The organism is Micromonospora zamorensis (assembly GCF_900090275.1).
Taxonomy (GTDB): Bacteria; Actinomycetota; Actinomycetes; order Mycobacteriales; family Micromonosporaceae; genus Micromonospora; species Micromonospora zamorensis.
In genome coordinates this window covers 2911843-2968314 of the sequence record NZ_LT607755.1, presented here as the reverse complement: position 1 = coordinate 2968314, position 56472 = coordinate 2911843, and the positions used below count along the sequence as shown (strand labels likewise).

Genomic DNA, 56472 nt, shown 5'->3' with positions numbered 1-56472 from the left:
GGCGAACGGCTCCGCGACGGCGTGGTGGCCGGCGCGGTCGCCGCCGTCGGTGTGCTGCTCGCCGCCGCGCAGACCCCCCACGTCGTCCAGTGGTGGATCACCGCGCTGTGGTACGCGCTGGTCACCGGCGCGGTGTGGTTGGTGGCGCTGAACGTGCGGACCCGCCGGCTCTACGTGCTCAGCCTGGAGGAACGGGCCACGACCCTGGAACGCGAACGGGAGGCCGAGTCCCGGGCGGCGGTCGCCGAGGAGCGCACCCGGATCGCGCGTGAGCTGCACGACGTGGTCGCCCACAGCATGGCGGTGATGATCGTCCAGGCGGACGGCGCCCGGTTCATGCTCGACCGTGACCCCGCCCAGGCGCGCACCGCCGTCAAGGTGGTCGCGGACACCGGCCGCCAGGCACTGGAGGAGATGCGCCGGCTGGTCGGCGTCCTGCGCGACGCCGGCCCGGGTGGCGCCGCCGACGGGGCCGACGGGCTCGTGGTGGCCGCCGACCCGGAGCACCGGCGCCTGGCCCTGGCCGAGTTGCCCGACCTGCTGACCCGGTTCGGCGACGCCGGGCTGCGCATCCGCAGCACCGTCACCGGCGCGCCGCCGGCCCTGCCCCCGGGCCTGGAGTTGACCGTCTACCGGGTGGTGCAGGAGGGACTGACCAACGCGCTCAAGCACGCCGGCGTCGGCGCCGGCGTGGAGGTCTGTCTGGCCTACACCGCCGAGGCCGTCGTCGTCCGGGTGGTCGACAACGGCCAGGGCCGCCCGCTGGTCAGCCCCACGCCGTCGGGTGGTCACGGCCTGCTCGGCATGCGGGAACGGGTGACGGTGTACGACGGCAGCCTCACCGCCGGCCCCCGACCCGTCGGGGGCTGGCAGGTCGAAGTGCGGCTACCGCTACCGTCTGAGCCGGCAACGGAGGTGATCGCGGCATGACGATCCGGGTGGTGATCGTGGACGACCAGGCGCTGGTCCGCGCCGGGTTCCGGATGGTGCTGGACTCCCAGCCCGACCTGGAGGTGGTCGGCGAGGCGATCGACGGCGCGGACGCCCTGCGGGTGCTCGCCCGCACCGAGGCGGACGTCGTCGTGATGGACATCCGGATGCCGACCATGGACGGGGTGGAGGCGACCCGGCGGCTCTGCGCCGACCGGCCCGCCGGCCCGCCCCGGGTGCTGGTCCTGACCACCTTCGACACCGAGGCAGACGCGTTCGCGGCCCTCCAGGCCGGCGCGAGCGGGTTCCTGCTCAAGAACGTCCCACCGGAGGAACTGCTCGCCGCGATCCGGGTGGTCGCCCAGGGCGACTCCGTGGTGGCCCCGTCGATCACCCGGCGGCTGCTGGACCGTTTCGCCGGGCAACTCGGTGCCGGCCCGAGCGCCGACCCCCGGCTGACGCAGCTCACCGAGCGAGAACGGGAGGTGCTGCTGCTGGTCGCCCAGGGGCTGTCCAACGCGGAGATCGCCGCCCGGGTGCACGTGGCCGAGGCGACGGTCAAAACCCACGTCGGGCGGATCCTGGCGAAGCTCCAGCTTCGTGACCGGGTCCAGGCGGTGGTCCTGGCGTACGAGAGCGGGCTGGTCACACCCGGCGGATGACCCCGCGTACGACCTGGGTCGTAGCGGCCGACGTGTGCACCGCGACCCGGGACGCACGCAGGTCGAGCGCACAGGTGGAGATGGACGGACCGACACCGGCCATAGCGTCGGAGGGGTCTGATCCGCCACCTGCACCGGGAGCCCCGCTTGATCCGCCTGACCCTGCGCTCGCTGCGTGCCGAGGCGCTGCGCATGCTGCTCTCCGCGCTGGCCGTCGTGCTCGGTGTCGCGTTCGTCGCCGGCACCATGATCTTCGTCGACGGGATGCGCGCCGGCACCTACGAGCGGGCCGGCACCTTCGACCGCCACACCGACCTGGGCGTCTACTCGGCCGGCCGTGAGCTGCTGCCCCCGACCCTGGTCGATGAGGTGCGCGCGGTCGACGGGGTGGCCGCCGCAGCCGGTGAGCTGACCAACACCGCCGGAGTCGTCGGCGTCGACGGCCGCCCGGTGCTCGGCTTCACCGTGCTCGCCGCCATTCCCACCGAGGACGCCCTGCGCTCGTACGACGTGGTCGCCGGCCGACTGCCCGACCGTGCCGGGGAGGTGGTGCTGGACGCGCCGACGGTCGCCAAGGAGGGCTTCGTGCTCGGCACGCCGGTCCGCGTCGGCGGTTCCGGTGGCCCGGCCCGCCCGTACACCCTGGTCGGCACCGTCGACGTGGCTGGCACCGCCCGCGACGTCGGCGGTCCGTTCGTCGGCATGGTCGGGCCGGACGCGCTGGCTCTCACCGGCGAGCGCGGCTACGGCCGCATTCTGGTGGCGGCCCGACCGGGGGCCTCCGTCTCGGCGCTGACCGACCGTGTGCGCGTCGCGGCGGGCGCCGAAGCCACAGTGAAGAGTCGCCAGCAGATCCTCGACGAGGCCGTCGAGGACGCGGTGCGCAACGTGGACCAGTTCCGGATGCTGTTGCTGATCTTCGTCGGGGTCGCCGTGGTGGTGGCGGGCTTCGTGATCGCCAACACCTTCGCGATCGTGCTGGCCCAGCGCACCCGCCGGACCGCGCTGCTGCGTCTGATCGGGGCGACCCGCGGGCAGGTCTTCCGGGCCGCCGTGCTGGAGTCGGCAGTGCTGGGGCTGGTCGCCTCCGCGCTCGGGGTGCTGCTCGGCGTGAGCCTCGCCGGCGGGATGGGGCTGGTGATGTCCCGACTGGACGTGCCGGTCGCCGGCGGCCTGACCGTGTCCGGTTCGACAGTCCTGACCGGGCTGCTGCTGGGTACGGCGCTGACCGTGTGCGCCGCCCTGCTGCCGGCCTGGCGGGGGACGCGGGTCGCCCCGGTGGCCGCTCTGACCGATGCCGCGGTGCAGCCCGCCCGGAGTGCTGGCCGGGTACGGCTGACCTTCGGCGCGGTGGTGTTGGCCATCGGGGTCGCGGCGTTGGTCGGCGCCGCCAGCGCCGGCCAACTGATCCTGGTGGCCGGCGGCGGGGTGCTGGCCTTCTTCGGGATCGTCCTGTTCGGACCGGTGCTCGTCCCGGCCCTGGCCCGGGTGTTCGGCTGGCCGGCACGGCGCGTGTTCGGGGCGACCGGAGCGCTGGCGGTGGCCAACACGGTCCGCAATCCGCGGCGGGTCGCCGCGACCGCCACCGCCCTGGTGATCGGGATCGGACTGGTGTCGGCGTTCATGGTCGGTGCCCGCAGCACCAAGGACGGCATCGAACGCAGCGTGGACGCCCAGGTCGGGACCGACTTCGTGGTCAGCGGTATCGGTCAGGATCTGCCTGGCGCGCTCGCCGGTGAGCTTGCCGCCCGCCCCGAGTTGGGTGTGGTGCACGAGCAGCGCAGCACGGTCGTCGCCGACGTCGAGATCCGCGCGGCCCACCCGGCGCTGGTCGGCCGGACGCTGGAGCGGGTGCTCGCCGGCGACGCCGGCCGGGTCGGGCCGGGGCAGGTGCTGGTCCATCGTGAGCTGGCGCAGGCCCGCGGCTGGCAGGTCGGCTCGCCGGTGACCCTCCAGGGCCGGTCGTTCCGGGTGGCCGCCGTGGTCACCGACGACACCCGCTCCGACGGCGCGCCCGTCGGGCACGTCATCGACATGGCCGACGAGGACTTCGCAGCACTCTTCCCCGCCCAGCGCGGTTACCTGGCCGAGATCGACCCCGCCACCGGCGTGAGCGCCGAACGGGCCCGGGACGCGATCGAGGCGGTGCTGGGCCGCTACCCGACGGTGAACCTGATGGACCAGGGGGCGTACAAGAAGATGCTGACCGGGACCGTCGACATGCTGCTCGTCCTCGTCACCGCGCTGCTCGGCCTGGCCGTGGTGATCGCCCTGGTCGGTGTGGCGAACACGCTGAGCCTGTCGGTGGTCGAGCGCACCAGGGAGAACGCCGTGCTGCGGGCGGTCGGGCTCACCCGAGGGCGCATGCGGGCGGTGCTCGCCATCGAGGCGGTGCTGATGGCGCTGGTCGGCGCGGTGCTCGGGGTGGGACTGGGCACCGGGGTCAGCGCCTCCGCGATGGCACTGCTGACCCGCCTCGGCGGGGATTTCCACGTGGTGCTGCCGCTCGGCCAGCTCGGGCTGACCCTCGGCGTCGCGGTGCTGGCCGCCCTGCTCGCCTCGGTGCTGCCCGCCCGTCGGGCGCTGTCCCGCCCGGTCGTCGAGGCGCTCGCCGACCAGTGACCGATGCGGTCCCGGCCGGGCAGGACCCGAACGGACATCCGCCGGCCGGCCCCGCCATCTTCCCCAGCGGCGGGACCGGCCAGCGGTGCCGGGTCTACAGGCGTTCGACCATCGGGCCGACGCACCGGTTGCGGGTGTCGAAGACGTAGCGGGCGTGCCGCACCACGAGGTCGTAGTCGATGCTGTCGTGGTCGGTGACCACCACCACCCCGTCGGCGGCGCTCACCTCCCGCTCCGAGAGCCCGACCACTGTGACCCCGGCCGGGATCTGGTGCGGCTCGGCGTACGGCTCCACCGCGTGGACCTCGGCGCCGAGGGCCTGCAGGCGGCGGGCCACGTCGACCGCGGGGGAGTCCCGCATGTCGCCGGTGTTCTTCTTGTACGCCAGACCGAGCAGCAGCAGTCGTGCGCCGCTGACGGCCCGGCCGCTCCGGTTCAGTCCCGCCATGATCCGCTGCGCGACGTGCTCGGGCATCTCGTGGTTGATGTCGTTGGCCAACTCGATGAACCGGAACTGCCGGCCGAGGCGGCGCTTGACCTGCCACGACAGGTAGCACGGGTCGATCGGCAGGCAGTGCCCGCCGACGCCGGGACCGGGCCGGAACGGCATGAAGCCGAACGGCTTGGTCTCCGCGGCCTCGATGGCCTGCCAGACGTCGATGTCGAGGTGGTGCGAGAGCATGGTCAGCTCGTTGATCAGCGCGATGTTGACCTGGCGGAAGGTGTTCTCGATCAGCTTGGTCAGCTCGGCCACGCGGGTGGAGTCCACCGGCACGGTGCGGTGCACGAGGCGCTGGTAGAACTCGTCCACCCGGGTCAGTGACGCCAGGTCCACACCGGAGACGACCTTCGGCGTGTTCTCCAGCCGCCAGTCGGGGTTGCCCGGGTCGATCCGCTCCGGACTGTAGCCGAGGTGGAAGTCACCGGGGCTGGTCAGCCCGCTGGCCGATTCCAACAGCGGGCGCAGCAACTCCTCGGTGGTGCCGGGGTACGTGGTCGACTCCAGGATCACCGTGCAACCCGACCGGACGTACGGGCCGATGCCGACGCCGGCCTGCTCGACGAAGCTCAGGTCTGGGGTGCCGTCACGCAGTGGGGTCGGCACGGTGATGACGCAGATGTCGAAATCCTCGGCGTCGGTGTACTCCGTGCTGGGGTGGTATCGGCCGCTGCTCAACGCCCGGCCCAGCCGGTCGGTCGGGATGTCCTCGATGAACGACTCACCGGAGGCGAGACGCTTCACCCGATCGGCATCGACGTCGAGACCGACCACGTCCAGCCCGGCCTCGACGGCACGCATGGCCAGCGGCAGTCCGACGTACCCCTGACCGATCACGACCAGCTTTTCAGCGCTCACCCAGGCTCCTGAGGCAGATGGTGGAAATGACCTGCAGAGAGCCTAGAGGCGTCTTCGGCGACGTAAGTCCGTTTTGGGGATATCGGTGCTGGTGGGACTGGGCGGTCAGCCGCCCATCGGGTCCTCCGGCGCGGTCGGTGGGCTCGTGGTGGGGGTCGGATCGGGCGCGGGTGGCGGGTTGCTCGGCGTAGCGGTCTTCGGCGGATCGCTGGGCGGTGCAGTGGTGACCGTCGGCGCCGGCGTCGGCGGGGCGGTCGTCTGGCTCGGCTGGATGCTCGGCGTGGCGGAGACCGGGGCCGACGGGGAGGTGTTGGGGACCGGGCCCCGATCGGGTCGGCCCGGGTCGCCGGTGGCGACCTGCTCGTTCGCGGCCGGCAGGTCCAGCGGCCCGCTCGGCCGCACCGTCGGTGAGGTGGTCGGCAGATTGACCGCCGGGTCATCATCGGCGGCGTTGCGCGCCGCGCCCAGTGCGGCACCGAGCCCGACCAGCGCGACCAGCATGGCCGCCGCCGCACCGACCAGCGGGCCTCGCCGACGCTGACGCCCGGCCTGCGCCCCACTCGCCACCGCCGCGCCGGCCGGCACGTCGGTGCGGGTGCCCGGGCCGGCGTCGCGCAACGGGACCGCCGCTGCCATCGCCGTCGGCGGCTCGCCGCCGGTGACCGCGGTCCGGGCGGCTTCGGCCATCGCCGCGGCGCTGCTGAACCGGTCGAGCGGGTCCTTGGCCAGGGCCCGGGACACCAGGGCCCGGACCGCCTCCGGGATGTCGTGCGGCAACTCGGGTGGTTCGTCGTCCAGGTGTCGCACGGCGACCTGGAGCGGGTTGTCGCCGGTGAACGGGGGACTGCCGGTGAGGCAGCAGTAGGTGACCGCACCCAGCGCGTAGATGTCGGTGGCGCCACTGACCGGCCGGCCGGCGGCCTGCTCGGGGGCCATGTAGAGGGCGGTGCCGGGCACCGCGTTGGCGCTGGTGATGCTGGTGATGTCGGTGGAACGGGCCACCCCGAAGTCCACCAGGACGACGGTGCCGTCCTCGTGCACCAGCAGGTTGCTGGGCTTGACGTCGCGGTGCACGATGCCACCGCGGTGTGCCGCGTTCAGCGCGGCCGCCGCCTGGGCCACGATCGACATCGTCTCGGCCACGTCGAGCCGGCCGGCCGTCTCAATCCGCTTGGACAACGGCTCGCCGGCGACGAACTCCATGACGAGGTAGTCCGCCCGCCCGCCGTCGGGCAGATCATCCGCGCCGCAGTCGAAGACCTGCACGATGCCGGGGTGCCGCAGCGCCGCCATGATCCGGGCCTCGGCCCGGAACCGGGCGATGAAGTCGGGGTCGGAGACCAGCGCCGGCAGCAGGACCTTGACCGCGACCTGCCGGCCGAGGACCAGGTCGGAGGCACGCCAGACGTCGCCCATACCGCCGGTGGCGACACGTTCGTCCAGGCGGTACCGACCGCTGAGCACGACCTCCGATGACAACACCGCATTACCGTACCTAGAGCGGCGCCGCGCGGCGCGCCGCGGCCGGCCAGCCGACGGGTCATACACGTTGGGTCATCCGGCTTGACCTCTGTGGACGCTGCGTCTCTGTGACCAGGCCGCGACGGGGTGTGACGAAAACTGACATCTTTCGGCATGGGAACGCTGGATGGTCGCAAAAAACCGCCGTCGGGCACAGAGCGCACCTCCCGGCGACTGCCTGTTACGGCAACGCGCCGTCCCGCCGGGTTGATAATTGTCACTCTTCCGTGACACGGTGCCGACTTGCTCGTCGGTGGTCCCCCTCCTAGCGTTAGCCCGGCTCGGGCCCGCCCGGCGATCTCGGCGTGCGGTCGTGCCGCGTCGCCCGCCCTGGCGTCGGCCCCGGACGTCCCGCCCGGGCCACTTCCGGTAGCGGGCGCGATCAGATCGGCGGGGGGCGGTGCGGGTGCGGGAGTTGGTCGGCGGGTCCTCTCGTACCGCGTGGTCTGCCTTTGCCCGGCTGATCGGGCCGACGCGCCTCGGGCAGTGCACGGGTTGCGGATGACCGGCGACCTGTCGGAGGCGGTCGGCGCGGCACAGAGCGGGGACGAGGAGGCCTTCCGCTTCCTCTACCGCAGCCTCCAGCCGGGCCTGCTGCGCTATCTGACCGCGCTGGTCGGCGCGGACGCCGAGGACGTCGCCTCCGAGACCTGGCTGCAGATCTCCCGTGACCTGCCCAGCTTCACCGGCGGCGAGTTCCGCGCCTGGACCGTCACCATCGCCCGCAACCGGGCGATGGACCACCTGCGCCGAATGCGCCGCCGCCCGTCACTTCCGGTCCCGGTGCAGGCGCTCGCCGACCTCGCCAGCGACGCGGACACCGCCGAGGGGGCCAGCGAGACGATCGGCACCGAGACCGCCCTGGCGCTGATCGCGACCCTGCCTCCCCGCGAGGCCGAAGCCGTCCTGTTGCGGGCGGTGATCGGGCTCGACGCGGGGTCCGCGGGCCGTGTGCTGGGTCGTCGGGCCGGTGCCGTTCGGACCGCCGCCCACCGAGGCCTGCGGCGGCTCGCGGCACTGCTGGAGCGCGAAGGCCCGGCCGGGTTGTCCGTCGGTGTCGAGGGGGTGCCGGCGCCCCGCCCCGCCAGCAGTCCAGCCCTGCGGGCGCCGCACACCGAGCCGGCGGACGGCTGACGTGAGGGGACTTCCGATGAACCCGTTCCGGCGGGCCGACCATGCCGAAACCGACCGGCTGCTCGACTCCGCCCACGGCAGCTCCGACACCGCCCCGGGCCAGGCCCACACCCCCTCGACGTCCGTCCCGGGGTCCGCCCCCGCCGAGCCGGTGGCGCGGCTGCTCGCCGCGGCTGCCGGCCCGGGCCTCCCGCGAGAGTTGGCTGGCGAGGACGCGGCCGTTGCCGCGTTCCTGGCGGCCCGAGCAGACCCGACGCCGTCGGTGCCGCACCGGCCGCGCGGTCGCCGTCTGACGGCTGGCGCGGCGGCCTGGATCGGTGCGGTGGCCGTCACCGCGACGGCGGGTGCGGCCTTCGCCGCGGTCAGTCAGGACTGGGTGCCCGACCCGGGCGCACCGGAGCCGACCCGCACGTCACCAACCCCGGGCCAGGGTTCTCCCCGGTCCGGCGAGCCCAGTCGATCGCCGTCCTCCCCGGGCACCCCGTCGGCCGGCACCCCGTCGCCCCGCCCGCCGTCGCCCGGCACGCCACCTGCCCCCGGCACACCATCGGCGCAGACCGCGCCTGGCGGGTCGTTGCACGGTCTGTGCCGCTCCTGGCTGGCCAAGAAGCCCGACCAGCGGGACAAGGCGCTGCGAACGCCGGCCTACGAGAGGCTGGTGACGGCCGCGGGCAGTGCCGGCCAGGTCGAGGAGTACTGCCGGCGGCTGGTGCCCGAGGAGAAGCGGTCGGAACCAGCGAAGGTCAGCCCGCCACCCCCACCCTCGGGCCGCCCCACCCCGCAGTGATCGGCCGGCGGCCGGGAGCGGTCTGTTCCGCCCTGCGTGGGAAATTCGTCTGTTAGACAGAAGTTGGTGGCGCCGTGCAAGCCCCCGACGGTGTCGGTGGGTGGGTTTACGGTGGCACAGTGTCGCGAAGGCGGCACACGAGAGGGGGCCTGACCGTTGGTGACGTCGCCCGAGCTGGACCGCAGCGCCATTCTGCGCGAGTCCGCAGCCGCAGGCCGGCACCTCGCCCGGATCTGCTTCAAGACCGGTCCACCGACACACACCGGCGTCGAACTGGAATGGACCGTGCACGACGCCTCCGACCCCGTCCGCCCCGTCGATCCGACAAGGCTGCGGGCGGCGCTGGGGCGGCACAGCCCCGTCACACTGGATCCCACCAGCCCTTCCGAGCCTCTGCGGCACGGCGGCATGGTGACGCTGGAGCCGGGTGGCCAGTTGGAGATCTCCACCCCGCCCCGCGCCTCGACCGCCGCATTGATCCGGGCCACCGAGGCCGACATCGCCCAGGTCACCGACCTGCTGGCCACCGCCGGGCTGATTCTCGGCCGCAGCGGCATCGACCCACACCGACGGCCCCGCCCGGTGCTGGAAACTCCCCGCTACCGCGCGATGCGCGGTGCCTTCGACCGGCGCGGTCCGGCCGGCCGCACCATGATGTACAGCACCGCCGGCCTCCAGGTCTGTCTCGACGCCGGTGAGCCGAACCAGGTCGCTGACCGCTGGGCCACGGCCCACGCCGTCGGGCCGCCGCTGCTCGCGGCGTTCGCATCCGCCACCCGACACGCCGGGCGGCGCACCGGCTGGGCCTCCGCCCGGATGGCCACCTGGCTGGCCATCGACCCGGCCCGCACCCGCCCGGTCTGGACGCCGGGCCACGCCGACGAGGACCCGACCGCAGCCTGGATCCGGTACGTGCTGGCCGCGCCGCTGCTGTGCCGGCGTCGGGACGGCTCGGACTGGACCGCGCCGGCCGGTGTGACCTTCGCCGACTGGCTCGACGGCGCGCTGCCGGAACCACCCACCACCGATGACCTGGACTACCACATCAGCACCCTCTTTCCGCCGGTGCGGCCGCGCGGTTACCTGGAGCTGCGCTACCTGGACGCCCAACCCGACCGGGACTGGCGGCTCCCGCTGGCGGTGCTGAGCGCCCTCTTCCACGACCCGGGCACGCTGCGCGGGGCGTACGCGATCTCAGCGCCGGTGGCGGACCGCTGGTCGGCTGCCGCCCGGCACGGTCTGGCCGACGCCGCGCTGGCCGCCGCCGCGGCGGCCCTGCTCGACCTGGCCCTGACCGCCCTGCCCCGGCTGGACCTGCCGGCCGGCACCCACAAGGACATCGAGCGAGGCGTACGAGGGCGGCTGGCCGCCGCCCAGAGGGGAGACGACCGGTGAGCGCGAGGAGTGAGCCGGGGTTGCGAGCCTCGCAGTCGCGAACGGAAAGGGACGCGGTGAGCGCGAGGAGTGAGCCGGGGTTGCGAGCCCCGCAGTCGCGAACGGAGAGGGACGCGGTGAGCGCGAGGAGTGAGCCGGGGTTGCGAGCCCCGCAGTCGCGAACGGAGAGGGACGCGGTGAGTGTGAAAGGGGACGCGGTGCCCGCCGGCGCCATGGGGCACGTCGACGGGGAGCGGTTGCGCGATCGGATCGCGGTGGAGTTGGCGCGCGCCCGCGCCCGCACCACGTTGTTGACCGAGGTGGTCGACGACGCCGACCTGATGCGCCAACACTCTCCGCTGATGTCGCCGCTGGTCTGGGACCTCGCCCACGTGGGCAACCAGGAGGAGCTGTGGTTGGTGCGCGATGTCGGGGGGCGCGAGCCGGTCCGGTGCGACATCGACGAGCTGTACGACGCGTTCAAGCAGCCGCGCCGGGACCGCCCGGCGCTGCCCCTGCTGCCGCCCGCCGAGGCGCGTGCCTACCTGGGCACCGTCCGGGACAAGGTGCACGATCTGCTCGACGCGGTGACCTTCACCGAGCGGCCGCTGGTCGCCGACGGGTTCGCGTTCGGCATGATCGTGCAGCACGAGCAGCAGCACGACGAGACCATGCTCGCCACCCATCAACTGCGCTCGGGGCCGGCGGTGTTGCACGCCCCGCCGCCGCCGGAGCCGTCCGTGCGGGTCGGTGGGGAGGTGCTGGTGCCGGCCGGGGAGTTCACCATGGGCACCGACACCGACCCGTGGGCGTTGGACAACGAACGTCCGGCGCACCGGGTCGACCTTCCGGCGTACGTCATCGATGCCGCCCCGGTCACCAACGGGGAGTTCGCGGCGTTCATCGCGGAGGACGGCTACCGCGATCAGCGCTGGTGGAGCTCGGCCGGCTGGGCGCATCGGCTCCGGGAGGGGCTGGAGGCGCCGATGCACTGGCGTCGGGACGGCGACGAATGGTCCTACCAGCGTTTCGGCCGGTGGAGCCGGGTGCGCGCCGACGAGCCGGTGGTGCACGTGTGCTTCTACGAGGCGCAGGCGTACGCGGCGTGGGCCGGTAAGCGGTTGCCGACCGAGGCGGAGTGGGAGAAGGCGGCCCGTTGGGACCCGGCGACCGGGCGCTCGCGCCGTTATCCCTGGGGGGACGACGACCCCACCGAGGCGCACGCCAACCTCGACCAACGTCACCTGCGGCCGGCGCCGGTGGGCGCGTACCCGGCCGGTGTGTCGCCGTTGGGGGTGCACCAGCTCATCGGTGACGTCTGGGAGTGGACGTCGAGCACGTTCGGCGGGCATCCCGGCTTCACCGCGTTTCCCTACCGCGAATACTCGGAGGTCTTCTTCGGTGGCGACTACCGGGTGCTGCGGGGTGGCTCGTTCGGCACCGACCGTTCCGCCTGCCGGGGCACTTTTCGCAACTGGGACTATCCGATCCGCCGGCAGATCTTCAGCGGTTTCCGCTGCGCCCGCGACGCCCGGCCCGACGAGTCGCACCGGTGATCCACTGCGTTGTCGGCGGCCCGGCGGGCTGGGCGCGCTGATGTGTCGTCACCTGGCCTACCTGGGGCCGCCGGTCACCCTGGCCGAGGTCCTGTTCGACCCGCCGCACTCGTTGGTGCGGCAGTCCTGGGCGCCCCGGGACATGCGCGGCGGCGGCACCATCAACGCCGACGGGTTCGGTGTCGGCTGGTACCCGGGCGAGGGTGAGCCGGTGCGCTACCGGCGGGCGCAGCCGATCTGGAGCGACCCGACCATCGCCCAGCTCGCGTCGGTGACCCGCTCCGGTGCGGTGCTCGCGGCGGTGCGCTCGGCCACCGTCGGGATGGCGGTGCTCGACGGCGCCGCCGCGCCCTTCGCCGAGGGGCGGTGGCTGTTCAGCCACAACGGGGTGGTTCGTGGCTGGCCGGACACCGTGGTGCCACTCGCGGCCGGCCTGCCGGTCCGTGACCTGCTCACCCTGGACGCCGCCACCGACTCGGCGTTGCTCTGGGCGTTGGTGCGGCATCGGCTGCGGGCCGGCGACGACCCGGCGGACGCGGTCGGACAGACGGTGGCCGACGTCGCCGCGGCCGCCCCCGGGTCGCGGCTCAACCTGCTGCTCACCGACGGTCACCGGGCGGTGGCCAGCGTGGCCGGGCACGCGCTGTCGGTCCGCGAGGGGACCGGTTCGGTGCTGCTCGCCTCGGAGCCGCACGACGACGATCCCGGGTGGCGAGCGGTGCCGGAGGGGCATCTGGTCGTCGCCACCGCTGATGAGGTGCGAGTACGTCCACTGCCGACCCCGGTGCGCCACGCCGGGCCGGCAGGTAACGGTTGATCGAACAGAGGAGTGAACCGATGACCGCGGAACCCCTGGAGATCTACCTCGAAGAGCGCGATCTGGAGCGTGGCCTGCGCAACGACGTCCGGGCCGGGCTGAGCGCCGGGCAGAAGTGGCTGCCGCCGAAGTGGTTCTACGACGCCCGGGGCAGTGAGCTGTTCGAGGAGATAACTCGACTTCCCGAGTACTACCCCACCCGGGCCGAGCGGGCGGTGCTGGCCGAGCGGGCCTCCGACATCGCGGCGCTGACCTCGGCCAAGACCCTGATCGAGTTGGGCTCCGGTTCGTCGGAGAAGACCCGGCTGCTGTTGGACGCCCTCACCCGTGAGGGCGGGCTGGGCACGTTCGTCCCGCTCGACGTGTCGGTCAGCGCGCTGCGGGGGTCCACCGCCCAGATCGCCGCCGACTATCCGGGCCTGCGGGTTCGGGGCATCGTGGGGGACTTCACCCGGCAACTGGACCGGCTGCCCACCGGTGGCCGACGGCTGGTGGCTTTCCTGGGCGGCACCATCGGCAACCTGCTGCCCGCCGAGCGGGCCGGGTTCCTGACGGCGATGCGCGCCGCGTTGGAGGCCGGCGACTGGCTGTTGCTCGGCACCGACCTGGTGAAGGATCCGTCGGTGATCGTGCCCGCCTACGACGACGCGGCCGGGGTCACCGCCGAGTTCAACCGCAACGTGCTGCGGGTGATCAACCGCGAGTTGGGTGCGGACTTCGACCCGGCGGCGTTCGAGCACGTCGCCCTCTGGGACCCGGACCATGAGTGGATCGAGATGCGGTTGCGGGCGACCCGGGCGATGCGGGTGCGGGTGCTCGGCATGACCGTCGACTTCGCGGCGGGGGAGGACCTGCGCACCGAGGTCTCGGCGAAGTTCCACCCGGAGGGGATCGCCGCGGAGTTGGCCACGGCGGGCTTCGACACGACGGAGTTCTGGACCGACCCGGATGGGCTCTTCGGGGTCACGTTGGCGGGAGCCCGGTGAGCCTGTCCACCCGCCGAGAACCGGCCAGCCGATGATCGGATAGGCTGACCGGGCGAAGGGGAGTAGCCCCCAATGTCGTGGTCGACATACTGGTGCGTTCCGCATCCGGCCACGCGGCCTCGGTCTCCGAGGCGGGCGAGACCTTCGACTCAGGCTGTTGCAGCCGGGTCGAGGGCGCCCCTGTACCTCCTCCCGGCATGAGCGGGAAGGACGTCATGGAGGGATTTTTCGCCGCGCTGGTCGTCAGCTTCGGCGTCATCTTCGTCGCCGAGCTGGGGGACAAGTCCCAGCTGATGGCGCTGACCTTCGCCACGCGGTTCAAGCCGATCCCGGTGCTGATCGGCATCACCATCGCCACGGCGGTGGTGCACCTGGCGTCGGTCGCCATCGGCGCGGGTCTCGGGGCGGTGTTGCCGACCGAGTGGATCTCCCTGGTGGCCGGTGTGGCGTTCCTCGGGTTCGGCGCGTGGACCCTGCGCGGGGACAAGCTCACCGAGGACGAGAAGCGAAAGGCTGAGAAGACCAACAAGACCGCGCTGGTGGCGGTGTCGGTGGCGTTCTTCCTGGCCGAGCTGGGTGACAAGACGATGCTCGCCACGATCACGCTCGCCACCAAGTACGGCTGGTTCGGCACCTGGCTCGGCTCCACGCTGGGCATGGTGGCGGCGGACGCGTTGGCCATCCTGGTCGGCCGGATGCTCGGTCGTCGGCTGCCGGAGAAGGCCATCAAGTACGGTGCCGCGATCCTGTTCGCCATCTCCGGTCTCTGGTTGATCCTGGAGGCGGTGAACGAGCTGACCTGAGTGTCGACTAGCTGCCCCGAGTGCGGGTAACGGCCCGGGGTGGAGCCGGCCGAGCTGTTGCGTCAGGGCGACCAGGTGCTGGTGGCCGTGGTGGAGGTGGCCGGCGCACTGGTGATCTTCGTTGGCGCGGTCTGGGCGGCGGTGCGGTTCGTGGTCGAGGGGCTACGACACCGCTCCGCCGCCCTCTTCACGCCCATCCGGCTCTCCCTCGGCCGCTTTCTGACCCTCGGCCTGGAGTTCCAGTTGGCGGCCGACGTGCTGCGGACCGCCGTGTCGCCGTCGTTCGAGCAGATCGGCCAGCTGGCGGCCATCGCCACGATCCGAACGGCGTTGAACTACTTCCTGGGCCGCGAGATCCGTCAGGAGCAGCGCCAGGTGGCCGAGGCAGAGCAGTCCCGGTGATGGACGTCCTGCTCACGGTGGTCACCGCTCTGGCCCTGGTCGTCGGGGTGGTCACCGTGCTCAGCACCGGGGCGCTGCGGACCGGCGTACGGCTGCTGTTGGACCTGCTGACCGCGGCCGGCCTGCTGCGGCTGGCCGGCGACCCTGGCTGGAACGGCCTGGCCGGCGCGGTCGCGATCATCGCCCTGCGGCAACTGCTCGGTGCGGCGATGAGCGCTCCGCCGCCGTGGTCCGGGCGACAATCCCCGGCACCCTGCGCCGGGGACGATCACCACCTACCGTTGGCCTTGAGACGTGGAACCGGGAAAACGGGAGGATAACCACATGAGCCGGCACGACGAACCGAACGAGTACGGCTTCTCCGGCGGTGCCACCGCTCCCGAGCCGCCGCCCGGCGGGAAGGCTGACGAGCAGGATCGCGTCGAGGCGGTGGCGGTGCCGGGCGACGACCTCACCGGCCCGGTGGCCGAGGCGGTGGTCGAGGAGACCGAGGAGCCGCCGCCCGCCGATCGTCGCCGCTGACCGGCGGTCCGTCGTACGGCACGGAGGCGGCACGCCGCGCGGGTCGGCCGTTCGCCGGCCCGCGCGACCGCCCGTTCAAGCGCCTGCGGGTCGCTGGTAGACGTCGGGCACACCGTCGCCGTCGGCGTCGAGCCGCTCCCGCTCCGCCACCCGGCGGTACGTCGCGTTGCGGCGGACGAGCACCGTGGCGGCCAGGCCGGCGGATATCACCGACCCGAGCAGCACGGCCACCTTGACCCGACCGTCGGTCGTGCTGCCGGCGCCGAAGGCCAGATCGCCGATGAGCAGCGACACAGTGAACCCGACGCCGGCCAGCAGGGCGATCCCGAGCAGGTCCGACCAGCTGATGTCCTCGTCCAGTTCGGCGCGGGTGAATCGGGCCAGCAGGTACGTCGATCCGAAGATGCCGATGCTCTTGCCGAAGACCAGGGCGGCGACGACGGCGATCACGATCGGGTCGGTCAGCAGGGCGCCGAGGTCGCTGCCGCGCAGCGTGACCCCGGCGGCGAACAGCGCGAAGACCGGCACCGCGAAGCCGGCCGACACCGGGCGCCACCGGTGCTCCAGGCGTTCGGCGAGCCCGCCCTCGTCCGATCCGGCGGCCGGCTGGCCACCAGCCACCGTTCCGCGGCGGGCCAGCACCGGGACCGTGAAACCGAGCAGGACACCGGCCACCGTGGCGTGCACACCCGAGGCGTGCACCAGCGCCCAGGCGGCGACCGCGAGTGGGATCAGCGCCCACCACCAGGTGCGCCCGCGTTGCACCAGCAGGGCGAAGAGCCCGATCGGCAGCAGCGCCGCGAGCAGCGGAAGAGGTTGGAAGTCGGCGGTGTAGAAGACCGCGATGATGGTGATCGCGAAGAGGTCGTCGACCACGGCGAGGGTGAGCAGGAAGGCGCGCAGGCCCTGGGGCAGGTGTGAGCTGACCACCGCGAGCACGGCCAGCGCGAAGGCGATGTCGGTCGCGGTCGGGATGGCCCACCCGCGCAACCCGTCCCCGCCGGCGCTCAGAACGACCCCCACGTAGATCAGCGCCGGCAGCAGCATTCCCCCGAGGGCGGCCACCACGGGCAGCGCCGCCCGGCGTGGGTCGCGCAGTTCCCCGGCGACGAACTCCCGTTTGAGTTCCAGACCCACGACGAAAAAGAAGACGGCCAGCAGGCCGTCCGCCGCCCAGGTGGCCAGGGTCAGGTCGAGGTGCGCCGACGCGCCGCCGGGCCAGGGCACCCAGGCACCGAGCCGGGTGTACGAGTCGGACCAGGGCGAGTTTGCCCAGGTCAGCGCGACCACGGCACCGAGCAGCAGCAGCGCTCCGCCGACGGTCTCGGTACGCAGCACGTCGGCCAGGTGTCGGGCCTGCGGCCAGGATGAGCGCGAGAACAGCCGGACCCTCGGCGGGCGCTGCTCGGACGGCGGGGTGCGGGAGGTCATGTGCGGGGTCACCTCTGGAGTCAGGACAGCAGGAATCCACTCGCCGACCAGACTTCCCGGCACACCTCCACCGACCCTATCCGGCTTCGCGCCGGGCGGCGCGCGCTGGGCCGATCGGACGCCACCTCATCGGCTTTCGACCTTTTCCGCGTTGTCGCCGCTGCCGAATGGGTGTTTGTCGGGTTGGTCATCCGGATGCACATCGCACTGCGGAAAATACGTAACTCCGGACATAAGGCGCATCAACCGCTTTAATGGTTTCACGAGTTTAGAGACGACCTTGGGGGTTTTCGTGAAGTTTATTGGCGTAACCGGACCGGCACGGAGGCGCTCCTGATGGACCTGCTCCGCCATTTGCGTCACGTGCGTCGGCACTGGTGGGTACCGCTGGTCACGATCATGGTGGCTCTGGGCGTCTCGGCGTTCCTGACCGTGCGGGCCCAACCCCGGTACGTCGCCTCGGTGACCTTCTTCGTCACCACCCCCAACGCGGGCATCAGCGACGCCTACCAGGGCGGGCTCTTCCTCCAGCAGCGCGTCAAGTCGTACGCCGACCTGCTCAGCAGCGACCGGCTGGCGCAGAGCGTGGTGGCCGAGACCCCGGTGGGCCTGACCGCGGACGAGGTGCAGCGCCGGGTGACCACCTCGACCGAGACCGGCACGGTTTTGCTGCGGGCGTCGGTCACCGACACCGACCAGACCCGCGCGCTGCGGGTGACGGAGTCCCTCGCCGCGAAGTTCGTCGAACTGGTGCAGAAGGTCGAGACGACGCCCGAAGGTAAGGCGCCGATCAAAATCGAAGTGGTCAGCGGCCCTCGGGTGAGCGCCAACCCTGTCTCGCCGCAGCCGGTCCGCAACCTCACCCTCGGCGGCCTGATCGGGCTGCTCCTCGGCGTCGGCCTGGCGATCCTGCGCGGCATCGCCGACGTACGGCTGCGCGACTCCGCGGGCCTGCAACGCGCCACCGGCAGCCCGCTGCTCGGCGAGATCCCGTTCGAGGCCAGCGCCCGCACCGCGCCGCTGATCGTGGGCGAGGCCGCGACCTCGGCGCGTGCCGAGGCGGTTCGCAAGCTGCGGACCAACCTGCGCTTCGTCGATGTCCACGAGCCGGCCCGGGTCATCGCCGTGACCAGCGCCCTGCAGGGCGAGGGCAAGACCACCCTCTCCTGCAACCTGGCCATCGCGCTCGCCGAGGCCGGCTGGCGGGTGCTGCTGGTCGACGCGGACCTGCGCCGCCCGAAGGTCGACGACTACCTGGGCCTGGACGCCGGTGTCGGTCTCACCGACGTGCTGGTCGGCGACGTGCAGGTCGGTGATGTCGTGCAGCGCTGGGGAGACAAGTCGCTGCTGGTGCTGCCCAGCGGGTCGGCCCCGCCGAACCCGAGCGAGCTGCTCGGCTCCAAGGCGATGTCGGATTTGTTGCTGGCGCTGCGCGAGTCGGCGGACATCGTGATCATCGACACCGCGCCGCTGCTCGCGGTGACCGACGGCGTGGTCGTCGCCGTGCAGGCCGACGGTGCCCTGCTGGTGACCCAGCAGGGCCGTACCTCCCGGACCCAGGTGGCCGCCGCGGCCCGCTCGCTGCACTCGGTCTCGGTCCGGCTGCTCGGCTGCGTGCTGAACATGGCGAAGGTGGCCAAGGCCGAGGCGTACCAGTACGAGGCCTACCGGGTGGTCGCCTCGACGCCCCCGGCGTCGGTGCCGGCCGACCGGGCCGCGTCCGGCAGGCACGTCGCGACCACCGACGGGGTCAACGGCGTCCCCGACCACACCCAGGAACTCACCCGGTTGCCCCGATGAGCGTGGCGAGGGGTCGCAGCGACCGTTCGATCTCCTCGGCGCAGCGTCGGAAGTCGGCGGCGGTGCCGCCGATCGGGTCCCGAAGGTCGTCCGCCTCGGGGGCGGCAGGTTGCAGCCGTCCCCGGGCCTGGGCGGCGGCGGCGATCGCCGCGCCCAACGGGTCGTCGCTCGATCCGTCGAGTGGCTCGGCCGCCGCGGCCAGCCGGCCGAACTGGCGCACGGTGAACGTCCGGTGCAGCGCCGCCGGTGTCAGCGCGGTGCAGACCGAGCGCTGGCGTCGGGTCGCGGTCAGCACCAGCGTCGCGTCGGCCAGGTACTCGGGGCGCAACCCCCGGGTCCGGAACTCCGCCGGGTCGGCGCCGTTGTCGGCCGCGATCTCCATCGCGTACGGGTGCATCGCCAGCCCGTCGATCGCGTCGGTGCCGGCGCTGGCCACGGTGACGGGCCGGTCGGCCAACAGTCGGCGGGCCAGGAACTCGGCCATCGGCGACCGGCACAGGTTGGCGTGGCAGACGAACAACACGCGATCAGCCATCGGTGCCCCTCTCATCGGTGCGGACGCGGGTGTCCGCACCGCGAGGGCGGTGCGTCGACGCCGGAGGCCGCGCGGGGAGGGGTTGTCGGCATCGTACGCGGGCCGGGCGCCTGCCGGTCGTGGTGCCGCGCCGGTCGACGTCGATCCACGCCGGACGGGGGCGCTGCGGTGAGGATCGGAATCCTGTCGTACCACTTTCCGCCCGAGCCGGCGTTCATCCCGGGCAGCCTCGCCGAGGAACTGGCCGCGCGGGGGCACGAGGTCCGGGTGCTCACCGGCTTTCCGGACTATCCCGGTGGGCACGTCTATCCCGGCTGGCGGCAGCGTTGGCACCACGAGACGCACAGCGAACGGCTGACCGTCCGACGGGTGCCGCGCTACCCCGGGCGTGCCGCGTCCACCGGTACCCGGATGGCCAGCTACCTCTCTTTCGCCGGCAGCGCGACGCTGGCCGCGCGCCGGTACTTCCGCGACGTGGACGCGCTCTACGTCTTTCAGCTGCCGGCGACGACGTTCGCCACCGCCGGGGTGCTCCGGCTGCTCGGCCGGGTGCCGGCGGTGCTGCACGTGCAGGATGTCTGGGCCTCGGACGGCGTCGACGAGACGGGCGAGGGTCGCTGGGCGGTGCGGATGGGCAGCGCGATGACCCGGATCTACCGGGCCGCGGCGCGGATCGCGGTAGCCGCACCGTCGATGCGGGACCTGGTGGTCGCCGCGGGCGCCGACCCGACCCGGGTCCGACTGGTGCTGAACTGGACCGACGAGCGGATCTTCCATCCGGTGACGCCCGGCGCGGCTGCCCGTCAGCTGGTTCGCCGGGACGGCCGGTGCGTGGTGATGCACGCCGGGACCATCGGCGCCCGGCAAGGACTGGAGACCGCTGTCCGGGCGGCGGCGGCACTGGACCGGACGATGGATCTGGTCCTGGTCGGTTCGGGTGCTGATGAGCGGCGGGTGCGGGGGCTCGCCGCCGAGCTGGGCGCGGACAACGTCCGCTTCATGGAGCGACGGTCGCCCGTCGACATGCCCGAGCTGTACGCCGCCGCCGACTATCAGCTCGTCATGCTGCGTGACCTTCCGGAGCTGCGCGGCACGGTGCCCGGCAAGCTCCAGGCCGCGCTCTCGTGTGCCGCACCGGTGGTGGCGTCGGCCGGCGGGGACACGGCCGAGCTTGTCGAGCGAGCCAGAGCAGGGCTCTCCTGCCCTCCGGAGGACTGGGCGGCTCTGGCCGACCGGTTCTGGTTGGCCGCCACCATTCCTCCGCCGACCCGGGCCGAGATGGGTCGGCGGGGCCGGGCGGCGTACCTGCGGGAGATGTCGCTGCCCGCCGGTGTGGACCGGATCGAGCGACTGCTGCATGAGGCGGCAGGACGAGTCGCGGAGCCGGCCGGCAACTCGCGAGGAAACCTCGGTTAAAGGGCAAGACTTGCGATAACGGTACGAAGTTCCCCGGCGCGTGCTAAGAACGTCAGGGAATCGACCATCTGTCCGATTCCGCGAACGGGAGTGTGGTGTGACGGAAAGCGAACGGCCGACCCGGCGGCGGAGCCGGTCCCGGCGTCGTCGGCGTGCCCGACTGCGACGTGTCCTCCTCAGTGCCCTGGTGGTCGGCTCGCTGCTGCTGGCGGTCGGCGGGTGGGTCGGCTTCCGCGGCTGGCAGGCGCGTGCCCACCTGCTCAACGCCGCCGGTCTGGCTCGGGAGCTGAGCGCCCAGGTGGTCGGCGGGGACACCGACCGCGCTCTGCGGACGCTCGCCGCTCTGCAGTCGCAGTCGGGCGCGGCCCGGAAGGCGACGGGTGACCCGAGCTGGCAACTCGGTCGGCGTACCCCGATCGCCGGCGACGACCTCGACGCCGTCCGGCAGATCGCCATCGCCATCGACGAGTTGGCCCGGCAGGCGTTCCCGACCCTGCTCCGGGCGGATCTGACCAGCCTGGTACCGACCGGGGGTCGACTGGACCTGGCCCGGCTCAGCGACGTCTCCGCCGAACTGACCCGCGCGGACGAGTCGGTGCAGCGGACGCGTCGAGACCTGGCCGCGGTGCCCGCCGAGAGTCTGGTCAGTCAGGTCCGGCAGGCGCTGATCGACCTGCGCGGCGAGATCGACCGCCTCGCCAGCCTCACCTCGGCCGGCGACCAGGGGGCCCGTCTGCTGCCGCCACTGCTCGGCGCGAGCGGCCCGCGACGCTACCTGCTGGTCTCGCAGAACCTCGCCGAGTTGCGCGCGACCGGCGGCATGTTCGGCGCGTACGCGATCATGGAGGCGGAGAACGGCAAGGTGAAGATGGGCAAGCAGGGCAGCAGTGCCTCGCTCGGCCAGTTCACCCCGGCGTTGAAGCTGCCCGCCGAGACCCGCGCGCTCTGGACCGACCTGCCCGGCATCTACCCGGCCGACGTCAATCTCTCCCCGCACTTCCCGACCGCCGCCGCGCTGTACCGCGAGATGTTCCGCCGTAAGACGGGCACCACAGTCGACGGTGTGCTCGCCGTGGACCCGGTGGTGCTGTCCTATCTGCTCAAGGCGACCGGCCCGGTTCTGGTGCCCGGCGGGGTCCCGCTCGCCAGCGAGAAGGTCGTGCAGACCCTGCTCAACGACAGCTACCAACGGCTGGACGTGAGGCAGCAGGACGAATTCTTCGCCTCATCGGCAGCTGCGGTGTTTGATGCCTTCTTCAAGAAGAATGTCAACCCACGGGTGTTGTTGTCCGCATTTGACCGTGCTATCACCGAACGGCGGATATTGTTCTGGAGTGCCCGACCTGAGGAACAGCGGACGTTCGGCGACAGCCGGATGGCCGGGACGCTTCCGGAACAGGACACCGTGCCGACAGTCGGCGTGTTCCTCAACGACGGCAGCGGCGCGAAGCTCGGCTACTACCTGCGGCCGACGGCGAACCTCACGGTCGGCGAATGCCGACCCGACGGACGCCGTGAGCTCCGGTTGCGGGTGACCCTGCGCTCGACGGCGCCGAAGTCCGGACTTAGCGAGTCGGTCCTCGGCCTCGGCCTGGCCGGCGATCCGTACACCGCCCGCACGTTGGTGTCGATCTTCAGCCCGGCCGGCGGGGCGGTGCTCGACGCCCGGCTCGACGGGGCCGAGACGGCGCTTGGCAGCGGCACCGAACGCCACCGCCAGGTGGCGACGGCCAGCGTCGACGTCGGCCCCGGTGCCGAGAGGGCGCTGGAGGTCACCGTGCTGACGGCCAAGACCGGCGTCGGCCAGGCCGAGTTGCGACTGACCCCCACCGCCAGCCCCTGGACCACCCAAGTTCATTCCGCACCAAGCTGTGACCAGTAGGAGGGAACCAATCATGCGGCTATCCCGCATCATCATGGCGCTCACGGTCGGCCTGGCCGTGGTGGCCGTGCCGACGGCAGCGGTGGCGGCACAGCCGCAGCCGACGCCCAGCGCGACCGCGACCACTGACCCGCCGCAGCCGCCGCCGTACCCACCGGCCGCCGCGTCGCTCACCGTCAACCGGCCGACGATCTACCTCGGCGAGACGGTCATCCTGACCGGCACCGGCTTCGGTCCGAACGAGACCGTCGACATCGTGGTGACGGTGACCCCGTTCGCCGCTCCGGCCGGCGGCCAGGCTCCGGCTCGCCGCAGCGACGGCAGCACCGTCGCCATGGCCCCGGTGGCCCACCAGGCGAGCGCGCCCCTGACCTTCACGGCGCAAACCGACGCCCAGGGTCGTTTCACCAGGAGCTACAAGCCGTCGGTGACGGGTCTGCTGACCTTCACCGCGACCGGTCGCGAGTCCGGCCGTACGGCCAGCACGCAGCTGCGGGTGCTGCACAAGAAGCAGCCGCTGCCCGTCACCGGTGACAGCATGGGTACGCCCATGAAGCTCGGCGGTGGCCTGGTCGGCGCCGGAGCGGTCATGCTGCTGCTGACCCTGGCCTGGCGTCGCCGCCAGCGCCTCGGCGGTGCTGCGCACTAACCCGCACCACCGGGCAACGCCCGGTTCGCACTGAAGCTGGCGCCCGTCGGACCACTCCGACGGGCGCCAGCTCTTCGTCAGTCCGACCGTGGGTATTTGTCCGGGTCTAGCCGGCTCGGCGCAGTCGAGGCCTCTTTGATCGACTCGGTTTCCTTGAAGTCGGGGTGTCAACCCGTCCCGGTTACCGCGTTATCCGTGAACCCGAGTGGATCACGCCCGGCTCGGGTGGTTTTGTCGCGGGTGCCGGGGTGCCGGGGTGCCGGGGTGCCGGGGTGCCGGGGTGCCGGGGTGCCGGGGTGCCGGGGTGCCGGGGTGCCGGGGTGCCGGGGTGCCGGGGTGCCGGGGTGCCGGGGTGCCGGGGTGCCGGGGTGCCGGGGTGCCGGGGTGCCGGGGTGCCGGGGTGCCGGGGTGCCGGGGTGCCGGGGTGCCGGGGTGCCGGGGTGCCCGGCTGACGCGAAGTTTGTCCGTTTCCGGGGTGTCTGGGTTGTGACCGGTCGCACCGGTGGGTCGGAATGATGGCCGGGGCGGGGTCGTTACACACTCTGACGATCGCAGGACCACCGGCTCACCGCCCCGCCCGCCGGGTGTCACGGAATGGCCCGACCCCCGGGAATGACCCCGGGCCCCCGGTCGTTGCAGTCCCCACGAGCGACCACCCGACTACCGCATCGCACGAGCGGACGTCGGCGGGTGGGCCCACCCGGGGAATGACCCCCGACCCCCGGTCGTTACACATGGACCCGGCGCCCGAGCCCTCCGCTCGCAGGCCGCCGGCCCGGCCCCCGCAAGCCCCCCGGCTTGACGGTGCCGATCTCCTAAGACTTTTCCCCTTGATTGAGCAGCGCCGGACGAGGTGCTCACACCCTTGTGTCGCCGACCCCCATTGGTGGTGCGGGTGTTCCTACCCCCGAAGGAGCTACCCCCATGAACACGATCTTCCGTAAGAGCATGTTGTCTGTTGCTGGTCTCGCGTTCGCCGGTGGTGTCTTCGCCGGCCCGATCGCCGCCCACGCCAACCCGGCCGTGGATGCCAAGCCGGTGGCGGTGGCGGTGCAGTCGGCCGCCCCGAAGCCCCAGGGCGACCAGTCCCACATCACGTTGAATGATGAGCAGACGGCGAACGTCAAGGCGATCATCGCCGCGACGAAGAAGGCCGGCCTGCCCGAGCGCGCCGCGGTCATCTCCATCGCGACGAGCCTGCAGGAGTCGAAGTTGGAGAACCTGGGCCACCTCGGCGACAAGAATGACCATGACTCGCTGGGCCTGTTCCAGCAGCGCCCGACCAGTGGTTGGGGTACGCCGGAGCAGATCACCGACCCGGCCTACTCGACGACCGCGTTCCTCAAGGGCCTCAAGCAGGTTGACGGGTGGCAGGACATGGCGCTGACCGACGCCGCGCAGACCGTCCAGGTCTCCGCCTACCCCGACGCGTACGCCCAGTGGGAACAGCAGGCCACCGACCTCGTCGCCCAGCACTGGAACAGCTGACCCACCAACACGAACACTGAACGACCCGCCGCTGGCCGGCACCCCCACCCGGGGTGCCGGCCAGCGGCGTACCCATGTCAGTTCTTGTGGTGGTTGTGGGTGCGGACGATGTCGATCAGCGCGCAGATCAGCGCGAGCACGATGATGCCGGTGGCCAGCAGGAGCGATCGCTCGAAGGCGCTGGTCCAGTTGCCGCGGCTGTCGGCCAGCGACGAGAAGAACATCGAACCGACGGCGGCGATGCCGGCCGCGGCGCCGATGCGCTGACCGGTCTGGAGCATCCCGGCGCCGCTGCCCGCCTGCCCTACCGGCACTTCGGAGAGGGTGATCGTCTGGTTGGGGGCGATCACCAGCCCGCTGCCGATGCCGGCGACGAGCAGTGGACCGGCGGCAACCCAGGGCGCGGGGGCATCCGGCGCGAGTTTCAGCGCGACCACCGTTGCGGCCAGGCCGATCACCACGGTGAGCAGACCGATGGCGACCAGTGGTCGGCCGAAGCGGTTGACGACGCGGCCACCGAGTACGGCGGCAGCCGCCGATCCCAGGGCGAACGGGGTGATGGCCAGACCGGCGATGAACGCGCTGTAACCGAGACCCATCTGTAGGAACAGGGTGAAGATGAAGAAGATCGCGGTGAAGCCGCCGAAGTAGACCAGCGCCAGGATCGAGCCCAGTGTGTACGACTGGAGGTTGAACAGTCGAAGGTCGAACAGGGGTTCGTAACGGCGTGCGAAGCGTCGCTCCCAGAGCCCGAAGACGACCAGCACGGCCAGGCCGACCGGGATGAGCGCCCACTTCCAGGGGGTCTGCCACTGCTGCTCCTGCACGAGCGGAAGCAGGACGAGGACGACGCCCACACCGAGCAGCAGGACACCGACGGGGTCGAGTCGATGCCAGCCGACCTGACCGGCGGGGCGGCCGGGCAGCAGACGCCAGCCGAGAATCACCGCGAGGATGCCGACGGGCACGTTGACGAAGAAGACCCACCGCCACCCGTGTTCCTCGCCGCCGATGGCTATGAGCAGCCCGCCGAGCAACGGCCCGACCGCTGTGGAGATTCCGATGGTTGCGCCGAGCAGGCCGAACGGGCGCGCCCGTTCGGGCCCGCGGAAGAGTTGCTGGATGAGCCCGATGACCTGCGGGTTGACGACGCCAGCGGCGGCACCCTGAAGCAGTCGGGCGATGACCAGCCACGTCGGTGAGGTGGCGAGGCCGGCGAGCGCGCTGGTCACGGTGAAGAGCGAGATGCCGAAGACGAACGCGTTGCGCCGACCGCGTGCGTCGCCGAAGCGGCCGGCGGGGACCAGCGCCAGGCCGAAGGTGAGCGCGTACCCGGAGAGGATCCACTGCAGGTCGCTCGGCGACGCGTGCAGCGCCCGGTCGATGGAGGGCACCGCGACGTTGACGATGCTCACGTCGAGCAGCGTCATGAACGCGGCGACCAACCCGACACCGACCGCCTGCCAGCGTCGTCGGTTCTCGGCCGCCGTCACCGGCTGCGGCGTCTGCGCCGCACTCATCGCGCCCCCCGTTGACCGTCGATCACGCATTGCTGATCGCTACCCGGAGCATCGGGGGGCGAATCGTCGTGGATTGTTCGGTGCCCTCACGCCATCTGGCGGGCGCAGAACCGGGGGCCGAAGTCGAGGCCGGCCATCGGCGAGTCCTCGCGGTGCAGCAGGCCCTTCTCGGTGAGCAGGTGCAGGGGGCTGTCCACCTGCTCCTGGGTCAGCCCTGATACCTCGGCGATGAGGTCCGGGTACGGCACCTGCCCGCGTGCCTCCAGGGTGGTGACCGCCTGGTACACGCGTTGCTCGGCCTCCGACAGTTGCACCTGCTGCATGCTTCCTCCTTCGTTCGTCCGCCGTCGTGCGGCGGCTGCCGTGCGCGGGTTACCCCCTGGGTGACCGAAGATGCACACCCGATCGGGCGGTCGGTGTCGGCTGTGGCGTACGGTCCGGGCCTTCGGTGGTGCCCTAGGCTGCCTTCGTGATCGTTTGGGACCTCGTCGTCGTCGGCGCCGGCCCCGCCGGGCTCTCCGCGGCGCACGCCGCTGCCCGCGCCGGTGTCTCCACCCTTGTTGTCGAGCGAGCCGCGCATCCGCGCTACAAGACCTGTGGTGGTGGCCTGATCGGCACCTCCCTGGCGGCCGTCGCGGATCGGATCGAGGTGCCGGCGCACGACCGGGTGGACCGGGTCACGTTCACCCGCGACGGCCGTCGGGAGTTCACCCGCCGCAGCGACAGCCCGGTCGTGACCATGGTGCGCCGCGAGGAGTTCGACGACCGGCTGCGCGCGGCGGCGGTCGCCGCGGGCGCGCAGATGCGGGAGCGGGTCGCCGTCCGCGCGATCGAGCAGGACCCCGAGGGGGTACGCCTGCGGCTGGCCGACGGTACGACGATCGCGGCCCGCGCGGTGATCGGGGCGGACGGTTCGTCGGGGGTGACCGCCCGGCATGTGGGGGGCCGGTACCGGCAGGTGGACCTGGGTCTGGAGCTGGAGATCCCGGTGCCCCCGGCCGAGCAGGAGCGGTGGCGGGGGCGGTTGCTGCTGGACTGGGGAGCGATGCCGGGGTCGTACGCCTGGGTCTTTCCCAAGGGTGACCGGTTGACTGTCGGGGTGATCGCCGGGCGGGGCGCGGGGGAGGGGACCCGGGAGTACCTGCGGCGGTTCGTGGACCGGTTGGGGCTGACCGGCTTGCCGGCGGAGCACGACTCCGGGCACCTGACCCGGTGCCGGGAGGAGGACTCGCCGTTGCGCAACGGCCGGGTGCTGGTCGTGGGGGATGCTGCGGGGCTGTTGGAGCCGTGGAGCCGGGAGGGCATCAGCTTCGCGTTGCGTTCCGGCGGGCTGGCCGGTGCGGCGGTCGCGGCAGGTGAACTGTCCGGGTACGAGCGGGCGGTCGCCGAAGGGCTTGTGCCGGAGATGCGGGCGGGCTTCCGGCTGCTGGACGTGTTCACCCGTCGCCCGGACGTGTTCCACGCCCTGCTGGCGACGCCGCCGGGCTGGCGGATGTTCGTCCAGTTCTGCCAGGGGCGGGCGAGCTTCGATGAAATGCTGCGGCGTCGGCCCATCCGGGCGGCCCTCGCGGTGCTGGATCGGATGCCAGCCCCGCGCCGGGCTCCTTCTATTCACCCAGGATCCTAGGATGCCCTACGCGGTGTGACCACGCACTGGTGTCCAGTGGCCCACCCGCTGGACAATGGCGGGGGAGTGGGAGGTGCAGATGGCCGAGCAGCCGTTCACCGATGACGAGTACGCGTTCCTGCGCCACGCGCGGTTCGGCGAGTTGCCGCTCGCGGTGCGTCCCGACGAACGCGTCGCCCTGACCGAGACCGACCCCGGGCGCGACCGCCCGGAGGAGGCCGAGGACCCGATCCGCTGGAACGTGCAGGGCTGAGAACGCACAACGGGCCGCGGGTGTCGCCACCCACGGCCCGTTCGCGATGTGCTGGGGTCAGAAGACCGGCACGCCCTCGCGTACCAGTCGCCAGTTCTGCTGGAAGAAGTCGGCCGGGTCGATCGTCCCCTTGGCCTGCGCCCAGTCGATGAGCAGCTGACGGATCTCCTGCTGCGCGTTGTAGACCTGGGTCTTCACGATGCCGGGGAAGTTGCCGCCGCCGCTGCGCCGGTAGTTGTTCACCGCCATCACGAACTGGGCGTTGTCCGCCACCGGAGTGTCGGTGCCGGCCAGCACCAGGCGGGTGATCCGCTGCCCGATCGGCTTGGAGATGTCGATGTCGTAGTCCAGGCCGGAGATCACGTCGTAGTTGTAGTCCGGCACCGCCGGCGAGTCGCTGATCTGCTCCGGGTCGACGGGGGCGCCCGGAGCGAGGGTCCGGAAGTACTTCGCCGAGTACTCCAGGTAGGTGCGCACCTCCGCGCCGCTGAGCACGACCGCCTCGAGCGTGTTGTCGAAGACGTAGAGCCCTGCCACGTCACGGATCTTCACGTCCCCGGCGGGGAAGACCGCGGTACGGCTGAACGGGGACGCCTGGGACAGCACCGGCAGGTCGGCGTACTGCGTGCCGGCCAGCGCCTTCGTGACGGTCTCGGCCTGGACGTGGTTGATGAAGTCCAGGATGGGAGTGTCCTTGTACCGGGATTCCACTGTGGACATCTCGACGGTGGCCTGGGCCACCACCTGGTTGACGTACGCGATGGTCTTCTGGTGCTGGGCCCGCACGGCGGCGAGCACCTTCGGGTCCTCGACCACGGTGTTGGTGTTCAGCATGCTGGCGGCCTTCTTGGTGATCGTCCACCGGCCGCGTTCGCGGGTCAGGGTGAAGTCCATCCGGGTGAGCCGCTGGCCCCACTTCGACGGCTCGGAGAGCAGCACCTGCGCGCCGGTCCGCTCGTTGGTGACGAACCGCTCGACCACCTCGTTGTGCGCGTGACCGAAGAGGATCGCGTCGATCCCCGGCACCTGCTGGGCGATCAGCGCCACCGGGTTCTCGTTCGGCAGCTCCGGGCCGTAGCTGGAGGTGCCGCTGTCACCGCCGTGCGCGGAGATCAGCACGAGGTCCGCACCGCGGGCCCGCATGATCGGCACCCACTTCGCCGCGGTCGCGACCATGTCGTCGAAGCGCAGCTTGCCCTCGACGTTGCCCTTGTCCCAGATGGCCACACCGGGGTTGGTCAACCCCAGGATGCCGACCCGCAGGGTCGGTGCGGCGAAACCGAGGGAGACCTTCTTGATGACGTACGGCAGGAAGGCCGGCTTGCCGGTCTTCGCGTTGACCGCGTTCGCGGCGAGGGCCGGGAAACCGAGCTGACGGATCCACAGGTCCAGCAACGGCAGGCCGTAGTTGAACTCGTGGTTGCCCAGGGTCACCGCGTCGTAGTCGATGACGTTCATCGCCCGGGCCATCGGGTGCTTCTCGCCGGTGGCGGTGATCGGCTCCTGCTTGGCGTAGTACGTGGCCAGCGGCGTGCCCTGGATGGTGTCGCCGGCGTCGAGCACCAGCGTCGCCTTGCCGCGCCGCTCCCGACGGATCTGGTTGATCAGAGTGGCCAGCTTCGCGACGCCGATGTCGTTCTGCTTGCTGTCGTCGTACTCGGCGTCGCGGTAGTAGTCCCAGTTGTAGACGTTGCCGTGCGTGTCCGACGTGCCCAGGAGGGTGAGGTCCCAGGTGCGCGGCCGGGCCGCGCCGGCCGCCTGCGCGGGCGCGGCGGCGATCAGCGGGGCGGTCGCGGCCGCCGCCGCGGCGACGAGCACCTGGCGACGCGACGGGCCGGAGGGAGAGGTCATGACGTGCCTTTCCATGGGGGTGGACGCGCCTCGTGAGCGCCTTGCGCACCATAACCAGCAGCGGACACTCTTGCCACGCCAGCCCCAGGTGCTGCTGCGGTTTCCGCAGGCCGGCGCAGGGTACGGCGGTCAGGGACGACATTCGCGGGACAGCCCCCGCTTCCCGCGCGGCGCGAGGAGAGATCGGTGAGCGAGGACCAGCACACCCAGCAGGACCCCACCAGCCAGTACGGCCAGCAGTCCGGCCAGCCCGCACAACAGCAGTCACCGCCCGGCTCGACCGCCGACATGACTCCGAAGCCGGACCACGGCGAGGAGTCGTACCGGGGCAGCGGCAAGCTCGACGGCAAACGGGCGCTGATCACCGGGGGTGATTCGGGGATCGGCCGGGCGGTCGCGCTGGCGTTCGCCCGGGAGGGCGCCGACGTGCTGATCTCGTACCTGAGCGAGGAGGAGGACGCCGACGCCCAGGAGACGATCCGCCTGATCGAGGACGCCGGCCGGCGGGGGATCGCGGTCCGCGGCGACGTCACCGACGAGGCGCACTGCCAGGAGCTTGTCGACCGGACGGTCCGCGACCTGGGCGGCATCGACATCCTGGTCAACAACGCGGCGTACCAGATGTCGCAGGACAAGGGCATCCTCGGGATCAGCACCGAGCAGTTCGACCGGGTGCTCAAGACCAACCTGTACGCGATGTTCTGGCTGTGCAAGGCCGCCATTCCGCACCTGGCCGAGGGGTCGGCGATCATCAACACGGCGTCGATCCAGGCGTTCGACCCGTCACCACAGCTGTTGGACTACGCGACCACCAAGGCGGGGATCGCCAACTTCACCAAGGCCCTCGCCGCCGACCTGGCCGAGCAGGGCATCCGGGTCAACGCGGTCGCGCCCGGCCCGGTCTGGACGCCGCTGATCCCGTCGACGATGCCGGAGGAGAAGGTGAAGCAGTTCGGCACCGACACCCCGGAGGGGCGCCCCGGCCAGCCGGCGGAGCTGGCCCCGGCGTACGTCTTCTTCGCCTCGCAGGAATCCAGCTACGTCACCGGCGAGATCCTGGGCGTCACGGGCGGCCGACCGACCAAGTGATCCGTCGTCGGGGCGGGCGCTGCTCGGGCGCCCGCCCCGACGCGGCTCGGTCCGGTGAGTCGTGATCCGGCCTCCGGGCGCTGCGCTGGGCCAGCGGCCCGTCTCGGTGCGTGGTTCGTTGCGCGGGCGGACCCGCCGACCAGCTCACCGCCGCAAGGGCGTTGCCCGTCTCGCTGCGTGGTTCGTCGACGGCGGCTGGGTCAGCGCGGCCAGGCGGCGAAGCGCTGCCGGACCTGGGCGATGTCGGCGGCGCTCAGGCCGTAACGTCCGAAGCGTTGCTCGGGCAGGCGGTCCAGGTAGCGGCCGGCGGCGCGCACGTCGTCCGGGTCCAGCGCGGGGTCGACCTGCCGTGCCAGCACCAGCAGCTCGGTCACGTCGTAGTGCTCCAACGCCGCCGCCACGTCGATGAAGTCACGAACCTCCCGCCGGTTGACCAGTGCCGCGATCTTGTTGGCCACCAGGTCGCGGACGTCCATCACCGGGCCGAGGTCCATCACCACCGGGCTCTGCTGGCGGTCCAACCGGGCGAGGCTGAGCCGGATCTGCCGTCCGTCCCGGCTCACCACGAAGTCCTTCATGTCCTGCTCGTACCCGTCGAACAGCTCGCCCAGCTCACTGTCCGGGTCGGCGTCGGTGACGAGGAAGCCGGCTCGCTCCAACGCCCCGCGCACCCCCGCGGAGGCCGCCGCGGCGGCACCCTCCACGTCCGCGAAGAGGTCGACGTCCTCCGTCGGGCGGGCGACCAACCCGTGCGCCGCCCAGGCCACCCCGCCACCCAACACGAACCGGTACGGTCCGGCGGCGGTGAGCGCCACCCGGGCCACCTCCCGGTAGAAGTCGTGCAGATGAGGCTCGGTCACGCCGCGCGCAGGCCGCGGTGCCGGCTCTCCCACGCCTGCCGTACGCCCCGAGGCAGGTTGAGCAGTCGCCACACCCGGCGCAGCGTCCGCCCGTTGATCAGGACGCGCAGGTCCTCGGTGCGGGTCGTCTCGCGCAGCACGTTCTCGTACATCCAGAGCAGCTGGTCGGGGTCGGCGAGGTCGAAGGTGCGCTCGGCGTTCCACATCAACCGCACCGGCAACTCCACCACACCGCGAGTGGGCCCGGCCAGCTCGACGAGCGTCCGCGCCACCACGGCAGGGCGACCCGGTCGGGCCAGGAAGGCCACGCCGGTCGCGGTGGGGGAGAGGGCCTGCATGGTGTCAGGGTAACGCCCACCCGAGCCGGTGTCGCTCAAGACGATCCCTGCGCCCTGCCGCAGGCTGTTGACGGTGCTTCGCCGAGCCCAGGCCAAGTGGCCGCCCGAGCGCCCCGGTCGGGCATCCTCCAACGGAGGTTCGTCCGATTTGCCCCCGCCTGCGACGGCTGAGGTCTCCGTGATCAACTCGGGTTTCTTGAAGTCGCGGTGTCATGCCGTCTCGGACACCCCGGGTTTCAGGAAGCCGAGTCGATCAAGCCCGATTTAGCGTCCTGAGGGCCGACCACGTCCGAGGCTGAGGGCTTTTGTCTGGTCTGAGGGGTCGAGTCGAGCGCGCCGATGATCGCGGTACGAGGTTCGCGGCCTCTGGGGTGTTTCGCCTGTGAGCGGTCGCACCAGTGGGTCGGAATGATGGCCGGGGCGGGGTCGTTACACACTCTGACGATCGCAGGACCACCGGCTCGCCGCCCCGCCCACCGGGGTTGGAACAGCTGGTCGCGGGGTTGGAATGCCGACCCGGCCCGCATCGTTGAAGCCTCCCCAGCACCCCGCTCCATCGGGTACGACGGGATGGCCCGGCCCCCGGAATGACCCCGGGCCCTCGGTCGTTGCAGTCCCCACGAGCGACCACCCGACTACCGCATCGCACGAGCGGACGTCGGGGAGCCACCCGGGAATGACCCCCGACCCCCGGTCGTTACACATGAACCCGGCGCCCGAGCCCCCGCTCGCAGGCCGCCGACCCGGCCCCCGCAAGCCCCCCCGCTTGACGGTGCCGACCTCCTAAGACTTTTCCCCTTGATTGAGCAGCGCCGGACGAGGTGCTCACACCCTTGTGTCGCCGACCCCCATTGGCGGTGCGGGTGTTCCTACCCCCGAAGGAGCTACCCCCATGAACACGATCTTCCGTAAGAGCATGCTGTCTGTTGCTGGTCTCGCGTTCGCCGGTGGTGTCTTCGCCGGCCCGATCGCCGCCCACGCCAACCCGACCGTGGATGGCAAGCCCGTCGCGGTGGCGGTGCAGTCGGCCGCCCCGAAGCCCCAGGGCGAGCAGTCCCACATCACCCTCAACGATGAGCAGACGGCGAACGTCAAGGCGATCATCGCCGCGACGAAGAAGGCCGGCCTGCCCGAGCGCGCCGCGGTCATCTCCATCGCGACGAGCCTGCAGGAGTCGAAGTTGGAGAACCTGGGCCACCTCGGCGACAAGAATGACCATGACTCGCTGGGCCTGTTCCAGCAGCGCCCGACCAGTGGTTGGGGCACGCCGGAGCAGATCACCGACCCCGCCTACTCGACGACCGCGTTCCTCAAGGGCCTCAAGCAGGTTGACGGGTGGCAGGACATGGCGCTGACCGACGCCGCGCAGACCGTCCAGGTCTCCGCCTACCCCGACGCCTACGCCCAGTGGGAACAGCAGGCCACCGACCTCGTCGCCCAGCACTGGAACAGCTGACACCAACACCAACACTGAACGACCCGACCGCTGGCCGGCACCCCACCCGGGGTGCCGGCCAGCGGCATGTCTGCACCACACGCGTCCCTGGCTCGGGTCGATCATGAACTTGTGGTGCCGGACTGGGGATGGTTCGGGTGGTCTTGTCCAGCACCACAACTCCTTGATCGACCCAAGCGGGCGGGCGGCCCGGCCCGGCCCGGCCGGGGCGGGGCTCGGGCAGGAAAGCGGGAACACGGGCGGGGGCTGGGTGGTTGTGGTCAGTGTCGGTGTGACTCAGTGTCCCCGGGCCTCACCTAATATTGCCTTCGCGGAATACCGTTCGGCTGGAGCCGCGTCGCGCCACTCGCCGAGAGGCGACCTGCACACCGACACCAGCGCCGCCCCCGAGCCCACAAGGCCGGGGGCGGCGCTGTCTGACTTCCCTCCGCTCGCGAAGATGTCTCGGCTGGCCTATGTTCATGGGGTCGCTCGCGTGGGAGGGGGTGTCGGGGCATGGGTCTGCGTACCTTCATCGAGGGTTGGCCGGTCTACCGCCAGCTCACCGGCACCGACCCGTTGGGCCGGGGTGCCGCGGCGAAGTCCGATGGATCCCGTGCGCTCACGGCTCGCACGGAAACCGCCGACAGCGTGGCCCGTTCGGTGTGCCCGTACTGCGCCGTTGGCTGCGGTCAGCGGGTGTTCGTCAAGGACGGGCGGGTCAGTCAGATCGAGGGCGACCCGGACAGCCCGATCTCGCGGGGTCGGCTCTGCCCGAAGGGTTCGGCCAGCAAGAGCCTGGTGACCAGCCCGCTGCGGCAGACGAAGGTTCGCTACCGCCGTCCCTACTCGACGCAGTGGGAGGATCTGGACCTCGACACCGCGCTCGACATGATCGCCGACCGGGTGCTCGCGGCTCGTGAGCAGACCTGGGAGGACGTCGACACGCAGGGCCGGCCGCTCAACCGGACGCTGGGTTTCTCCAGTCTGGGTGGGGCGACGCTGGACAACGAGGAGAACTACCTCATCAAGAAGTTGTTCACCGCGGCGGGAGCGTTGCAGATCGAGAACCAGGCCCGTATTTGACACTCCGCCACCGTCCCCGGTCTGGGGGCCAGCTTCGGTCGTGGCGGTGCGACGGATTTCCAGCAGGACATCGCCAACGCTGACGTCATCGTCATCCAGGGCTCGAACATGGCTGAGGCGCACCCGGTGGGTTTCCAGTGGGTGATGGAGGCCAAGCGTCGGGGGGCGAAGGTCTTCCACGTCGACCCACGCTTCACCCGCACCAGCGCGCTGGCTGACTCGTACCTGCCGATCCGGGCGGGCACGGACATCGCGCTGCTCGGTGGCGTGGTGCGCTACATCCTCGACAACGAGCTGGACTTTCGGGAGTACGTGCTGTCGTACACGAACGCGGCGACGATCGTGAGCGAGCAGTTCAGCGACACCGAGGACGGCGACGGGTTCTTCTCCGGGTTCGACCCGGAGACCGGCACCTACGTGCAGGACAGCTGGCAGTACGAGGGCAACGAGGACTCGTCCGGCAGTGGGCACACGGCCAAGGAGCGCGACACCGCGTCCGGGCTGGAGCACGAGTCGCACGGCGCGCAGGTCGACGGGGACACCCCGCGGGACGAGACGTTGCAGCATCCGCGCTGCGTCTACCAGATCCTCAAGCGACACTTCGCCCGCTACACCCCGGAGATGGTCGAGCGGGTCTGTGGCATCCCCCAGGACAAGTTCCTGGAGCTGGCCCGGGCGTGGACGGAGAACTCCGGCCGGGAGCGCACCGGGATGCTGATCTACTCGGTGGGCTGGACGCAGCACAGCGTGGGTGTGCAGTACATCCGCACCGGCGCGATCATCCAGCTGTTGCTCGGCAACATGGGCCGCCCGGGTGGTGGGGTGATGGCTCTGCGCGGGCATGCCAGCATCCAGGGGTCCACGGACATTCCGACGCTGTTCAATCTGCTGCCGGGTTACCTGCCGATGCCGCACCACGCCGACCACCCGACCTTCGACGAGTGGGTGGACAGCATCCGGCACCCCGGCCAGAAGGGCTTCTGGGGTAACGCCGGGTCGTTCGCCGCCAGCCTGCTCAAGGCGTATTGGGGTGACGCGGCGACACCGGAGAACGACTACTGCTACGGCTACCTGCCGCGGCTGACCGGTGACCACGGCACCTACCAGCAGGTGCTGAACATGATCGACGGGAAGATCAAGGGGTACTTCCTGCTCGGGCAGAACCCGGCGGTCGGTTCGGCGCACGGCCGGGCACAGCGCTTGGGCATGGCCAACCTCGACTGGCTGGTCGTCCGGGACCTGTTCATGATCGAAAGTGCCACGTTCTGGCAGAACGGTCCCGAGGTCGCCACCGGGGAGATCGTGCCCGAGGAGTGCCGCACGGAGGTGTTCTTCCTGCCCGCCGCCTCGCACGTGGAGAAGGAGGGCACGTTCACCCAGACGCAGCGCCTGTTGCAGTGGCGGGAGAAGGCCGTCGAGCCGCCAGGCGACGCCCGCTCCGAGTTGTGGTTCTTCTACCACCTCGGGCGCAAGCTGCGCGAGAAGCTGGCCGACTCGAAGCTGCCGCGCGACCGTGCGCTGCTCGACCTCACCTGGGACTACCCCACGCACGGCCCGAACGCGGAGCCGAGCGCCGAGGCGGTGCTGCGCGAGATCAACGGGTACGACGTGACGACCGGCCGCCCGCTGTCCAGCTTCGCCGAGGCCCGCGCGGACGGCTCCACCGCGATCGGTTGCTGGATCTACACCGGGGTGTACGCCGATGGCGTGAACCAGGCGGCGCGGCGCAAGTCCCGACACGAGCAGGACTGGGTGGCCGCCGAGTGGGGGTGGGCGTGGCCGGCGAACCGGCGCATCCTCTACAACCGTGCGTCCGCGGACCCGGACGGCAACCCGTGGAGTGAGCGCAAACGCTACGTCTGGTGGGATGCCGAGAAGGGCGAGTGGACCGGTCACGACGTGCCGGACTTCGAGAAGACCAAACCGCCGTCGTACCGGCCGCCACCCGGCGCGTCCGGGACGGAGGGCATCGCCGGCGACGACCCGTTCATCATGCAGGGCGACGGGAAGGGCTGGCTGTACGCGCCCAGCGGTGTCCTGGACGGCCCGTTGCCGACGCACTACGAGCCGGTGGAGTCGCCGGTGCGTAACCCGCTCTACGGGCAGCAGGCCAACCCGACCCGCAAGATGTACGCGCATCCGGTGAACTCGGTGAACCCGAGCCCGCCGCAGGAGCACAGCCAGGTGTTCCCGTACGTGTTCACTGTCAGCCGGCTCACCGAGCACCACACCGCCGGTGGGATGAGTCGGACGGTGTCACCGCTGGCCGAGTTGCAGCCGGAGATGTTCGTGGAGGTGTCTCCGGAGCTGGCCGTCGAACGTGGTCTCGACCACCTGGGCTGGGCGCACCTGGTCAGCGGTCGTGCCGTGATCGAGGCGAAGGTGCTGGTGACGGATCGGCTCAGTCCGTTGCGGGTCGAGGACCGGGTGATCCACCAGGTGTGGTTGCCGTACCACTTCGGTTTCGAGGGTCTGGTGACCGGCGACTCGGCCAACGACCTGTTCGGCATCAGCCTGGACCCGAACGTGCTGATCCAGGAGAGCAAGGTCGGCACCTGCGACGTGCGGGCCGGCCGTCGGCCGACCGGGCCGGCGCTGCTGGACCTGGTCGCCGACTACCAGCGGCGCGCCGGGATCAACCCGGGCCACAACGCCCCGGCGGTCACCACTGACAGTGAGGGGAGGGATCGCGGTGCTTCCTGACCCGAACAGCCTCTACGGGCCGCTGGATCCGGCGCCGGACGCCGGTTACGAGGACGCGCCGCCGCGGATGGGGTTCTTCACCGACACCAGCGTCTGCATCGGCTGCAAGGCCTGCGAGGTGGCCTGCAAGGAGTGGAACGGCGTCCCGGAGAGCGGGCTCGACCTGCTCGGCATGTCGTACGACAACACCGGCGCGTTGACCGCGAACTCGTGGCGACACGTCGCGTTCATCGAGCAGCCCCGGCCGGCCGGGCACCGCACACCGCCGTTCGCGGGTACGCCGACCGACGGTTCGGTCAGCGCGGCGTCGGCGGCCGTGGCGGCCGGTACCAGTGAACGCACCGGCACGGACCCGGGTGTGCCGACCGGCACTCCGTCCGCCGCCGCCTGGATGTCCGGGGGCGGGCCGGTGGATGTGCTCGGCACGATCGAGGCCGATCCGACAGCCGCGGGCCGCGGTGGCACGGGTCCACAGTTCCTGGGGATGCCCGGGGCGCAGCCGCCGGGGCGCGGGTCCGGTGTGGAGGGGCGTACGGATTTCCGGTGGTTGATGATGTCGGATGTCTGTAAGCACTGCACGCACGCGGCGTGTCTGGATGTCTGTCCGACGGGTTCGTTGTTCCGGACGGAGTTCGGCACCGTGGTGGTGCAGGAGGACATCTGCAACGGGTGCGGTTACTGCATCTCCGCGTGTCCGTACGGGGTGATCGATCAGCGTAAGGATGATGGTCGGGCGTGGAAGTGCACGCTGTGCTACGACCGGTTGGGTGCGGGCATGACCCCGGCGTGTGCGCAGGCGTGTCCGACGGAGTCGATCCAGTACGGGCCGCTCGACGAGTTGCGGGAGCGGGCCGCCGCGCGGGTCGAGACGCTGCACGAGCGGGGCGTCCCCGAGGCCCGCCTGTACGGGCACGACCCGAATGACGGCGTGGGTGGTGACGGGGCGTTCTTCCTGCTGCTCGACGAGCCGGAGGTGTACGGGCTGCCACCGGACCCGATCGTGACCACCCGCGACCTGCCGAAGATGTGGAAGCGCGCCGGCCTCGCGGCCCTCGCCATGGCGGCGGCCACCGTCGCCGCGTTCGTCGGAGGTTCCTCGTGAGTCCGCAGCGCCCCGAGGTGGGCGAGATCTTCCGTCGCTTCCGGGACCGGTTGGCCGCCGATGGTCGCGACCGACCGACGGCCAGCACCGAGTTGCCGGCCGCGAACGGCGAGAGCACCGGGCTGCCGGCCGCGAACGGCGCCGGCACCAGCTCGGCGGTCGGACAGCAGCGGCGCACCGCCGAACCCGGCCGGCGGGGCGGGCGTCGCGGAGGTGGGCGTCGCGGAGGCGGCGAGGAACTGCGGGTGCCGGAGGCGGAGTTCACCTCGTACTACGGTCGGCCCATCCTGAAAGCGCCGGTCTGGAAGTGGGACATCGCGGCGTACCTGTTCACCGGCGGGCTGGCGGCCGGCTCGTCACTGCTCGCCGCCGGTGGGCAGCTCACCGGCCGGCCGGCGTTGCGACGCGCCGGTCGGGTCACCGCGCTGGCCGCCGTGAGCGCCAGCGCGGTCTTCCTCGTCAAGGACCTCGGCCGGCCGGCGCGGTTCCACCACATGCTGCGCGTGGCGAAGCCGACCTCGCCGATGTCGGTGGGCACCTGGATCCTCACCGCGTACGGGCCGGCCGCTGGTGTCGCCGCGATCGCCGAAGCCGCCGGTGTGCTGCCGCGCCACGGCCTGCTCGGGCTGGCCGGTCGGGCGTTGCCGTCGGTCGGGCTGGTCGCCGGGCTGCTCGCCGCCGGCACCGCGCCCGCGCTGGCCACGTACACCGGGGTGTTGCTCGCCGACACGGCGGTGCCGTCCTGGCACGAGGCGTACCCCGAGTTGCCGGTGATCTTCGCGGGCAGCGCGCTGGCCAGCGGCGCCGGCGTGGGTCTGCTCGCCGCGCCGCCGGCCCAGGCGGGGCCGGCCCGCAGGATGGCGGTGGCCGGGGCGGCCCTGGAGTTGTACGGCGCGCATCGGGTGGAGACGCGCCTCGGTCTGCTCAGTGAGCCCTACCGGCTGGGCAGCCCCGGTCGGCTGCTGCGCGCCGGCCGGATGTTGACGGCCGGTGGGGTCGCCGGCGCGCTGCTCGGTCGGCGTAGCCGGCTGGTCGGCGCGCTGTCCGGCGCCGCGCTGCTGGCCGCGTCGGTGGTGACCCGGTTCGGCATCTTCTACGGCGGGGTGGCCTCCGCGCGCGACCCTCGGTACACGGTGGTGCCGCAGCGCGAGCGGGCCGACGCCCGGCGGGCGGGCATGGATCTTCCATCTGATCGGGCGGCCCCGCCCGCGATGTGATCGAATGTCCGGTGGAGGCGTTCAGGCGGCTGGTGCCCCTCCCGGTCTTCAAAACCGGTGTGGTCCGGGACCCGGGCCAGGCGGGTTCGATTCCCGTCCGTCTCCGCCAACAGTGCAGGAGATGACGCGATGGGTGACGGGCCGGTGGACCCGCGACGCCGGGTGCCCCGCACCGACACGCTGCTCGCCGACCCTCGGTTGGCCGCGGCCAGCGCGACGCTCGGCCGGGACCGGGTGAAGGCGGTCGTCGCCCGGGCCCAGGAGCGGGCCCGCCGTGGCGAGCTGCACCCCGATGACGTTCGCGACGCCGCGGTCGCCGCGCTGCCCGCGCCGGGCCCCCGCGTGGTGCTCAACGCCACGGGCGTCGTGCTGCACACCAACCTGGGCCGGGCGCCGCTGTCGTCGGCTGCGGTCGCCGCGGTGGTGGCCGCCGCCGGGCACACCGACGTGGAGTTGGACCTGAGCACCGGTCGGCGGGCCCGTCGCGGCCGCGACGCCCTCGACGCGCTGGCCGCCGCCGTGCCCGACGCGGGCGCCGTGCACGTGGTCAACAACGGCGCCGCCGCGCTGGTGCTGGCGGCCACCGCGCTGGCCGCCGGCCGGGAGATCGTGGTCAGTCGGGGCGAGCTGGTCGAGATCGGCGACGGCTTCCGCCTGCCCGACCTGTTGGAGAGCACCGGCGCGCGACTGCGGGAGGTGGGCACCACCAACCGCACCACCCTCGCCGACTACGCCGCCGCCCTCGGCCCGCAGACCGGGTTCGTGCTCAAGGTGCACCCGTCGAACTTCCAGGTCACCGGCTTCACCTCAGCAACCCCGGTCAAACAACTGGCCACCCTCGGCGTGCCGGTGGTCGCCGACATCGGCTCCGGTCTGCTCACCGCGGATCCGCTGCTGCCCGACGAGCCGGACGCGGCCAGCACCCTGCGCGCCGGTGCCACGCTCGTCACGGCCAGCGGCGACAAGCTGCTCGGCGGCCCGCAGGCAGGGCTGCTGCTCGGCGACGTCGCGCTGGTCGACCGGCTGCGCCGCCATCCGCTGGCCCGGGCGTTGCGGGTGGACAAGCTCACCCTGGCCGCGCTGGCCGCCACCCTGCACCAGCCGGACACGCCCACCCGCACGGCGCTGCACGCCGACCCGGGTGTGCTGCGCAGCCGGTTGGAGCGGCTGCGCGACCGGCTCGGAGCGGACGGCCGCAAAGCGGAGGTGGTGCCGGCCGCCGCGGTGGTCGGCGGCGGTGGGGCGCCCGGCGTCGAGCTGGACTCGTGGGCGCTGAGTCTGCCCGAGCGGTACGCGGAGCCGCTGCGCACCGGCGACCAGCCCGTGCTCGGGCGGGTGGTGCGGGGCCGGCTCCTGCTCGACCTGCGCTGCGTGCCCGAAGAAGCCGACGAGACGGTCCGCGCGGCCGTGCTCCGCGTACCCGGGGACGACTGACCGTGTTCGTCGTCGCCACCGCCGGGCACGTCGACCACGGCAAGTCGACACTGGTCCGGGCGCTGACCGGGATGGAACCCGACCGGTGGGCCGAGGAACGCCGCCGGGGGATGACCATCGACCTGGGGTTCGCCTGGACGACGCTGCCGTCCGGCGGCACCGTCGCCTTCGTCGACGTGCCCGGGCACGAGCGGTTCGTGCCGAACATGCTCGCCGGTGTCGGCCCGGTGCCGGCGGCGCTGATCGTGGTGGCCGCCGACGAGGGCTGGATGCCGCAGTCCGCCGAGCACCTGGCCGCACTCGACGCGCTCGGTGTGGCGTACGGCCTGGTGGCGGTGACCCGCGCGGACCTGGCCGACCCGGGGCCGGCCATGGCCCGCGCCCGGGCCGAGATCGCGGCGACCAGCCTCGGCACGGTGCCGGCGGTGGCGGTCAGTGGCCTGACCGGCGCCGGCCTGCCGGAGCTTCGGGCCGCCCTGGACCGGCTCGCCGCCGGCCTGCCCGCGCCGGTGGTGGACGACCCGGTCCGGCTCTGGGTGGACCGCAGTTTCACCGTGCGGGGCAGCGGCACCGTGGTCACCGGCACCCTCGGCGTCGGACGGTTGCGGGTGGGCGACGAGTTGGAGCTGGCCGGGGCCGACGAGCCGGTGCGGGTACGTGGCCTGCACTCACTGGGCGAGGCCCGGCCGGAGGTGACGGCGGTGGCCCGGGTGGCGGTCAACCTGCGGGGTACGCCCCGTGACCGGCTCGGTCGTGGCGATGCGTTGCTCACCCCGGGCCGGTTCCACCGCACCGACCTGGTCGACGTGCGGCTGACCGGCGATCCGGCGGCCGACCTGCCGGCCACCCTCACCCTGCACGTCGGGTCGGCGGCCGTGCCGGTACGGGTCCGCCCGCTCGGCCTGGACACCGTACGCCTGCGGTTGGCTCGTCCGTTGCCGCTGCTGGTGGGCGATCGGGCGCTGCTGCGTGACCCGGGGCGGCACCACGTGACCGGCGGGGTGCGGGTGCTGGACGTGGCGCCGCCACCGCTGGCCCGCCGGGGTGCCGCCGTCACCCGCGCACAGGTCCTCGCCGAGTTGGACGGTCGTCCCGACCTGGCCGGGGAGCTGCGCCGTCGCCGGCTGGTCCGCGCCGGTGCGCTGATCCGGATGGGTGTGCCGGTGGACGCCCCTCCGGTGGCCGGTGACTGGTTGGCCGACCCGGCGCACTGGCGGCGGCTCGGCGAGCAGGTGACCGAGGAGGTCGCCCGCTACGCCAGGGAGCACCCGTTGGAACCGGGGATGCCGGTGGACGCGCTGCGCCAGCGCCTCGCCCTGCCCGACCGGGTGCTGGTCGAGGCGTTGGTCCGGCCGCCGCTGCGGATCCACGCCGGGCGGGTCGGGGCGGCGGGCGCCGATGCGCTGCCCGAGCCGGTGGCCCGGGCCGTGCAGCGGGTCCGCGCGGAATACGGCGACCGGCCGTTTCGCGCCCCCGAGGCGGACCGCCTCGTCGACCTCGGCCTGGGCCCGCGCGAGATCGGCGCCGCGGTGCGGGCCGGCGCGCTGCTGCGGCTGGCCGACAACGTGGTGTTGCTGCCCGACGCGCTCGACGACGCGGTCCGGGTGCTGGCCGGGCTGCCGCAGCCGTTCACGCTCTCCGCGGCCCGGCAGGCGTTGGACACCACCCGCCGGGTGGCGGTGCCCCTGCTGGAGTTGCTGGACCGTCGGGGCGCGACCCGACGACTGCCCGACGACGCCCGCATCGTCGTTACCTGAGGGCGTGGCGCCCGCCGGGTCAACCGCTGTCAGTCCAGGTCGGACATGTCGAGCACGAAGCGGTAGCGGACGTCGTTTCGCCGGAGGCGGTCGAGTGCTGTCTCCACCTGCGCCGACGGGAGCACCTCGACGTCGGCGGCGATGCCGTTGTCGGCGCAGAACTGGAGCATCTCGGCTGTTGAACGGCGGCCTCCGCTGCCGGCGGAGCTGAGCTTCTTGCGGCCGACAAGCAGGTCCATCGCCTCGACGGTGACCGGGCCCAGGTATCCGAGCAGGCTGAGGGTGCCGTCCATCGCCACCACCTTCAGGTACGGGGCGAGGTCGTGCGAAGCGGAGATGGTGTCGATGACGACGTCGAAGGTGTCGCGGGTCGCTGCCATCTGGCGGGTGTCGGTGGAGTCCAGGAAATCGTGTGCGCCGAGCCGGAGGGCGTCGTCGCGCTTCTCCTGGGTGCGGCTGATGACCGTCGTGGTGGCGCCGAGTGCCACGGCCAGCTTGACCGCGAGGTGACCCAGGCCGCCGAGCCCGGCCACGGCGACGCGACTGCCGGAGCCCACACCGAGGGAACGCAGCGGTTCCCAGACGGTGACGCCGGCGCACATCAGCGGGGCGGCTGCGGCCGGGTCGAGGCCGGAGGGGAGCGGGTAGGCGAAGCGGTCCCGCACGACGTACTCGCGGGAGAAGGCGCCCAAGGTGGTCGACCCGTCCCGCCGGTCGGTGCCGCCGTAGGTGAGAGTCGGGAAGGAGTGGCAGAAGTTCTCCTGTCCTGTTCGACACATGGCACAGCTGCCGCAGGAGTCGACGATATTGCCCACCGCGACGCGGTCGCCGACCGAGAAGGCAGTCACCTCGGCTCCGGTCCCGGTCACCACACCGGTGAATTCGTGACCGGGCACCAGAGGCGCTTTCGCGTGCTGGTCATGGTCGCGCAGGGAGTGCAGGTCGGTGTGGCACACGCCGCAGTAGTCGACTCGCACCGCCAGATCGTCTGAGCGCAGGTCACGGCGTTCCAGCGAGGTACGCCGCAGCGCCGTCGGGCCGCTCGCCCGCCATCCGATGGTCGTTCGCATACACACATCCTTAAACAGACTGTTCGGTCTGTCGACCGTAGCTCTGGTCGCGCAGAGAAGCAAACCAACTGTTCTGTTGCTAGAGTGGCGGCATGCCGGAGCAGCCCCTGACCTCGCGCGGCACCGCGACCTACCAGCGCATCCTGGACGCCGCCACCGAGGAGTTCGCCCAGCACGGCATCGCCGGAGCACGCATCGAACGCATCGTGACGGCGGCGCGCACCAACAAGGCGCAGCTCTACGGCTACTTCGGCGACAAGGAAAGACTCTTCGACGCGATCTTCCTCAGCTCACTGGAGCGCATCACGAACGTGGTGCCGATCGACGCTGACGATCTTGCCGACTGGGCCGTTCGCCTCTACGACGAATACCTGCGCCGCCCCGACCTCATCCGCCTCGCGACCTGGACGCGACTGGAGCGCAGGCCCGCCGGGCACCTGGTCGAGACCCACCAGCACTACGACGATCGCAAGCTGACGGCCATCGCCGAGGCGCAGGCCGCCGGGCGGGTACGTGCGGGCGACCCGTTCGACCTCATGGCTCTGGTCATCGCCATGTCCATGGCCTGGTCGCCGGTCAGCAACGTCTACGCGGCCAGCAACCAGGAACCCGACGACGTTCATGATCAACGCCGCGCCCTGCTGCGCGACTGCGTTCGGCGAGCCACTGTGCCGAGGGACCAGGATCAACCGGACCGTTGACCACCGCACGGCCGTCAGTCGCGGCCGATCCGGGGCTGACAACAGTGCGCCGAGGTGCGACGGTGGGCTGATGATCGAGGCGATCCCCACCCGGTCACGAGCCTCCCGCTGCCGGTGGCGCGAGGTCGTCCCGGTGGTGCTGCGCTGGGCGCTGCCGGTGCTGTGGGTGCTGTGGGCGTCTCTGGCGTGGTGGGCCGAGCCGCGCGAATCCACCGAGGCCCAGCTCGACCGCGATCTCGCGGCTGGCCAGGTGGTGACCTTCCAACGGGCGCAGGGCTGGGCCGACGACGGCGCGTACTGGGGGAGCCGGCCTCGGCCGCAGCATGCGACGAACGGCGGGATGCTGGCCTGGACCGTGTCGAACGGCCAGAGCCGGTACACCTTCGACGTACCGCCCGCCTCGGCTTCGTACCCGGGCGAGCCGGACCTGTCGGCGAACACCGGGCTGGACGCGCGGCTCGCTGCCGTGGCCGGTCCCTGGCATGTCGGCGGCGACTTCGCGCACCGGATCGCGGGCACCGCCGGTGTGCTCGCTGGTGTGCTGACCGTGCTCTGGCTGGGCCGGCTGATCGGCGGCGCGCCGCCCCTTGCCGGCACCCGGTGGTTCTGGTTCTGGGTCGGGCTCCTGCCGTTCGGGGTGGGTGTGCTGGCCTGGACCTACCGTGAGCTCTGGAGGCCACCGTCGACGCCGGTGCTCGACCGTGGCTCCGGGTGGCGTGGCTTCGGCTGGCTGGTCCTCGCGGGAGTGGGCATCAGCCTGTTGGTGTCCACTGCCCGGGTCGTGATCGGGACGGCGGTGGTGCCGGGCTGAGCGGTGCTGGCCAACCGGCCCCCCGGCCGGCGGCGGTCACCTACGGTGACGCCATGGACCCTTCGGCGGTCTGGCGGGACCGGCAGCACCGGTGGCGGATCGAGGCGTACCGCGCGCCCGACCTGCGCTTCGCCATCTACGCCACCAACGGGCCCACCGAGTCGGTGCCCCTGTGGCTGTTCGGGATGTCGGCGCTGGCCCGGTGGCTGATGACGCACGCCATCTCACTGGACGACCTGGAGGTCGACTGAGCGGGGCGCGGTCGCGAACCAGGCCCGGGGACGGCCCCGCTGCGGTTGAGTGACCTGAGGCGGCGGACGGGGGTGCGCGATGGGCGGTCAGTTCGGGCAGTTGGCGCTGGTGGCCGTGCTGGTGCTGGTCAACGCCGCGCTGTCCGGCAGTGAGATGGCGCTGGTGACGCTGCGCGAGGGGCAGTTGCGGCGGCTGGGCCGACGGTCCCGCTCCGGCGACCGGTTGGTGCAGCTGTCCCGCGACCCGAACCGCTACCTGGCCACCATCCAACTCGGCATCACGCTGGCCGGCTTCCTCGCCTCGGCGGCGGCCGCGGTGTCGTTGGCCGAGCCGCTGGTCGGCCCGCTGGGTTTCCTCGGCGGCGCGGCCCGTCCCGCCGCGGTGCTGCTGGTGACGGTGCTGCTGACGTTCGTCACGCTGGTGTTCGGCGAGCTGGCCCCGAAGCGGCTGGCCATGCAGCGGGCGGAGCGGTGGGCGTTGCTGAGCGCCGGCCCGCTGGACCTGCTCGCACGGGTGTCCCGACCGGCGGTGTGGTTGCTCAGCCGGGCCACCGACGCGGTCGTACGGCTCGCCGGGGGTGACCCGCGGGCCAACCGGGAGGAGACGACCGAGGAGGAGTTGCGGGAGATGCTGGCCAGCCAGCGCGGCCTGTCCGCCCAGCAGCGCGAGATCCTGACCGGCGCGTTCGACATCGCCGGCCGGACGCTGCGCGAGATCCTGGTCGCCCGCCGGGAGGTGATGACACTGCCGGCCAGCCTCACCGCGGACGAGGGGGTGCGCCGGCTCGCCGCCGCCGGGCGCTCCCGCGCCCCTGTCACCGGTCCCGGTGGCCTGGACGAGGTGCTCGGGGTGGTGCACATCCGCGACCTGGTGCGGGCCGGCACCGCCCCGGTGGGCGAGCAGGTCCGGTCGCCGCTGCTGCTGCCGGTCACCCTGCCGGTCGCCGACGCGTTGCGTCAGCTTCGCCAGGAGCACCAGCAACTGGCCCTGGTGGTCGACGAGCACGGTGGCATCGACGGCATGGTCACCATGGAGGACCTGCTGGCCGAGGTGGTCGGCGAGTTGTACGACGAGACCGACCGCGACGTGCGCGGGGTGGTCCGGGAGGCGGACGGGTCCGTGCTGGTGCCCGGTGACTTCCCGCTGCACGACCTGCCCGACCTCGGGGTGCGGCTGAGTTTCCCGTTGTCGCGCGACTACACGACGGTGGCGGGGTTGGTGCTGGCCCGGCTGCGGCACCTGCCCTGTGAGCCGGGGGAGACGGTGCGTCTGCCCGGGCTGACCCTTGAGGTGGTGGAGGTCCGCGATCGGGCGGTGCGTCGGGTGCGGCTGCGCGGCTTCGTCAGCGAGCGGTGACCTGTCACCCGGTCGATGGACAATAACCAACAATACGGCTAAACAGGGCGCGCCCACCTACTGTGCGATATGTGAAGGACCGAGGGTTTCGTACGTTCGTCACGGTGCTGGCCGGCCTCGCGGTGATCTACTTCGGTAGTGCGGGTCGCAGCCCCGAGGAGGGCCGTGGCATCTCCGGCGGGGTGGTGGTCCTGGCGCTGCTCGCCGCCCTGCTGGTGTGGCACCTGACCCGGCCGGGAGACAAGACGGTGAAGTGAAACACCGTCAGCGGGCGGCGACGCGGGTGACCTCGCCGGCGGACTCCTCGCCGAGCGCAACCCGCACCAGCGCCGACGCGAGACGGCCGAAGTCCGGTTCGTCGACGAGGGTGGCCAGCCCGTGCGGGTTGCCGGGCAGGCCCAGCCGCTTCGCTCCGGCGAGAGCCCGCCGGTCGGCGTACGGGCGCAGGTCGGACCAGACCGTCTGCGCCTCGCGCAGGTAGATGTCCGCGCCGGTGGGGCCGATGCCCGGGAACTCGGTGAGCCGCCGACGCAGCCCGACGGGGTCGCCCTGGGCGTCGCGGTGCAGCCGTCGCAGGTCACCGTGCCAGCGGTCCAGGCACAGTCGGGCGCCGGTGCCGAGCATGGTGGCGGTGCGCTCGTCGTAGCGGCGGTAGTGGCCCCGGCCCAGCGCGTCGACGCGTTCCTGCCAACTGGCCGCCTCCATCGCCTGCGGCGTGCGGTAGCCCGCGGCGAACAGCTCGCGTGCCGCGTCCACCGCCACGCACGCCCGGATCCGGGTGCTCAGCAGGGTGGTCAGCACCAGCAGCTGGTACAGCGGCCCGGGGCGGTCGGAGAGCCGGATACCGGCCTCCTCCGCGTACGTGCGGCCACGCCGGTCCAGCAGGACCCGCACCACCGTTCGATCGTTGCCCACACCCACCGCGTACCCGATCCGGGCCCTGCTAGCCGTCGCGTCGGCGACCACTGTCGGAATGCCGCCGGGGTGGGCGGGTATGCGACGGTGGAGGCGGTCGATGCCGCCCGCCGTACCGGGAGGGAGACACCCATGGTCAACCCGCAGCAGGAGGAGTTCCGGCGTAACGCCAAGGGCGCCACCAGTCAGGACAGCAAGGGGCCCACGCCGACCGGTCATCCACTCAACCGCGGATCGTCGCGGGGCGATGAGGGTCGCCCGGTGCCCAAGGGGCAGGTGTCGCCGTACGGCCCGGCCGGTGAACCGGTGGCCGAGGACGACAGCGACACCCGCTGACCAGACCTTCAGCTAGCGACCGCGATCTGACGGCCGCCGCAACCTGTTCCAGGTGGCGGCGGCCGTCAGCCCGTACGCCAGGTGCGGAACGATGTCGGAGATCCAGTCGGAGCGCCGCCACGTACGCGGGTCGCTGATGCCCAGCGCGGTGATGGACCCGTCGGTCATCGTCATCACGCCGGCCCCGAGCACGCCGGCGGCCATCGGCAGCGGCTGGCGCCGGCCACCGGCGTAGAGCGCGAACGCGACGCCGGCGGCGATGCCCAGTCCGTAGCCGATCAGCGGGCCGAGGCCCGAGCGGCGGTTGGCCGCCCGGGCCCCGGACCCCAGGTTCACGTGCGCTATATCGGCCAACCGGTCGACGGTCTCACCGGGGACGTCGCTCTCCGGTCGAGCCCGCAGCGCCACGTCCAGATAGCTGACCACGTTCAGCGCGGTGCTGCCGACGGCGCCAGCGATGGCACCGTCGGCAAGGTCGACCCTCCTCATTTCGGGTCGCCCGGTTCGCGCTCACTCTTGGGACCGTACGTGCGCTCACCACGCACCACGCCCCGCTGGCCGCGATCCTCCTGCAGGATCCTGTTCGCGACCTGGTTGGCCTTGCCGTCGGGTACCCGGCGTCCGGAGTCGTCGATCGCGTTGCGCAACCGCGCCCGCTGCTTGTCGTACGCGTTGCTGCCCGGCCGTGGTCCTGGCATCTGCTGCCTCCTTCGTCGGTCCGGACGTCTACCCGTCTCGCGACGGGCCAACCCCGGCCTAACGCGGCGCGCGGACCACGGCGACCGGGCAGTGCGCGTGGTGCAGCAGCGACTGGCTCACCGACCCCAGCAGCAACCCGGACACCTCGCCGCGCCCCTGCCCACCGGCCACCACCAGTTGGGCGGAGCGGGACGCCTCGGCGAGCACGGCGCCCGGCCGGCCGTGGACCGCCCGGCAGGTGAGTCGCACCGCCGGGTGCTGCTCGGTCAGCCCGCTCAGCCACTCGGCGACCATCCGGTCCTGCTCGCCGTGCAGCTTCCCCTCGTCGTACACCAGGGGTTGCATGTCGCCCGGGCCGCTGCTGCCCGGGTGCCGGTAGGCGTGCATCGCCACCAGCGGCACCCCGCTCGACACGGCGGTCTCGGCGGCGAAGTCGGCCGCCTGCCGGGAGGCCGCCGAACCGTCCACCGCGACCAGCACCGGTTCGTCGGGTCGTTGCTCGCCGCGGGCCACCAGCACCGGGCAGTCGGCGTACGCGGCGACCTGCACCGCGACCGAGCCGACCACCAGCGCGGAGAAGCCGCCCAACCCGCGGTCGCCGAGCACGATGAGCGCGGCCGTGGGGGATTCGCCCACCAGCACCGCCGCGGCCTCGCCGTCGATGATCTCGCCGGAGATCGACAGCCCGGGTACGGTCGCCTCGGCCTCGGCCACCGCGGCCTCGACGAGCTCCTCGGCCTGGTGGCGAAGCCCACCGCCGGGCGGCGCGTCCGGGGCGGGGGAGACCGGCACGTGCAGCAGCGGCCAGATGAAGCCGTGCACGACCCGCAGGGGTCGCTGCCGGCGCGCCGCCTCGATGGCGGCGAGGCGAACGGCGCGCAGCGCCGGCTCCGAGCCGTCCACGCCGACCACCACCGCCGCGTTGTTCGCCGAGTTCACCGCCCACCTCCCGCTCGCGGCCAGTATCGCGGGCCCGGGCGCCTCCGCGTCGCGATACCGCCGACAGCGTCCCGGTCGGTACGCTGGCGACGAGCGGTCGGGGAGGGGGAGTCATCGATGGGTGAACCGGACCAGCCGAGCACGGCACGCATGATCGACTTCTGGCTCGGCGGGCAGCATCACTTCCCGGTCGACGTGGCCGCCGCGAACGCTTTCGAGCAGGCGTACGGGCCGTGCGCGCCGGTGTTCCGGGAGCTGCGCGCGTTCCTGGGTCGGGCCGTGCGGGCGATGGCCGAGCAGGGCGTGGACGGGTTCCTGGTGTTCGGCGCGGGGGTGCCCACGATGGGCAACGTGCACGAGGTCGCCACCGACGCGACAGTGCTCTACACCGACGTCGACCCGGTCACCATCCGGCTGGGGCAGAGCATCCTCGCGGGCAGCGACCGGGCCGGCTACGGCTTCGGCGACGCGACCGACATCGGCACTATCGACCCGGCGCAGCTGCACCGCTTCGTCCCGGGCTGGGGTCGACGGCCGGTCGGGGTGGTCTTTCTCGGGCTCGCCGCGTTCCTCGACGACGACACGCTGACCCGCACGCTCGACGAGCTGTACGCCGCCGCCGCGCCGGGCAGCCTGCTCGCCGTGGACTTCGACACCGAGGAGCTGGCGGGTCACCCGCAGGCGCTGGCGATGATGGGGCCGCAGTTCCGGATGCGTCCACCGGCGGCGTTCGCGCCGCTGCTGGGTCGCTGGGTGCCGACGGCGGACGGGATCGTCCCGGTCGCCCAGTGGCGGCCGGAGGGTCCGCCGGCGCAGGTGCCGGACGCGTTCCACGGCGTCCTCGCGGCCCGGGACGGCGACTGACCGCGCCGGTTTGGTCGTCCGGGGGCGTCCGTATGATGCTTGCCCTGTAGCAAGCTTCTGGAGAGGACGAGCATGGTTGACGTGCCGGACGTGGTGTCGCGCGCACTGCGCGACGCCCCGCCCGACCAACTGGCGGAGGCGGCGGACCGGGTGATCCGGTCGACGATGGGCGCGCTGCGCACCGACGTGTTCGTCGCCGACTACCGGATCAGCGGGCTCTGGCCGCTGCTGGATCCGGATCTGCCGGCGGCGGGCTTCCTGGCCTGTCACACCGTGGCTCAGCGGTGTTTCAGCAGCCAGCAACCGGTGCGCGACGGCGATGGCCCGTGCCGGCTCTACCTGCCGTTGACGGTGTGGGGGGAACGGCTGGGTGTGCTGCTGATCGAGCTTCCCGACGTGGCCAACCCGGCCGTCACCGGCCGGGCGACCGACATCGCCGGCGCCCTGGCGGTGGCGATGCGTGCGGCGGACCGGGAGACCGACCGTTACCGGCGGGCGCGCCGCCGCGAGCGAATGACGATGGCCGCCGAGATGCAGTGGGATCTGTTGCCGGGCCGCAGTGTGGCGCACCATGCGTTCGATCTGGCCGGTCAACTCGAACCTGCCTACACGGTGGGTGGGGACCACTTCGACTGGTCCCTGGACGGCGACCGCCTGACCGTGACGGTGCTCAACGGCGAGGGCAACGGTCTGACCGCGTCGATGCTGACCTCGGTCACGGTCAACGCGATGCGCAACGCGCGCCGCTCCGGCGGGGGCCTGGTGGAGCAGGCCGAGCTGGCCTCGGACACCGTCTTCTACCAACACCGGGGTCGCCGGTACGTGGCCACCCTGCTGCTGGAGGTGGACATCCGCACGGGTCAGGTACGGGCTGTCGATGCCGGTTCCCCGCACATGCTGCGGGTGCGGGGGTCCGTGGTGGAGCCGGTGAAGCTGGATCAGCAGATGCCGCTGGGCATGTTCGCGGAAACTCGTTACGAGCTGCAGGAGTTGCAACTCGCCCCCGGTGAGCGCCTCTTCGTGGTCAGCGACGGGGTGTGGGCCGCCGAGCCGGCGGGTCGGGAACCGTACGGGGACCGGGCGATGGCGCGTTCCCTGCGCGCCACGCGGTTGCAGCCAGCGGCCGAAGCGGTTGGTACGGTGATGCGCGAACTGCACGCCTACCACGCGGATTCCGATCTGCGCGACGACGCCGTCGTGGTCTGTCTGGACTGGCACGGTCCGCGTGGGCGGAGCGGCGGGTGAGGGTGGCCGCCGCCCGGCTGGGCGGTCAGCAGCGCGACGACGGCAGGGGACATCGGGTGGAGCGACCTGCGGATCTCGCCGCGGCGATCGACGCGGCTGCCGAGACACTGATCGCCGTTCTCGACTCTGCCGCGTCGCGGCACCAGGTGCCGCCGACCCAGTTGCGGGTGCTGGCGTTGATCAGCAGCCGGCAGGAGACAAACGTCAACGGGTTGGCGGAGCTGCTGGACGTGGTGCCGTCGTCGGCGAGTCGCCTCTGTGACCGGCTGGAGGCGACCGGGCTGTTGCGTCGGGTGGCGGATCCACGAGACCGGCGTGAGGTGCGACTGGTGCCGACCGCGGCGGCGCTGACCCTGCTGGGGGAGTTGGCCGAGCGGCGGCAGCGGGCGGTGCAGGCGGTGTTGGATCGGATGCCGGCGCGGATGCAGCACGACCTGTTGCTGGCGTTGCTCGCGTTCGGCCGGGCGGCGACGCAGTCGGTGCCCGAGCAGCAGACCGATCCCGCAGCGCAGACGGCATGAGCACGCCCCGCCTTCCACTAGTATCCTAGGACGCTCTACGCGTGGTGATCCACGCCACAGAGCGGCAGGGCCGCACCCAGACGCCGCACGGCGGCACCCGGGACGCTGGGGCAAGCCCGATATAGTGACAGCGCACTTACCCGGCCCGCGATCATCGATGATCGCGGGCCGCATCAGGGGAGGGCCCCGCCAGGGGCCGCAGGGGGAGCCGGCGGTGGCCGGCCCGACAGCGCGTACGACCCTCAGCGACGCTCGACGTCGGCTCGGGGCCCACGTGCCGTGGAGGAGGATCGGTGTCGCGTCGGCCGGCTCGGGCAGAGCAACCGCCGGACACCGGTGACCAGACTCCCGGCAACCAGGTGCTCACCCTGCCCAACCTGATCAGCTTCGGGCGGCTGCTGGGCGTGCCGCTCTTCCTCTACCTGTTCCTGGTCGAGCGGGCCGACGTGGCGGCGATCATCGTGCTGGCCATCGGTGGCACCACCGACTGGGTCGACGGTTGGATCGCCCGCCGACTGCGCCAGGTGAGCCGACTCGGTGAGCTGCTCGACCCCCTGGCCGATCGGCTCTACATCCTCGCCACCCTGCTCGCCTTCACCGCGCGGGAGGTGGTGCCGTGGCAATTCACGGCGGCGCTGTTGGCCCGTGAGCTGCTCCTGCTCGCCTCGCTGGCGGTGTTGCGCCGCTACGGCTACGGACCGCCGCCGGTGCACTACGTGGGCAAGACCGCCACGTTCCTGCTGCTCGCGGCGTTCCCGGTGCTGCTGTTGGCAACCGAGTGGAGTGCTGCGTCGACGGCGATGGCCGCGATCGGCTGGGGGCTGGCCTGGTGGGGGCTGGTGCTCTACTGGGTGGCCGGTGGGATGTACGTCGTGCAGGCGGCTCGGCTGGTGCGCGCGGCGCGCGGCCCGGGGGCGGCTGCGTGAGCGCGCCGGAGCCGGGCAAGCCCCGCCAGGACCGGGTGTACGCGCCGGATTTCCTCACCGAACTGTTCCGCAATCCCCTGGACCCGGGCTACGCGGACGCGGCGGCCGCCCGTGAGCGGTCGGCGTCCAGCGGGCGCGCCGCGGGATGGCGGGCCTGGCCGACGAGGTCGGTCAGTCTGGTCGTGCTGGTGATGCTCGGTTTCCTGTTCGCGGTCGCGTACCGGCAGACGATGGCGGACGAGCCGGGGCGCAGCCAGGCCCGTTCCGGCCTGGTGGCGCAGATCAAGGAACGGGAGAACCAGACCGACCGGTTGTCCACGCGCGCGGATCAGCTGCGCGAGGAGGTCAGCCGGCAGCGCGACGCGGCGTTGAGCGGGACGGCCGCCGCCCGGTTGCGGGACATGGAGGCGAGCACGGGGCTGGGTCGGGTGCGCGGTGACGGTGTCGTGGTGCGGTTGGCGGATGCTCCGGACAAGGCGGACGTGGTGACCGGTGCTGGCGCTGGGCCGTCGCGGGTGCTCTACAGCGATCTGCAGGGGGTGGCGAACGCGTTGTGGAGTGCCGGCGCGGAGGCGGTCTCCATCAACGGGCAGCGGTTGACGTCGACGTCGACGATCCGGTCGGCGGGTGAGGTGATGCTGGTGGATTTCCGGCCGGTGACCGGGCCGTACGAGGTGTCGGCGATCGGGCCGGGTTCGATGCGGCGCAAGTTCGAGGACAGTCGTAACGCGGCGCTGATGCGGGAGGTCGCGCAGAAGACCGGGTTGTCGTTCGGTGTGCGGGAGGCGGATGACCTCACCCTGCCGGCGGCTCCGGAGCCGCAGCTACGCTACGCCAAGCCGTCGGTCAGTCCGAGCCCTTCCGCGTCGGGTGTCCGTTCCGGCAGTCCTGGGTCGTCTGGTCCGACGACGACCGTTAGCCCCTCCGGAGGTGGCCGATGATCGCGGTGCTGGCGTTGCTCGCCGGTGTGGTGCTCGGTGTGTGGCTTGATCCCACGGTGCCGGCGGCGTTGCAGCCGTACCTGCCGATCGCGGTGGTGGCCGCGTTGGACGCGGTGTTCGGTGGGGTGCGGGCGAGGTTGGACCGCATCTTCGACGACAAGCAGTTCGTGGTGTCGTTCATCTCCAACGTGCTGGTCGCTGGTCTGATCGTGTATCTGGGTGACCAGTTGGGGGTGGGCGGGCAGTTGTCCACCGGTGTGGTGGTGGTGCTGGGTGTGCGCATCTTCGGCAACGTGGCGGCGATCCGCCGGCACCTGTTCCGGGCGTAGGTTGGGTTGCGATGAGTGACGAGCAGACCGACACGGGGACGGGGTGGCCGCAGCCTGCGGGTCCGGCGCGGCCGGGTGGGCCGGCGGGTGAGCCGGATCCTCGTCCGGACGCGCCGGATCCGGACGAGTTGAGCCCGTTGGCGCCGCAGGGGCCGGTGGAGCGCGAGCCGGTCGATGAGCCAGCCGTGGAGGATGAGCCGGCGGTGGAGCCGGTCGACGACGGTGCGACGGTGGACCTGAGCGCGGTGCCGCGGTCGGGGGAGACGGTTGCGGGTTCCGACGGGTTGGGTGAGCCGGTTGGTGAGTCGGCGGCGCCGGCGGCGGGTCGGTCCCGGTGGAGTACGGCCGGGGTGATGATCGCCGCGTTGTTGGCGTTGCTGGGTTTCACGTTGGTGGTGCAGTTGAAGACGACGTCGACGGATCCGACGTTGGGTGCGACGCGCCAGGAGGACCTGGTCCGGATCCTGTCGGATCTGGATGCGCGGGAGAACCGTCTTCAGCAGGACATCCGGACTCTGGAGGACAGTCAGCGGCAGTTGCAGTCGGGTGAGCAGGGGCGTCAGGCGGCGTTGGACGAGGCGACGCGGCGGGCGGACGAGTTGGGCATCCTGGCGGGCACGTTGCCGGCGGTCGGGCCGGGGTTGACGGTGCGGTTCGACGCCGGTGCCAAGCCGATCTCGGCGAATCGGGTGCTGGACGCGGTGCAGGAGCTGCGGGGCGCTGGCGCGGAGGCGATGCAGATTTCCGGCGGTGACGGGGCGTCGGTGCGGATCATCGCGTCGACGTACTTCCTCGACGGGGACAACGGGTCGTTGGTGGTGGAGGGGCGTCGGTTGACGGCGCCGTTCACGATCACGGTGATCGGTGATCCGGCGACGATGCGCACGGCGTTGAACATTCCTGGTGGGGTGGTGGCGTCGGTCCGTGGTGTCGGCGGTAACGTGACGTTTGGGGAGCGTGAGGTTGCCGAGGTTTCGGCGCTGCACGTGCCGATCAAGTTGGAACACGCCCGTCCGGTCTCCTGACCGGCGCGGCCGCGCCGGATCCGGGTGGTCCGGGGCACCGATGGATGAAGGACGCGTCTGGTGATTCCCGAGGATCTGCGATACACCGCCGAGCATGAGTGGGTGGCGGGTGACGGCACGGGTTCGATCCGGGTCGGCATCACGCACTTCGCGCAGGACGCGCTGGGTGACATCGTGTACGTGCAGTTGCCCGAGGCGGGTGCGGTGGTCGCGGCCGGTGACTCGTTGGGTGAGATCGAGTCGACCAAGAGCGTGTCGGAGATCTACGCCCCGGTCGCTGGTACGGTCGCTTCCCGCAATGAGGCGTTGGGTGACACGCCGGAGCTGATCAACACTGATCCGTACGGTGAGGGTTGGTTGGTGGAGATCACGCCGAATGATCCGACCGCGACGGACGGGTTGCTCACGGCCGGCGCGTATCAGAAGATCACCGAAGGCTGAGTGTGCTTGATCCGGCGCGTGGGTTGTCTGCGCGCGTCCGGTTGCCCTGCATTTCGGCGCTGGCTAGGCTCGCCCAGTCGACCGAGAACCCAATAGTTGAGCGTTGCGGAATTGCCTTCCCGGGCACGGGGAGCCAGCCGCCGGGTGTTCGAGTG

General features: G+C 71.9%; 55 protein-coding genes and 1 tRNA gene (1 of these 56 only partly in view). 42 read left to right on the top strand and 14 right to left on the bottom strand.

The window, feature by feature from the left end:
• The 3 genes from GA0070619_RS12955 to GA0070619_RS12945 all read left to right on the top strand — a co-directional run.
• Window positions 1-930: the 3' portion of a sensor histidine kinase gene (locus GA0070619_RS12955; protein ID WP_088948288.1), read on the top strand. Its footprint begins 294 nt before the window's first position; only the last 930 of its 1224 coding nucleotides appear in the window; the start codon falls outside the window, past its left edge; the stop codon is at window positions 928-930.
• Window positions 927-1592 carry a response regulator gene (locus tag GA0070619_RS12950; protein ID WP_088948287.1) on the top strand — a complete coding sequence of 222 codons (666 nt, stop codon included), beginning with the start codon at window positions 927-929 and terminating at the stop codon, window positions 1590-1592. The genes GA0070619_RS12955 and GA0070619_RS12950 overlap by 4 nt, the downstream gene beginning before the upstream one ends.
• Before the next feature lie 147 nt (window positions 1593-1739).
• Window positions 1740-4214, top strand: a complete 2475-nt coding sequence (locus GA0070619_RS12945) for an ABC transporter permease (protein WP_088948286.1) — start codon at window positions 1740-1742, stop codon at window positions 4212-4214.
• Between the two features lie 94 nt (window positions 4215-4308).
• Here GA0070619_RS12945 and GA0070619_RS12940 read toward each other — a convergent pair whose 3' ends face one another.
• Complete coding sequence (locus tag GA0070619_RS12940; protein WP_088948285.1) at window positions 4309-5571, bottom strand: nucleotide sugar dehydrogenase; 1263 nt, start codon at window positions 5569-5571, stop codon at window positions 4309-4311.
• A gap of 105 nt (window positions 5572-5676) precedes the next feature.
• Window positions 5677-7053, bottom strand: coding sequence for a serine/threonine-protein kinase (locus tag GA0070619_RS12935; RefSeq protein ID WP_088948284.1), 1377 nt, complete (start codon window positions 7051-7053; stop codon window positions 5677-5679).
• A 540-nt stretch (window positions 7054-7593) separates the two neighbouring features.
• Here GA0070619_RS12935 and GA0070619_RS12930 point away from each other — a divergent pair.
• The 10 genes from GA0070619_RS12930 (at window position 7594) to GA0070619_RS12885 (ending at window position 15473) form a co-directional block, all read left to right on the top strand.
• Entirely contained in the window at window positions 7594-8226 is a 633-nt protein-coding gene (locus tag GA0070619_RS12930; RefSeq protein ID WP_088948283.1) for an RNA polymerase sigma factor, read from the top strand.
• Between the two features lie 16 nt (window positions 8227-8242).
• On the top strand, window positions 8243-9013 hold the full coding sequence (locus GA0070619_RS12925; protein WP_088948282.1) for a hypothetical protein: 771 nt from the start codon (window positions 8243-8245) through the stop codon (window positions 9011-9013).
• Window positions 9014-9169: 156 nt separating this feature from the next.
• Window positions 9170-10408: an ergothioneine biosynthesis glutamate--cysteine ligase EgtA gene (gene egtA / locus GA0070619_RS12920; RefSeq protein ID WP_088948281.1), complete on the top strand. Its 1239-nt coding sequence runs from the start codon at window positions 9170-9172 to the stop codon at window positions 10406-10408.
• Window positions 10409-10620: 212 nt separating this feature from the next.
• On the top strand, window positions 10621-11943 hold the full coding sequence (gene egtB / locus GA0070619_RS12915; protein ID WP_088951767.1) for an ergothioneine biosynthesis protein EgtB: 1323 nt from the start codon (window positions 10621-10623) through the stop codon (window positions 11941-11943).
• A gap of 40 nt (window positions 11944-11983) precedes the next feature.
• Entirely contained in the window at window positions 11984-12760 is a 777-nt protein-coding gene (egtC, locus tag GA0070619_RS12910) for an ergothioneine biosynthesis protein EgtC (RefSeq protein WP_088948280.1), read from the top strand.
• 20 nt (window positions 12761-12780) lie between these two features.
• Window positions 12781-13746: an L-histidine N(alpha)-methyltransferase gene (gene egtD, locus GA0070619_RS12905; protein ID WP_088948279.1), complete on the top strand. Its 966-nt coding sequence runs from the start codon at window positions 12781-12783 to the stop codon at window positions 13744-13746.
• A 215-nt stretch (window positions 13747-13961) separates the two neighbouring features.
• Entirely contained in the window at window positions 13962-14549 is a 588-nt protein-coding gene (locus GA0070619_RS12900; RefSeq protein WP_088951766.1) for a TMEM165/GDT1 family protein, read from the top strand.
• A 39-nt stretch (window positions 14550-14588) separates the two neighbouring features.
• Complete coding sequence (locus GA0070619_RS12895; RefSeq protein WP_088948278.1) at window positions 14589-14951, top strand: DUF1622 domain-containing protein; 363 nt, start codon at window positions 14589-14591, stop codon at window positions 14949-14951.
• Window positions 14951-15271 (top strand): hypothetical protein, encoded by a 321-nt coding sequence (locus GA0070619_RS12890; protein WP_088948277.1) that lies wholly within the window; start codon window positions 14951-14953, stop codon window positions 15269-15271. Before GA0070619_RS12895 ends, GA0070619_RS12890 begins: the two co-directional genes overlap by 1 nt.
• Window positions 15272-15275: 4 nt before the next feature.
• The gene (locus GA0070619_RS12885; RefSeq protein ID WP_088948276.1) at window positions 15276-15473 is read left to right on the top strand and encodes a hypothetical protein; all 198 of its coding nucleotides are present in this window, start codon (window positions 15276-15278) and stop codon (window positions 15471-15473) included.
• A gap of 75 nt (window positions 15474-15548) precedes the next feature.
• Here GA0070619_RS12885 and nhaA read toward each other — a convergent pair whose 3' ends face one another.
• Window positions 15549-16904 (bottom strand): Na+/H+ antiporter NhaA, encoded by a 1356-nt coding sequence (gene nhaA / locus GA0070619_RS12880; protein ID WP_088948275.1) that lies wholly within the window; start codon window positions 16902-16904, stop codon window positions 15549-15551.
• A gap of 336 nt (window positions 16905-17240) precedes the next feature.
• On the opposite strand from nhaA, the gene GA0070619_RS12875 reads away from it, so the two are divergent.
• A complete protein-coding gene (locus GA0070619_RS12875) occupies window positions 17241-18704 on the top strand; it encodes a tyrosine-protein kinase domain-containing protein (RefSeq protein ID WP_088948274.1) in 1464 nt (487 codons plus the stop codon).
• Here GA0070619_RS12875 and GA0070619_RS12870 read toward each other — a convergent pair.
• Window positions 18685-19239, bottom strand: coding sequence for an arsenate reductase/protein-tyrosine-phosphatase family protein (locus tag GA0070619_RS12870; protein ID WP_088948273.1), 555 nt, complete (start codon window positions 19237-19239; stop codon window positions 18685-18687). The two genes, GA0070619_RS12875 and GA0070619_RS12870, sit on opposite strands and share 20 nt — an antisense overlap.
• Before the next feature lie 168 nt (window positions 19240-19407).
• Here GA0070619_RS12870 and GA0070619_RS12865 point away from each other — a divergent pair, with 168 nt between their 5' ends.
• From GA0070619_RS12865 to GA0070619_RS12850, 4 genes are all read left to right on the top strand, one after another.
• The gene (locus tag GA0070619_RS12865; RefSeq protein ID WP_088948272.1) at window positions 19408-20655 is read left to right on the top strand and encodes a glycosyltransferase family 4 protein; all 1248 of its coding nucleotides are present in this window, start codon (window positions 19408-19410) and stop codon (window positions 20653-20655) included.
• 97 nt (window positions 20656-20752) lie between these two features.
• Window positions 20753-22537: a DUF4012 domain-containing protein gene (locus tag GA0070619_RS12860; protein WP_088948271.1), complete on the top strand. Its 1785-nt coding sequence runs from the start codon at window positions 20753-20755 to the stop codon at window positions 22535-22537.
• Window positions 22538-22550: 13 nt separating this feature from the next.
• Complete coding sequence (locus tag GA0070619_RS12855) at window positions 22551-23186, top strand: hypothetical protein (RefSeq protein ID WP_088948270.1); 636 nt, start codon at window positions 22551-22553, stop codon at window positions 23184-23186.
• Window positions 23187-24110: 924 nt separating this feature from the next.
• Window positions 24111-24674, top strand: coding sequence for a hypothetical protein (locus GA0070619_RS12850; protein WP_088948269.1), 564 nt, complete (start codon window positions 24111-24113; stop codon window positions 24672-24674).
• Window positions 24675-24751: 77 nt separating this feature from the next.
• Here the strand turns inward: GA0070619_RS12850 and GA0070619_RS12845 are convergent, their stop codons facing one another.
• Complete coding sequence (locus tag GA0070619_RS12845) at window positions 24752-26194, bottom strand: MFS transporter (RefSeq protein ID WP_088948268.1); 1443 nt, start codon at window positions 26192-26194, stop codon at window positions 24752-24754.
• A gap of 86 nt (window positions 26195-26280) precedes the next feature.
• Window positions 26281-26517: a hypothetical protein gene (locus tag GA0070619_RS12840; RefSeq protein ID WP_088948267.1), complete on the bottom strand. Its 237-nt coding sequence runs from the start codon at window positions 26515-26517 to the stop codon at window positions 26281-26283.
• 146 nt (window positions 26518-26663) lie between these two features.
• On the opposite strand from GA0070619_RS12840, the gene GA0070619_RS12835 reads away from it, so the two are divergent.
• Both GA0070619_RS12835 and GA0070619_RS12830 read left to right on the top strand, forming a co-directional pair.
• The gene (locus tag GA0070619_RS12835) at window positions 26664-27821 is read left to right on the top strand and encodes a geranylgeranyl reductase family protein (protein ID WP_088948266.1); all 1158 of its coding nucleotides are present in this window, start codon (window positions 26664-26666) and stop codon (window positions 27819-27821) included.
• 55 nt (window positions 27822-27876) lie between these two features.
• Entirely contained in the window at window positions 27877-28074 is a 198-nt protein-coding gene (locus tag GA0070619_RS12830) for a hypothetical protein (RefSeq protein ID WP_088948265.1), read from the top strand.
• A gap of 57 nt (window positions 28075-28131) precedes the next feature.
• Here GA0070619_RS12830 and GA0070619_RS12825 read toward each other — a convergent pair whose 3' ends face one another.
• Window positions 28132-29925, bottom strand: coding sequence for a bifunctional metallophosphatase/5'-nucleotidase (locus GA0070619_RS12825; protein ID WP_088948264.1), 1794 nt, complete (start codon window positions 29923-29925; stop codon window positions 28132-28134).
• Window positions 29926-30111: 186 nt separating this feature from the next.
• Between GA0070619_RS12825 and GA0070619_RS12820 the strand changes: the two genes are divergently transcribed.
• Window positions 30112-31014 carry an SDR family oxidoreductase gene (locus GA0070619_RS12820; protein ID WP_088948263.1) on the top strand — a complete coding sequence of 301 codons (903 nt, stop codon included), beginning with the start codon at window positions 30112-30114 and terminating at the stop codon, window positions 31012-31014.
• 200 nt (window positions 31015-31214) lie between these two features.
• On the opposite strand, the gene GA0070619_RS12815 is transcribed toward GA0070619_RS12820, so the two are convergent.
• Both GA0070619_RS12815 and GA0070619_RS12810 read right to left on the bottom strand, forming a co-directional pair.
• Window positions 31215-31874, bottom strand: a complete 660-nt coding sequence (locus GA0070619_RS12815; RefSeq protein ID WP_088951764.1) for a nucleotidyl transferase AbiEii/AbiGii toxin family protein — start codon at window positions 31872-31874, stop codon at window positions 31215-31217.
• Window positions 31871-32212 carry a hypothetical protein gene (locus tag GA0070619_RS12810; protein WP_088951765.1) on the bottom strand — a complete coding sequence of 114 codons (342 nt, stop codon included), beginning with the start codon at window positions 32210-32212 and terminating at the stop codon, window positions 31871-31873. The genes GA0070619_RS12815 and GA0070619_RS12810 overlap by 4 nt, the downstream gene beginning before the upstream one ends.
• Window positions 32213-33104: 892 nt before the next feature.
• Here GA0070619_RS12810 and GA0070619_RS12805 point away from each other — a divergent pair.
• The 7 genes from GA0070619_RS12805 (at window position 33105) to selB (ending at window position 42946) form a co-directional block, all read left to right on the top strand.
• Window positions 33105-33668: a hypothetical protein gene (locus GA0070619_RS12805; RefSeq protein ID WP_088948262.1), complete on the top strand. Its 564-nt coding sequence runs from the start codon at window positions 33105-33107 to the stop codon at window positions 33666-33668.
• A gap of 495 nt (window positions 33669-34163) precedes the next feature.
• A complete protein-coding gene (gene fdh, locus GA0070619_RS12795) occupies window positions 34164-37436 on the top strand; it encodes a formate dehydrogenase (protein ID WP_172862043.1) in 3273 nt (1090 codons plus the stop codon).
• Window positions 37426-38538 (top strand): 4Fe-4S dicluster domain-containing protein, encoded by a 1113-nt coding sequence (locus GA0070619_RS12790; RefSeq protein WP_088948259.1) that lies wholly within the window; start codon window positions 37426-37428, stop codon window positions 38536-38538. Before fdh ends, GA0070619_RS12790 begins: the two co-directional genes overlap by 11 nt.
• Window positions 38535-39755 (top strand): NrfD/PsrC family molybdoenzyme membrane anchor subunit, encoded by a 1221-nt coding sequence (nrfD, locus tag GA0070619_RS12785; protein WP_172862042.1) that lies wholly within the window; start codon window positions 38535-38537, stop codon window positions 39753-39755. Before GA0070619_RS12790 ends, nrfD begins: the two co-directional genes overlap by 4 nt.
• A 13-nt stretch (window positions 39756-39768) precedes the next feature.
• Window positions 39769-39864, top strand: a tRNA-Sec gene (locus GA0070619_RS32355).
• A gap of 20 nt (window positions 39865-39884) precedes the next feature.
• Window positions 39885-41189: an L-seryl-tRNA(Sec) selenium transferase gene (selA, locus tag GA0070619_RS12780; protein ID WP_088948258.1), complete on the top strand. Its 1305-nt coding sequence runs from the start codon at window positions 39885-39887 to the stop codon at window positions 41187-41189.
• A 2-nt stretch (window positions 41190-41191) separates the two neighbouring features.
• Entirely contained in the window at window positions 41192-42946 is a 1755-nt protein-coding gene (gene selB, locus GA0070619_RS12775; protein WP_088948257.1) for a selenocysteine-specific translation elongation factor, read from the top strand.
• Window positions 42947-42975: 29 nt separating this feature from the next.
• Here selB and GA0070619_RS12770 read toward each other — a convergent pair whose 3' ends face one another.
• Window positions 42976-44016, bottom strand: a complete 1041-nt coding sequence (locus tag GA0070619_RS12770) for an NAD(P)-dependent alcohol dehydrogenase (protein ID WP_088948256.1) — start codon at window positions 44014-44016, stop codon at window positions 42976-42978.
• A gap of 92 nt (window positions 44017-44108) precedes the next feature.
• On the opposite strand from GA0070619_RS12770, the gene GA0070619_RS12765 reads away from it, so the two are divergent.
• The 5 genes from GA0070619_RS12765 to GA0070619_RS12745 all read left to right on the top strand — a co-directional run bounded on the left by GA0070619_RS12765 (window position 44109) and on the right by GA0070619_RS12745 (window position 47393).
• Window positions 44109-44717 carry a TetR family transcriptional regulator gene (locus GA0070619_RS12765; protein WP_088948255.1) on the top strand — a complete coding sequence of 203 codons (609 nt, stop codon included), beginning with the start codon at window positions 44109-44111 and terminating at the stop codon, window positions 44715-44717.
• 70 nt (window positions 44718-44787) lie between these two features.
• The gene (locus GA0070619_RS12760; RefSeq protein WP_088948254.1) at window positions 44788-45528 is read left to right on the top strand and encodes a hypothetical protein; all 741 of its coding nucleotides are present in this window, start codon (window positions 44788-44790) and stop codon (window positions 45526-45528) included.
• A gap of 53 nt (window positions 45529-45581) precedes the next feature.
• Window positions 45582-45779, top strand: a complete 198-nt coding sequence (locus GA0070619_RS12755) for a hypothetical protein (protein WP_030327722.1) — start codon at window positions 45582-45584, stop codon at window positions 45777-45779.
• Between the two features lie 79 nt (window positions 45780-45858).
• Window positions 45859-47136 (top strand): hemolysin family protein, encoded by a 1278-nt coding sequence (locus GA0070619_RS12750; protein WP_088948253.1) that lies wholly within the window; start codon window positions 45859-45861, stop codon window positions 47134-47136.
• 71 nt (window positions 47137-47207) lie between these two features.
• Window positions 47208-47393 (top strand): hypothetical protein, encoded by a 186-nt coding sequence (locus GA0070619_RS12745; protein ID WP_030492012.1) that lies wholly within the window; start codon window positions 47208-47210, stop codon window positions 47391-47393.
• 7 nt (window positions 47394-47400) lie between these two features.
• Here GA0070619_RS12745 and GA0070619_RS12740 read toward each other — a convergent pair whose 3' ends face one another.
• The gene (locus GA0070619_RS12740) at window positions 47401-48051 is read right to left on the bottom strand and encodes a hypothetical protein (RefSeq protein WP_088951762.1); all 651 of its coding nucleotides are present in this window, start codon (window positions 48049-48051) and stop codon (window positions 47401-47403) included.
• Between the two features lie 132 nt (window positions 48052-48183).
• Between GA0070619_RS12740 and GA0070619_RS12735 the strand changes: the two genes are divergently transcribed.
• Window positions 48184-48387 (top strand): hypothetical protein, encoded by a 204-nt coding sequence (locus GA0070619_RS12735; protein WP_088948252.1) that lies wholly within the window; start codon window positions 48184-48186, stop codon window positions 48385-48387.
• A gap of 12 nt (window positions 48388-48399) precedes the next feature.
• On the opposite strand, the gene GA0070619_RS12730 is transcribed toward GA0070619_RS12735, so the two are convergent.
• From GA0070619_RS12730 to GA0070619_RS12720, 3 genes are read right to left on the bottom strand one after another with little or no spacing between them, the layout of a single operon-like run.
• Window positions 48400-48876, bottom strand: coding sequence for a hypothetical protein (locus tag GA0070619_RS12730; RefSeq protein WP_088948251.1), 477 nt, complete (start codon window positions 48874-48876; stop codon window positions 48400-48402).
• Window positions 48873-49085, bottom strand: coding sequence for a phosphatidylethanolamine-binding protein (locus GA0070619_RS12725; protein WP_088948250.1), 213 nt, complete (start codon window positions 49083-49085; stop codon window positions 48873-48875). Before GA0070619_RS12725 ends, GA0070619_RS12730 begins: the two co-directional genes overlap by 4 nt.
• 58 nt (window positions 49086-49143) lie before the next feature.
• Complete coding sequence (locus tag GA0070619_RS12720) at window positions 49144-50025, bottom strand: universal stress protein (protein WP_088948249.1); 882 nt, start codon at window positions 50023-50025, stop codon at window positions 49144-49146.
• 117 nt (window positions 50026-50142) lie between these two features.
• Here GA0070619_RS12720 and GA0070619_RS12715 point away from each other — a divergent pair, with 117 nt between their 5' ends.
• The 8 genes from GA0070619_RS12715 to gcvH all read left to right on the top strand — a co-directional run bounded on the left by GA0070619_RS12715 (window position 50143) and on the right by gcvH (window position 56317).
• Complete coding sequence (locus GA0070619_RS12715; RefSeq protein WP_088948248.1) at window positions 50143-50889, top strand: SAM-dependent methyltransferase; 747 nt, start codon at window positions 50143-50145, stop codon at window positions 50887-50889.
• Between the two features lie 72 nt (window positions 50890-50961).
• Window positions 50962-52134, top strand: a complete 1173-nt coding sequence (locus GA0070619_RS12710; RefSeq protein ID WP_088948247.1) for a PP2C family protein-serine/threonine phosphatase — start codon at window positions 50962-50964, stop codon at window positions 52132-52134.
• A 56-nt stretch (window positions 52135-52190) separates the two neighbouring features.
• Entirely contained in the window at window positions 52191-52655 is a 465-nt protein-coding gene (locus tag GA0070619_RS12705; RefSeq protein ID WP_088951761.1) for a MarR family winged helix-turn-helix transcriptional regulator, read from the top strand.
• A gap of 293 nt (window positions 52656-52948) precedes the next feature.
• Window positions 52949-53581 carry a CDP-alcohol phosphatidyltransferase family protein gene (locus GA0070619_RS12700; protein WP_088948246.1) on the top strand — a complete coding sequence of 211 codons (633 nt, stop codon included), beginning with the start codon at window positions 52949-52951 and terminating at the stop codon, window positions 53579-53581.
• Window positions 53578-54522 carry a DUF881 domain-containing protein gene (locus GA0070619_RS12695; RefSeq protein ID WP_088948245.1) on the top strand — a complete coding sequence of 315 codons (945 nt, stop codon included), beginning with the start codon at window positions 53578-53580 and terminating at the stop codon, window positions 54520-54522. The genes GA0070619_RS12700 and GA0070619_RS12695 overlap by 4 nt, the downstream gene beginning before the upstream one ends.
• Window positions 54519-54851 (top strand): small basic family protein, encoded by a 333-nt coding sequence (locus GA0070619_RS12690; protein ID WP_030327710.1) that lies wholly within the window; start codon window positions 54519-54521, stop codon window positions 54849-54851. The genes GA0070619_RS12695 and GA0070619_RS12690 overlap by 4 nt, the downstream gene beginning before the upstream one ends.
• A gap of 11 nt (window positions 54852-54862) precedes the next feature.
• The gene (locus GA0070619_RS12685) at window positions 54863-55876 is read left to right on the top strand and encodes a DUF881 domain-containing protein (protein WP_088948244.1); all 1014 of its coding nucleotides are present in this window, start codon (window positions 54863-54865) and stop codon (window positions 55874-55876) included.
• A gap of 60 nt (window positions 55877-55936) precedes the next feature.
• Entirely contained in the window at window positions 55937-56317 is a 381-nt protein-coding gene (gene gcvH, locus GA0070619_RS12680) for a glycine cleavage system protein GcvH (protein ID WP_088948243.1), read from the top strand.
• Window positions 56318-56472 lie beyond the last annotated feature (155 nt).

Bases quoted from the DNA above. Each gene is read 5' to 3' on its own strand.
- GA0070619_RS12950 (WP_088948287.1), top strand. From the start codon at position 927: ATGACGATCCGGGTGGTGATCGTGGACGACCAGGCGCTGGTCCGCGCC.
- GA0070619_RS12930 (WP_088948283.1), top strand. From the start codon at position 7,594: ATGACCGGCGACCTGTCGGAGGCGGTCGGCGCGGCACAGAGCGGGGAC.
- GA0070619_RS12925 (WP_088948282.1), top strand. From the start codon at position 8,243: ATGAACCCGTTCCGGCGGGCCGACCATGCCGAAACCGACCGGCTGCTC.
- egtB (WP_088951767.1), top strand. From the start codon at position 10,621: ATGGGGCACGTCGACGGGGAGCGGTTGCGCGATCGGATCGCGGTGGAG.
- egtC (WP_088948280.1), top strand. From the start codon at position 11,984: ATGTGTCGTCACCTGGCCTACCTGGGGCCGCCGGTCACCCTGGCCGAG.
- egtD (WP_088948279.1), top strand. From the start codon at position 12,781: ATGACCGCGGAACCCCTGGAGATCTACCTCGAAGAGCGCGATCTGGAG.
- GA0070619_RS12900 (WP_088951766.1), top strand. From the start codon at position 13,962: ATGGAGGGATTTTTCGCCGCGCTGGTCGTCAGCTTCGGCGTCATCTTC.
- GA0070619_RS12890 (WP_088948277.1), top strand. From the start codon at position 14,951: ATGGACGTCCTGCTCACGGTGGTCACCGCTCTGGCCCTGGTCGTCGGG.
- GA0070619_RS12885 (WP_088948276.1), top strand. From the start codon at position 15,276: ATGAGCCGGCACGACGAACCGAACGAGTACGGCTTCTCCGGCGGTGCC.
- nhaA (WP_088948275.1), bottom strand. From the start codon at position 16,904: ATGACCTCCCGCACCCCGCCGTCCGAGCAGCGCCCGCCGAGGGTCCGG.
- GA0070619_RS12875 (WP_088948274.1), top strand. From the start codon at position 17,241: ATGGACCTGCTCCGCCATTTGCGTCACGTGCGTCGGCACTGGTGGGTA.
- GA0070619_RS12870 (WP_088948273.1), bottom strand. From the start codon at position 19,239: ATGGCTGATCGCGTGTTGTTCGTCTGCCACGCCAACCTGTGCCGGTCG.
- GA0070619_RS12855 (WP_088948270.1), top strand. From the start codon at position 22,551: ATGCGGCTATCCCGCATCATCATGGCGCTCACGGTCGGCCTGGCCGTG.
- GA0070619_RS12850 (WP_088948269.1), top strand. From the start codon at position 24,111: ATGAACACGATCTTCCGTAAGAGCATGTTGTCTGTTGCTGGTCTCGCG.
- GA0070619_RS12845 (WP_088948268.1), bottom strand. From the start codon at position 26,194: ATGAGTGCGGCGCAGACGCCGCAGCCGGTGACGGCGGCCGAGAACCGA.
- GA0070619_RS12840 (WP_088948267.1), bottom strand. From the start codon at position 26,517: ATGCAGCAGGTGCAACTGTCGGAGGCCGAGCAACGCGTGTACCAGGCG.
- GA0070619_RS12830 (WP_088948265.1), top strand. From the start codon at position 27,877: ATGGCGGGGGAGTGGGAGGTGCAGATGGCCGAGCAGCCGTTCACCGAT.
- GA0070619_RS12825 (WP_088948264.1), bottom strand. From the start codon at position 29,925: ATGACCTCTCCCTCCGGCCCGTCGCGTCGCCAGGTGCTCGTCGCCGCG.
- GA0070619_RS12810 (WP_088951765.1), bottom strand. From the start codon at position 32,212: ATGCAGGCCCTCTCCCCCACCGCGACCGGCGTGGCCTTCCTGGCCCGA.
- GA0070619_RS12805 (WP_088948262.1), top strand. From the start codon at position 33,105: ATGAACACGATCTTCCGTAAGAGCATGCTGTCTGTTGCTGGTCTCGCG.
- selA (WP_088948258.1), top strand. From the start codon at position 39,885: ATGGGTGACGGGCCGGTGGACCCGCGACGCCGGGTGCCCCGCACCGAC.
- GA0070619_RS12770 (WP_088948256.1), bottom strand. From the start codon at position 44,016: ATGCGAACGACCATCGGATGGCGGGCGAGCGGCCCGACGGCGCTGCGG.
- GA0070619_RS12765 (WP_088948255.1), top strand. From the start codon at position 44,109: ATGCCGGAGCAGCCCCTGACCTCGCGCGGCACCGCGACCTACCAGCGC.
- GA0070619_RS12760 (WP_088948254.1), top strand. From the start codon at position 44,788: ATGATCGAGGCGATCCCCACCCGGTCACGAGCCTCCCGCTGCCGGTGG.
- GA0070619_RS12755 (WP_030327722.1), top strand. From the start codon at position 45,582: ATGGACCCTTCGGCGGTCTGGCGGGACCGGCAGCACCGGTGGCGGATC.
- GA0070619_RS12750 (WP_088948253.1), top strand. From the start codon at position 45,859: ATGGGCGGTCAGTTCGGGCAGTTGGCGCTGGTGGCCGTGCTGGTGCTG.
- GA0070619_RS12735 (WP_088948252.1), top strand. From the start codon at position 48,184: ATGGTCAACCCGCAGCAGGAGGAGTTCCGGCGTAACGCCAAGGGCGCC.
- GA0070619_RS12730 (WP_088948251.1), bottom strand. From the start codon at position 48,876: ATGAGGAGGGTCGACCTTGCCGACGGTGCCATCGCTGGCGCCGTCGGC.
- GA0070619_RS12725 (WP_088948250.1), bottom strand. From the start codon at position 49,085: ATGCCAGGACCACGGCCGGGCAGCAACGCGTACGACAAGCAGCGGGCG.
- GA0070619_RS12715 (WP_088948248.1), top strand. From the start codon at position 50,143: ATGGGTGAACCGGACCAGCCGAGCACGGCACGCATGATCGACTTCTGG.
- GA0070619_RS12710 (WP_088948247.1), top strand. From the start codon at position 50,962: ATGGTTGACGTGCCGGACGTGGTGTCGCGCGCACTGCGCGACGCCCCG.
- GA0070619_RS12690 (WP_030327710.1), top strand. From the start codon at position 54,519: ATGATCGCGGTGCTGGCGTTGCTCGCCGGTGTGGTGCTCGGTGTGTGG.
- GA0070619_RS12685 (WP_088948244.1), top strand. From the start codon at position 54,863: ATGAGTGACGAGCAGACCGACACGGGGACGGGGTGGCCGCAGCCTGCG.